53 protein-coding genes and 2 tRNA genes (1 of these 55 only partly in view) are annotated in these 55,605 nt (G+C 58.3%); 27 read left to right on the top strand and 28 right to left on the bottom strand.

What is annotated here, in order from left to right:
• The 5 genes from Q0955_RS13215 to Q0955_RS13195 form a co-directional block, all read right to left on the bottom strand.
• Nucleotides 1-204 carry the beginning of an energy-coupling factor transporter transmembrane protein EcfT gene (locus Q0955_RS13215; protein ID WP_299424903.1) on the bottom strand. 393 nt of this gene lie to the left of the window's left edge, so 204 of the gene's 597 nt are visible here — the first part of the coding sequence; the start codon lies at nt 202-204; its stop codon lies beyond the left edge, outside the window.
• Nucleotides 204-878, bottom strand: a complete 675-nt coding sequence (locus Q0955_RS13210; RefSeq protein ID WP_299424902.1) for an ATP-binding cassette domain-containing protein — start codon at nt 876-878, stop codon at nt 204-206. Before Q0955_RS13210 ends, Q0955_RS13215 begins: the two co-directional genes overlap by 1 nt.
• Before the next feature lie 175 nt (nt 879-1,053).
• Complete coding sequence (locus Q0955_RS13205; protein ID WP_299424900.1) at nt 1,054-1,464, bottom strand: DUF3995 domain-containing protein; 411 nt, start codon at nt 1,462-1,464, stop codon at nt 1,054-1,056.
• A 183-nt stretch (nt 1,465-1,647) separates the two neighbouring features.
• The gene (locus Q0955_RS13200) at nt 1,648-1,872 is read right to left on the bottom strand and encodes a DUF1127 domain-containing protein (protein ID WP_299424899.1); all 225 of its coding nucleotides are present in this window, start codon (nt 1,870-1,872) and stop codon (nt 1,648-1,650) included.
• Between the two features lie 131 nt (nt 1,873-2,003).
• Entirely contained in the window at nt 2,004-2,591 is a 588-nt protein-coding gene (locus tag Q0955_RS13195) for a hypothetical protein (RefSeq protein ID WP_299424897.1), read from the bottom strand.
• Between the two features lie 304 nt (nt 2,592-2,895).
• On the opposite strand from Q0955_RS13195, the gene rpe reads away from it, so the two are divergent.
• Nucleotides 2,896-3,585: a ribulose-phosphate 3-epimerase gene (rpe, locus tag Q0955_RS13190; protein WP_299424896.1), complete on the top strand. Its 690-nt coding sequence runs from the start codon at nt 2,896-2,898 to the stop codon at nt 3,583-3,585.
• A 21-nt stretch (nt 3,586-3,606) separates the two neighbouring features.
• On the opposite strand, the gene Q0955_RS13185 is transcribed toward rpe, so the two are convergent.
• Nucleotides 3,607-4,086 (bottom strand): SH3 domain-containing protein, encoded by a 480-nt coding sequence (locus Q0955_RS13185; RefSeq protein WP_299424894.1) that lies wholly within the window; start codon nt 4,084-4,086, stop codon nt 3,607-3,609.
• Nucleotides 4,087-4,241: 155 nt separating this feature from the next.
• On the opposite strand from Q0955_RS13185, the gene Q0955_RS13180 reads away from it, so the two are divergent.
• The 5 genes from Q0955_RS13180 to Q0955_RS13160 all read left to right on the top strand — a co-directional run bounded on the left by Q0955_RS13180 (nt 4,242) and on the right by Q0955_RS13160 (nt 10,559).
• The gene (locus Q0955_RS13180; RefSeq protein ID WP_299424893.1) at nt 4,242-5,228 is read left to right on the top strand and encodes a D-glycerate dehydrogenase; all 987 of its coding nucleotides are present in this window, start codon (nt 4,242-4,244) and stop codon (nt 5,226-5,228) included.
• 6 nt (nt 5,229-5,234) lie between these two features.
• Entirely contained in the window at nt 5,235-5,786 is a 552-nt protein-coding gene (gene thpR / locus Q0955_RS13175; protein WP_299424891.1) for an RNA 2',3'-cyclic phosphodiesterase, read from the top strand.
• A 71-nt stretch (nt 5,787-5,857) separates the two neighbouring features.
• Complete coding sequence (gene ggt, locus Q0955_RS13170; RefSeq protein WP_299424890.1) at nt 5,858-7,639, top strand: gamma-glutamyltransferase; 1,782 nt, start codon at nt 5,858-5,860, stop codon at nt 7,637-7,639.
• Between the two features lie 68 nt (nt 7,640-7,707).
• Nucleotides 7,708-9,105, top strand: a complete 1,398-nt coding sequence (locus tag Q0955_RS13165) for an FAD-linked oxidase C-terminal domain-containing protein (RefSeq protein ID WP_299424888.1) — start codon at nt 7,708-7,710, stop codon at nt 9,103-9,105.
• A gap of 179 nt (nt 9,106-9,284) precedes the next feature.
• Nucleotides 9,285-10,559 (top strand): serine hydrolase, encoded by a 1,275-nt coding sequence (locus Q0955_RS13160; protein WP_299424887.1) that lies wholly within the window; start codon nt 9,285-9,287, stop codon nt 10,557-10,559.
• Nucleotides 10,560-10,682: 123 nt separating this feature from the next.
• Here Q0955_RS13160 and panB read toward each other — a convergent pair whose 3' ends face one another.
• Complete coding sequence (panB, locus tag Q0955_RS13155; RefSeq protein ID WP_299424885.1) at nt 10,683-11,492, bottom strand: 3-methyl-2-oxobutanoate hydroxymethyltransferase; 810 nt, start codon at nt 11,490-11,492, stop codon at nt 10,683-10,685.
• Entirely contained in the window at nt 11,489-12,331 is an 843-nt protein-coding gene (panC, locus tag Q0955_RS13150) for a pantoate--beta-alanine ligase (RefSeq protein WP_299424884.1), read from the bottom strand. Before panC ends, panB begins: the two co-directional genes overlap by 4 nt.
• Before the next feature lie 182 nt (nt 12,332-12,513).
• On the opposite strand from panC, the gene Q0955_RS13145 reads away from it, so the two are divergent.
• Both Q0955_RS13145 and Q0955_RS13140 read left to right on the top strand, forming a co-directional pair.
• The gene (locus Q0955_RS13145; RefSeq protein ID WP_299424883.1) at nt 12,514-15,021 is read left to right on the top strand and encodes an FAD-dependent oxidoreductase; all 2,508 of its coding nucleotides are present in this window, start codon (nt 12,514-12,516) and stop codon (nt 15,019-15,021) included.
• Nucleotides 15,022-15,232: 211 nt separating this feature from the next.
• Nucleotides 15,233-16,315 carry a zinc ribbon domain-containing protein gene (locus Q0955_RS13140; RefSeq protein ID WP_299424881.1) on the top strand — a complete coding sequence of 361 codons (1,083 nt, stop codon included), beginning with the start codon at nt 15,233-15,235 and terminating at the stop codon, nt 16,313-16,315.
• Nucleotides 16,316-16,395: 80 nt separating this feature from the next.
• Here Q0955_RS13140 and Q0955_RS13135 read toward each other — a convergent pair whose 3' ends face one another.
• The 7 genes from Q0955_RS13135 to Q0955_RS13105 form a co-directional block, all read right to left on the bottom strand.
• Nucleotides 16,396-16,794 carry a hypothetical protein gene (locus Q0955_RS13135; protein WP_299424879.1) on the bottom strand — a complete coding sequence of 133 codons (399 nt, stop codon included), beginning with the start codon at nt 16,792-16,794 and terminating at the stop codon, nt 16,396-16,398.
• 60 nt (nt 16,795-16,854) lie between these two features.
• On the bottom strand, nt 16,855-17,193 hold the full coding sequence (locus Q0955_RS13130; protein ID WP_299424877.1) for a carboxymuconolactone decarboxylase family protein: 339 nt from the start codon (nt 17,191-17,193) through the stop codon (nt 16,855-16,857).
• Between the two features lie 99 nt (nt 17,194-17,292).
• Nucleotides 17,293-17,952: a DUF938 domain-containing protein gene (locus Q0955_RS13125; RefSeq protein ID WP_299424876.1), complete on the bottom strand. Its 660-nt coding sequence runs from the start codon at nt 17,950-17,952 to the stop codon at nt 17,293-17,295.
• The gene (locus tag Q0955_RS13120; RefSeq protein WP_299424874.1) at nt 17,952-19,028 is read right to left on the bottom strand and encodes an FAD-binding oxidoreductase; all 1,077 of its coding nucleotides are present in this window, start codon (nt 19,026-19,028) and stop codon (nt 17,952-17,954) included. Before Q0955_RS13120 ends, Q0955_RS13125 begins: the two co-directional genes overlap by 1 nt.
• Complete coding sequence (locus Q0955_RS13115) at nt 19,025-19,963, bottom strand: aldo/keto reductase (RefSeq protein WP_299424873.1); 939 nt, start codon at nt 19,961-19,963, stop codon at nt 19,025-19,027. The genes Q0955_RS13120 and Q0955_RS13115 overlap by 4 nt, the downstream gene beginning before the upstream one ends.
• 515 nt (nt 19,964-20,478) lie before the next feature.
• Complete coding sequence (locus Q0955_RS13110; RefSeq protein ID WP_299424871.1) at nt 20,479-20,964, bottom strand: YHS domain-containing (seleno)protein; 486 nt, start codon at nt 20,962-20,964, stop codon at nt 20,479-20,481.
• A gap of 216 nt (nt 20,965-21,180) precedes the next feature.
• Nucleotides 21,181-22,020, bottom strand: coding sequence for an isochorismatase family protein (locus tag Q0955_RS13105; protein WP_299424870.1), 840 nt, complete (start codon nt 22,018-22,020; stop codon nt 21,181-21,183).
• Between the two features lie 234 nt (nt 22,021-22,254).
• On the opposite strand from Q0955_RS13105, the gene Q0955_RS13100 reads away from it, so the two are divergent.
• The gene (locus tag Q0955_RS13100; RefSeq protein ID WP_299424868.1) at nt 22,255-23,286 is read left to right on the top strand and encodes an AraC family transcriptional regulator; all 1,032 of its coding nucleotides are present in this window, start codon (nt 22,255-22,257) and stop codon (nt 23,284-23,286) included.
• A gap of 1 nt (nt 23,287) precedes the next feature.
• On the opposite strand, the gene Q0955_RS13095 is transcribed toward Q0955_RS13100, so the two are convergent.
• On the bottom strand, nt 23,288-23,881 hold the full coding sequence (locus Q0955_RS13095; protein WP_299424867.1) for an NAD(P)H-dependent oxidoreductase: 594 nt from the start codon (nt 23,879-23,881) through the stop codon (nt 23,288-23,290).
• Nucleotides 23,882-24,078: 197 nt separating this feature from the next.
• On the opposite strand from Q0955_RS13095, the gene Q0955_RS13090 reads away from it, so the two are divergent.
• Nucleotides 24,079-24,813: a LuxR family transcriptional regulator gene (locus Q0955_RS13090; RefSeq protein WP_299424866.1), complete on the top strand. Its 735-nt coding sequence runs from the start codon at nt 24,079-24,081 to the stop codon at nt 24,811-24,813.
• A 236-nt stretch (nt 24,814-25,049) separates the two neighbouring features.
• On the opposite strand, the gene Q0955_RS13085 is transcribed toward Q0955_RS13090, so the two are convergent.
• Nucleotides 25,050-25,550 (bottom strand): Lrp/AsnC family transcriptional regulator, encoded by a 501-nt coding sequence (locus Q0955_RS13085; protein ID WP_299424864.1) that lies wholly within the window; start codon nt 25,548-25,550, stop codon nt 25,050-25,052.
• Between the two features lie 218 nt (nt 25,551-25,768).
• Here Q0955_RS13085 and trxB point away from each other — a divergent pair, with 218 nt between their 5' ends.
• The 3 genes from trxB (at nt 25,769) to Q0955_RS13070 (ending at nt 30,818) form a co-directional block, all read left to right on the top strand.
• A complete protein-coding gene (gene trxB, locus Q0955_RS13080) occupies nt 25,769-26,710 on the top strand; it encodes a thioredoxin-disulfide reductase (RefSeq protein ID WP_299424863.1) in 942 nt (313 codons plus the stop codon).
• Nucleotides 26,711-26,936: 226 nt separating this feature from the next.
• Nucleotides 26,937-28,619 carry an adenylate/guanylate cyclase domain-containing protein gene (locus Q0955_RS13075; RefSeq protein WP_366140684.1) on the top strand — a complete coding sequence of 561 codons (1,683 nt, stop codon included), beginning with the start codon at nt 26,937-26,939 and terminating at the stop codon, nt 28,617-28,619.
• 123 nt (nt 28,620-28,742) lie between these two features.
• Nucleotides 28,743-30,818: a bifunctional sulfate adenylyltransferase/adenylylsulfate kinase gene (locus Q0955_RS13070; protein WP_299424860.1), complete on the top strand. Its 2,076-nt coding sequence runs from the start codon at nt 28,743-28,745 to the stop codon at nt 30,816-30,818.
• 75 nt (nt 30,819-30,893) lie between these two features.
• Here Q0955_RS13070 and Q0955_RS13065 read toward each other — a convergent pair whose 3' ends face one another.
• The 5 genes from Q0955_RS13065 to Q0955_RS13045 all read right to left on the bottom strand — a co-directional run bounded on the left by Q0955_RS13065 (nt 30,894) and on the right by Q0955_RS13045 (nt 37,479).
• Nucleotides 30,894-32,678 (bottom strand): amidohydrolase, encoded by a 1,785-nt coding sequence (locus Q0955_RS13065; protein WP_299424858.1) that lies wholly within the window; start codon nt 32,676-32,678, stop codon nt 30,894-30,896.
• Between the two features lie 134 nt (nt 32,679-32,812).
• On the bottom strand, nt 32,813-33,892 hold the full coding sequence (locus Q0955_RS13060; RefSeq protein ID WP_299424857.1) for a BMP family ABC transporter substrate-binding protein: 1,080 nt from the start codon (nt 33,890-33,892) through the stop codon (nt 32,813-32,815).
• Between the two features lie 43 nt (nt 33,893-33,935).
• Nucleotides 33,936-34,856, bottom strand: coding sequence for an ABC transporter permease (locus Q0955_RS13055; RefSeq protein ID WP_299424855.1), 921 nt, complete (start codon nt 34,854-34,856; stop codon nt 33,936-33,938).
• Complete coding sequence (locus Q0955_RS13050; RefSeq protein ID WP_299424853.1) at nt 34,856-35,935, bottom strand: ABC transporter permease; 1,080 nt, start codon at nt 35,933-35,935, stop codon at nt 34,856-34,858. The genes Q0955_RS13055 and Q0955_RS13050 overlap by 1 nt, the downstream gene beginning before the upstream one ends.
• Nucleotides 35,932-37,479: an ABC transporter ATP-binding protein gene (locus Q0955_RS13045; protein WP_299424852.1), complete on the bottom strand. Its 1,548-nt coding sequence runs from the start codon at nt 37,477-37,479 to the stop codon at nt 35,932-35,934. Before Q0955_RS13045 ends, Q0955_RS13050 begins: the two co-directional genes overlap by 4 nt.
• A gap of 434 nt (nt 37,480-37,913) precedes the next feature.
• Between Q0955_RS13045 and Q0955_RS13040 the strand changes: the two genes are divergently transcribed.
• The gene (locus Q0955_RS13040) at nt 37,914-39,887 is read left to right on the top strand and encodes a DUF3604 domain-containing protein (protein ID WP_299424850.1); all 1,974 of its coding nucleotides are present in this window, start codon (nt 37,914-37,916) and stop codon (nt 39,885-39,887) included.
• 64 nt (nt 39,888-39,951) lie between these two features.
• Here Q0955_RS13040 and Q0955_RS13035 read toward each other — a convergent pair whose 3' ends face one another.
• The 4 genes from Q0955_RS13035 to Q0955_RS13020 all read right to left on the bottom strand — a co-directional run bounded on the left by Q0955_RS13035 (nt 39,952) and on the right by Q0955_RS13020 (nt 44,289).
• Entirely contained in the window at nt 39,952-40,566 is a 615-nt protein-coding gene (locus Q0955_RS13035) for a hypothetical protein (protein WP_299424849.1), read from the bottom strand.
• A 22-nt stretch (nt 40,567-40,588) separates the two neighbouring features.
• The gene (locus Q0955_RS13030; protein WP_299424847.1) at nt 40,589-41,365 is read right to left on the bottom strand and encodes an HpcH/HpaI aldolase/citrate lyase family protein; all 777 of its coding nucleotides are present in this window, start codon (nt 41,363-41,365) and stop codon (nt 40,589-40,591) included.
• A 145-nt stretch (nt 41,366-41,510) separates the two neighbouring features.
• Nucleotides 41,511-43,445: a Hint domain-containing protein gene (locus Q0955_RS13025; RefSeq protein ID WP_299424846.1), complete on the bottom strand. Its 1,935-nt coding sequence runs from the start codon at nt 43,443-43,445 to the stop codon at nt 41,511-41,513.
• Nucleotides 43,446-44,214: 769 nt separating this feature from the next.
• Nucleotides 44,215-44,289, bottom strand: a tRNA-Thr gene (locus Q0955_RS13020).
• A gap of 87 nt (nt 44,290-44,376) precedes the next feature.
• Here Q0955_RS13020 and Q0955_RS13015 point away from each other — a divergent pair.
• From Q0955_RS13015 to hisD, 5 genes are read left to right on the top strand one after another with little or no spacing between them, the layout of a single operon-like run.
• On the top strand, nt 44,377-44,553 hold the full coding sequence (locus Q0955_RS13015; protein ID WP_299424844.1) for a hypothetical protein: 177 nt from the start codon (nt 44,377-44,379) through the stop codon (nt 44,551-44,553).
• The gene (gene murA, locus Q0955_RS13010; protein WP_299424843.1) at nt 44,554-45,822 is read left to right on the top strand and encodes a UDP-N-acetylglucosamine 1-carboxyvinyltransferase; all 1,269 of its coding nucleotides are present in this window, start codon (nt 44,554-44,556) and stop codon (nt 45,820-45,822) included.
• Entirely contained in the window at nt 45,819-46,301 is a 483-nt protein-coding gene (locus tag Q0955_RS13005; protein WP_299424841.1) for a DUF2948 family protein, read from the top strand. Before murA ends, Q0955_RS13005 begins: the two co-directional genes overlap by 4 nt.
• Entirely contained in the window at nt 46,298-46,789 is a 492-nt protein-coding gene (locus Q0955_RS13000; protein WP_299424839.1) for a GNAT family N-acetyltransferase, read from the top strand. The genes Q0955_RS13005 and Q0955_RS13000 overlap by 4 nt, the downstream gene beginning before the upstream one ends.
• 50 nt (nt 46,790-46,839) lie before the next feature.
• On the top strand, nt 46,840-48,141 hold the full coding sequence (gene hisD, locus Q0955_RS12995; RefSeq protein ID WP_299424837.1) for a histidinol dehydrogenase: 1,302 nt from the start codon (nt 46,840-46,842) through the stop codon (nt 48,139-48,141).
• Nucleotides 48,142-48,373: 232 nt separating this feature from the next.
• On the opposite strand, the gene Q0955_RS12990 is transcribed toward hisD, so the two are convergent.
• Nucleotides 48,374-49,144: an SDR family oxidoreductase gene (locus tag Q0955_RS12990; RefSeq protein ID WP_299424836.1), complete on the bottom strand. Its 771-nt coding sequence runs from the start codon at nt 49,142-49,144 to the stop codon at nt 48,374-48,376.
• A gap of 138 nt (nt 49,145-49,282) precedes the next feature.
• On the opposite strand from Q0955_RS12990, the gene Q0955_RS12985 reads away from it, so the two are divergent.
• The 8 genes from Q0955_RS12985 to Q0955_RS12950 all read left to right on the top strand — a co-directional run bounded on the left by Q0955_RS12985 (nt 49,283) and on the right by Q0955_RS12950 (nt 54,418).
• A complete protein-coding gene (locus Q0955_RS12985) occupies nt 49,283-49,762 on the top strand; it encodes a UPF0262 family protein (RefSeq protein ID WP_299424834.1) in 480 nt (159 codons plus the stop codon).
• A 5-nt stretch (nt 49,763-49,767) separates the two neighbouring features.
• On the top strand, nt 49,768-50,232 hold the full coding sequence (locus tag Q0955_RS12980; RefSeq protein WP_299424833.1) for a low molecular weight phosphatase family protein: 465 nt from the start codon (nt 49,768-49,770) through the stop codon (nt 50,230-50,232).
• Nucleotides 50,233-50,321: 89 nt separating this feature from the next.
• Nucleotides 50,322-52,073 carry a sulfotransferase gene (locus Q0955_RS12975; protein WP_299424831.1) on the top strand — a complete coding sequence of 584 codons (1,752 nt, stop codon included), beginning with the start codon at nt 50,322-50,324 and terminating at the stop codon, nt 52,071-52,073.
• 131 nt (nt 52,074-52,204) lie between these two features.
• Nucleotides 52,205-52,423 carry a translation initiation factor IF-1 gene (gene infA, locus Q0955_RS12970; RefSeq protein WP_007205486.1) on the top strand — a complete coding sequence of 73 codons (219 nt, stop codon included), beginning with the start codon at nt 52,205-52,207 and terminating at the stop codon, nt 52,421-52,423.
• 65 nt (nt 52,424-52,488) lie between these two features.
• Nucleotides 52,489-53,067, top strand: coding sequence for a Maf family protein (locus tag Q0955_RS12965; protein WP_299424830.1), 579 nt, complete (start codon nt 52,489-52,491; stop codon nt 53,065-53,067).
• Nucleotides 53,064-54,086 carry a ribonuclease E/G gene (locus Q0955_RS12960; RefSeq protein ID WP_299424828.1) on the top strand — a complete coding sequence of 341 codons (1,023 nt, stop codon included), beginning with the start codon at nt 53,064-53,066 and terminating at the stop codon, nt 54,084-54,086. The genes Q0955_RS12965 and Q0955_RS12960 overlap by 4 nt, the downstream gene beginning before the upstream one ends.
• Nucleotides 54,083-54,265, top strand: a complete 183-nt coding sequence (gene yacG / locus Q0955_RS12955) for a DNA gyrase inhibitor YacG (protein ID WP_299424827.1) — start codon at nt 54,083-54,085, stop codon at nt 54,263-54,265. Before Q0955_RS12960 ends, yacG begins: the two co-directional genes overlap by 4 nt.
• A 78-nt stretch (nt 54,266-54,343) precedes the next feature.
• A tRNA-Phe gene (locus Q0955_RS12950) sits at nt 54,344-54,418 on the top strand.
• A 262-nt stretch (nt 54,419-54,680) separates the two neighbouring features.
• Here the strand turns inward: Q0955_RS12950 and Q0955_RS12945 are convergent.
• Complete coding sequence (locus Q0955_RS12945) at nt 54,681-55,469, bottom strand: hypothetical protein (RefSeq protein WP_299424825.1); 789 nt, start codon at nt 55,467-55,469, stop codon at nt 54,681-54,683.
• Between the last annotated feature and the right edge of the window lie 136 nt (nt 55,470-55,605).

The raw sequence follows: 55,605 nt of genomic DNA, 5'->3' as shown, positions 1-55,605 counted from the left end.
CAGCGGGCGGATCTGCGCAAAGGCCTGTTTCAGGGTGAGCTGTGCGATGGGATAGAGGGCGAGGATACCAAGGGTTGCAGCGACAGTGATTGGCAGGCTTTCATTGAGAAAAAGCAATGTGGCGCCAAGCAGCATGGCCAGCATTTTGGCTGCCGGTGGCAGGCGGTGTAGCAGCGAGCTGCCGGGTGAGTAGAGGTCCAGCATCAGGCCATGAGCTCTTGATAGGCGGGAATGACGCCGGCTGGCGTGCCATCCGCAAAGATACGGCCTTCGTCGATGACAATCACGCGGTCGTAGTTGGTGATGAGATCCAGGTCATGGGTGACGGTGATGACCATTTGCTCCAAGGCATCAACTGCGCGGGCGACGCGGCGTTTGTTACGCAGGTCCAGCAGCGTGGTGGGCTCGTCCATCACCACGATGTCTGGGGTCATCACAAGCACGCCTGAGATGGCGAGCAGTTGTTTTTGACCGCCGGAGAGCAGATGCGCAGGATGCTCGCGCAGGTCCGACATGTTGTACCGCGCCAGGATTTCATCGGTCTTGGCGGCGATTTCGGTTTTGCTGAACCCGAGGTTTTTCATGCCAAAGGCAAGGTCTTCTTCTACCACGGGCATGACAATTTGATTGTCAGGGTTTTGGAACACAAATCCAACTTTGCGGCGCACGTCACGGCCTTTTTTGCGGGTGTTGAACCCGTCTACCAGCACCTCACCCGTTGTGGGCAATGCGAGACCGTTGAGCAAGCGGGCGAAGGTGGATTTGCCAGAGCCATTGGCCCCAATCACCGCAATGCGGCGCTCGGTCAGATCAAGAGAGAGATTGTCCAAAACGGTGCGTTTGCCAAAAGAAACGCTGATGTTTTCAAGCTTGATCATAAAGTGGTCCGCTGGTTGCTGTTGGCGCGCTCTTAGCGGCAAACAAATGCAGATTGAAGCGGCAGGTGCCTTCGGCGGGGATATTTGGGGACTGTGAAAGCTTTAAAAGGGGTATCTGTGGGAAAATTTCCCGATGCGGCCAGTTACGCCCACCCTTGGTGGCTGGAAACGTGGATTAGGCACCAAAGAGCGAGAAGAGTAGGAAGCTTGTGCTCAGGATGAGACAGAGCGGGCCATAGATGCGTTGATCCAGCGTCGCAAATGGCTCTTCCGGGACCCGTTTGCGCCAGGCCGGCAGATAGGCGGCGAGACCACGCAGGCCAAAGACGCCCGCCATGGCGAAAAGCAGCGGCGTGCGCAGAGGGAAGCTTGTTAGGTGGGGTATAGCCGCCGCAAAAGAGAGCGCGACAAACACCAGGGCGCAGGGGATCGCGCCGGGCATTTTGGTAAGGCCGGGTGCGCCAACCACGGCGCGCGCAAGGGCTTCTTCGTTGCGGATCGGCACCCATGCACCAATGGCCCACAGCAGGTGCAGCATGGCAGGGACAAACAGCAGGACAGAGATGAAGGTGGCGAGCCAGGTCATGTGCAAAAGAGCCTTTGGTGCTTTGTATCGGGCTGCATCCAAGCGAAGATGGCCGCAAAAGTCGATGAGGCAATTTTGTCGTTTGCGAAGGGCACGCGCGATTGTTGCGGGGCGCGGCCTTAGGCGTGGTCGTTGTGTATGGTGGGAAGGGCGCTCAAAACGGGCGCCCCCCAAGGTGCACAATTACAGGTGCATGTGGTCGCGGAAGACGTGCTGCACAATTTCGTCGCGCTTGATGCCTTTGGCTTCCAGCTGTGCGTCGGTCATTGCGTTCAGTCGGTCAACGTATTGCACGCGGCTGTTGCTTTCCATGATGGCGATCAGGCCGTTGCCGATGGCGCGGAAAGGCGCGGTCAGGATGTGACCCAGCGCGTGGTGTTCGGTGGTGTGTGTAGCTGTCAGTGCCATTTTTGAACCTCAGTTCTGTATAGATCTTTGGTCCTCCCTTGGCGCTGAATATGGGTCAATGCGGCTGCCATGTGCAGCCCGTCATTTGTCATAGCTGTCTTGCATGTGGCGCAAAGCGGTTCAGAGTTTGATTATTTTTCAACGGCTTCGATGCGAATGTAGGTGTAACGCTCTGCGGCTTCGTTTTTGGGACGGGTTTCGACAAGATAGGCAAAGCCAAGTTCTGGCAGGTAGTGAAGTGTTTCCTCATAGCCATCGTCATCATGGTAGATGCCGATGACGGGCATCATCTCGTAAGTGCAGCCGCCAATGGTGACTTGGGTGCTGGGGCCAAAGATGTGGCTTTCGCGGGTGGTGAGTGCGCCACCGGAATCCAGCGTGATCACTTCGGTGTCCCACCGGCCATCTGCCACGGGAATGGGCGCGTCGGCGGGTTTGAGCGGATATGCATGTGTGCTGCGGCTGCCGGAGACCACGTCGCCGTCTTCGGTGTCAAACTGCTCCACCACATAGAGGCCTTTGAGCAGCAAAAAGCGGGTGCCGTAGTCTGCGCCGTCGTCCCATGCGCCACGGATGAAGTGGGCGCCGTCGCGTGTATAGGTCTCGGTGATGCCGTCCAGATCAGTGAGCCGCACACCGGAGTCCATGTCCGCGAAGGTCGGGCATTGGGCAAAAACCGGCGTGGCAAAAAGGGTCAAAGCAAGAGTGGCAGCGTGCATGAGGTCTCCGGTTGGTCAAAGGGCCGCTGCCCCAATGTTTGGGCTTTGGCGGAACATCGATGCGGGCACATTGAACTGGGCGGGCGGGCTTTGCCAAGCCCTGTCCGGGGCCAATATTGCTTGTGTTGCACAGCTTTAGACACAATGGCCAAAGCTGCGTCTTCTCCGCATCTCGTGCCCAATTGTGTTTTGCGCCATCAGAGGCCATTTTGCCGCCAGTTTCGAATCGCCTGACAACAGGTGTTTGGTGACCTTACAAGGGTCACTTCCAAAGCCCGGCGCAGATCCGGAAAAGGAGCCCAATATGAGCTTTGATCGCAAAATCAAAATCGCCCCGTCCATTCTCTCTGCGGACTTTGCCAACTTTGGCCAGGAAATCCGCGCGATTGAGGATCAGGGTGCAGATTGGGTGCATGTGGATGTGATGGACGGGCATTTTGTGCCAAACCTGACCTTTGGCCCGCCCGCGGTGAAAGCGTTCCGTCCCCATGTAAAAACCTTCATGGACGTGCACCTGATGATTGCTCCGGTGGACCCCTATATTGAGGCGTATGCTGAGGCTGGCGCCGATATGATCACTGCGCATGTTGAGGCTGGCCCCCACGTTCACCGCACTATTCAGGCGATCAAGGCGCAGGGTGTGAAAGCTGGTGTGAGCCTGAACCCGGGCACGCCGCTGGAAAGTATTGAGCATGTGCTGGATCTGGTCGACATGGTGCTGATTATGACCGTGAACCCTGGCTTTGGTGGGCAGAAGTTCATTCACTCTGGTGTCGAGAAAACCCGCCGTCTGCGTCAGATGATTGGCGATCGGGAGATCCACATTCAGATCGACGGTGGCGTGACCACAGAAACCGCACCTTTGGTGGCCGAAGCTGGGGCCGATGTGTTGGTCGCGGGCTCTGCTGTGTTCAAAGGCGGGTCTGTTGATAAGGCAGACGTCTACGGTGAGAATATCCGCGCCATCCGTGCAGCGGCCGAAGCGGCGCAATAAGACAAGTCATTTGGGGCGGGATCAGTCGCGGATCTCGTTGGCCTCTACGCCCCAAAGATCTTCCTTCAAAACCCAACCTTTGTAGCCGCCGGCATTGAGGCGGCACCAGTCTGGGTTGCACTCCTCCAGCTTTGCGATAACGCCGTGTTCCAGGTGTGCGGCTGTGCCAACCTTTTCACCGGGGCGCACGGCCAGCGGCAGCATGTCTTTTTGCACAATCACGGTGCGCACACCCGAAAGCAGGGAATAGTGGATCCAGCCGCCCGCGCCTTCGATGTCCCGCACACGGCGCCAGTGGCCGTATTCGGCGGTGATCTGCAAAGGCATGGATTTGCGGGTAAACACCCAGTCAATGCGATGGGTGCGCGAGGGGCCACGCCGCACGTTGGCTTTGGTGGCCTTCAGAGACACGTAACGTGGCAGTGGCAGGTTGGTGACCGGACCACGCTTTTTCTCTACCGGTGCCTCTGCGGCGGCGAAGGTTGCAAAGAGCAACAGCATAACTGCGCCCAAGCTCACGAGAGATTTTCGACCCAAGGTGACCATTTTGCCTGATTTTTTCTGCTCTGATGGCGCTCGCAGGTTCTTGTGCCTGACTGACCTGTGGGGCAGTGTGGCAGCAACGCGCCGAATTGAAAAGCATTGGGAGGCCCTGCATGCCAAAGCAACGTCTGAGTGTTGTCGTTACGCGACGCTTACCGGAAGCCGTCGAAACACGACTGTCAGAACTCTTTGATGTGCGCCTGCGCCATGATGATACGCCGATGAGCCGCGAGCAGCTGGTTGAAGCGATGAAAGAGGCGGATGTTTTGGTCCCAACGCTGAGTGACAAGATTGACGCCAATCTGATTGCTCAATCTGGTGAGCGGCTGAAGCTGATTGCCAACTACGGCGCCGGTGTGGACCACATTGATGTGGCCTCTGCACGGCAACGTGGCGTACTGGTGTCTAACACCCCAGGCGTGTCTGCAGATGATACAGCCGACATGGCGCTGGCGCTGATCCTCGGGGTGACCCGTCGGGTTGGCGAGGGTGTGCAGCGTATGCAGTCCGGTGAATGGGACGGCTGGGCACCAACCGCGCTTTTGGGCGGCCGGGTGAGTGGCAAGCGGCTTGGCATTCTGGGCATGGGCCGTGTGGGCACCGCTGTGGCACGCCGGGCGCAAGCCTGTGGCATGCAGATCCACTATCACAACCGCCGCCGTTTGCGCCCCGAGATTGAAGAACAGTATGAGGCGACCTATTGGGAGAGCCTGGACCAGATGCTGGCGCGCATGGATGTGGTGTCGGTGAACTGCCCGCACACGCCGTCGACTTTCCACTTGCTCAATGCACGCCGGTTGAAATTGATGAAGCCGGGGTCGGTGATCATCAACACCTCGCGCGGCGAAGTGATTGACGAAAACGCCATGGTGCGGCTGCTCAAGTCAGGCGAGATCGCTGGCGCGGGGTTGGACGTGTATGAGCACGGCCATGAGGTACATCCTGATTTGCGCGGCCATCCCAATGTGGTGCTGATGCCGCATATGGGGTCTGCCACCGTGGAAGGGCGGATCGAGATGGGGGAGAAAGTCCTCATCAACATCAAGACCTTCGATGATGGGCACCGCCCGCCGGACCTTGTGGTTCCGGCGATGCTCTAAGCCATCATGCGCGCTTTCGTTGGCATTCCGTTGGACGGGCCAGAAGCGGAAGCGCTTTTGGATGTGCAAGGGCGGATTGCCGTGGGGCGCGAGGTGCCGGCAAACAATCTGCATCTGACGTTGGCGTTTCTGGACGACCAGCCGGTTGAGATGCTCGAGACGTTGCACGAAGAACTGGAGCTGATCCGGCAATCGCAGTTTGAGTTGCACCTCAAAGGCATGGACATCTTTGGCGCGCCGCGCAGTCGGTCGTTTGGCCTGTTGGCGGCGCCGGATCCCACGCTCATGGCCTTGCAAGCGGATGTGGCGCAGGCGGCGCGGCGTTTGGGAATTGGTTTAGAGAAAAGGCGGTTTCGCCCGCATGTGACACTGAGCAGGTTTCGGGATGGCCGGCAACCGCCGGAGCGGGTGCAGGCGGCCCTGTCGCGCGGGGCCTCACTACAAATTGATCCCATTCTGGTGAGCGAAATCGCCTTGTATCGTTCGTCTTTGACCTCCGAAGGGGCGGTCTATGAGATCCTGAGCAGCTATCCGTTGTTGGTGCAGGGGCTGTCCTGACCTAAGCTGATTTTCAAATGGTGGCCAAAACTTAAGGTTGCCGGTTTTGTCATTTGGTTTGGGAGCGTGTCATGAAGCAATTTTTGTCAGTGGTTTCGGTAGCTTGCTTGTTGGGATCCATGTCTTGGGCGCAGGAGGTGGCGGACAGTGTGGTGCCGGAAATGGGGTCTGAGCTGGGCATGGATGTGCCGGAGAGCTTGCAAGATGCTTTGAAGGCGAAGATCAGCAGCGAGCCGACCAAGGCAAAAGACTGGATGGTTGCGGCGGCGCATCCTTTGGCGGTGGAGGCCGGGTCCGCAGTACTGCGCGATGGTGGCACGGCGGCGGATGCGATGGTGGCAGTGCAGGCTGTGCTGGGGCTTGTCGAGCCGCAGAGTTCAGGTTTGGGCGGCGGGGCCTTCTTGGTTTGGTATGACGCCAAAACGGGAGAGGTGACCACGCTGGATGGGCGCGAGACCGCGCCGTTGGCGGTAACGCCGCGGCTGTTTTTGGGGCGCGATGGTGAACCACTGAAGTTTTTTGAAGCGGTTGTTGGCGGGCGATCTGTGGGTGTGCCGGGGACACCGATGTTGATGCAGGAAGCCCATCGCAAATGGGGCCGCAGCCAGTGGCCAAGCCTGTTTGACGCAGCGATCACCCATGCGGAGGAGGGCTTCACCGTCACGCCACGTATGGCCGCCTCTGTGGCGCGGGATTCGGAGCGGTTGGCGTCGCATCCGGTGACAGCGGCTTACTTTCTGCCCAATGGAACGCCGCTTGCGGAAGGCACTCTGTTAAAAAACGCGGAATATGGCGCAAGTTTGCGCGCGATGGCTGCCGGGGGCGCCGCGCCGTTTTACACGGGCAAAATTGCAGCCGACATTGTGGATGCCGTACAAGACGCCAACAATCCTGGTGTTCTGAGTGGTGTGGATCTGGCGCTGTATCAGGTCAAGGAGCGTCCGGCAGTTTGCGTGGAGTACCGTGCGCATGATGTCTGTGGCATGGGGCCGCCATCCTCTGGGGGGCTGACCGTGGGGCAAATTCTTGGTCTGATTCAGCCTTATGACATTGCAGGGCTTGGACCAGACAGCGCGGAGGCTTGGCGGCTGATTGGCGATGCGTCGCGGCTCGCTTTTGCAGATCGAGGCCGCTACATGGCGGACAGTGATTATGTGCCCGTGCCAAGCGCGGGGCTTCTGGCGGCGGACTATTTGGCGGAGCGGGCAAAACTGTTGGACGGCAGTACGGCTTTGGAAAGCGTGGCGCCGGGTGCGCCGGAGTTTGACCATGCGTTGCACTATGCGGATGGCGAAAGCTTTGCGCAGCCATCCACGTCACACATCTCCATTGTTGACAGCTACGGCAACGCGTTGTCGATGACGACGACGATTGAAAACGGCTTTGGCAGCCGGGTGATGACGAATGGGTTCTTGCTGAACAACGAGCTGACCGACTTCTCTTTCCGCTCGCATCGCGACGGCGTGCCGGTGGCCAATCGGGTGGAGCCGGGCAAGCGGCCGCGCTCTTCCATGGCGCCAACCATTGTGTTGAAAGACGGCAAGCCAGCGCTGGTGGTGGGCAGCCCGGGAGGCAGCCGGATCATTGGTTATGTGGCCAAGACCATCATCGCGCATGTGGATTGGGGCATGGACGTGCAGCAGGCAATTGACCTGCCACATCTGGTGAACCGCTTTGGCACTTATGACATTGAGGCCGAGAGTGCCGCGATGGAGTTTGGGGAGCCGCTGACCGGCATGGGCTACAAGGTGAATGCGCGCGACCTCAATTCCGGACTACATGCGATCTCTGTTGGACGGCGTTTACAAGGTGGTGCGGACAACCGACGTGAGGGCTTGGCCCATGGCGAATAGCCGCGCTTGACCTTGGGAGAGGCGCACCGTAGCCATAGCGAAAATTGTCATGCTGAAGGGGAGTGTCCATGGGACAAGCAGAGGCATTGCCGCGCAACGAGGATGGTATTGCAGCGGCTTTGGGGGTGTTGAAACAGCAGTTTGGTGAGGCGTTTCACACCGGCCAGTCGATGCGTAAGCAGCATGGGCACACAACGACCTGGATCGAAAATCAGGCGCCGGATGCGGTGGTTTTTGCTAAGTCGACGCAAGAGGTCTCTGACATTGTGAAAGTCTGCGCGGCGCATAAGGTGCCGGTGATCGCCTATGGCACGGGCACCTCGCTTGAGGGCCATGTAAACGCGCCTGCTGGGGGCGTGTGTATTGACCTGACCGAGATGAACGCGGTTGTTGCGGTGAATGCCGAGGACCTTGATTGTGTGGTGCAGCCGGGCGTGACACGCGAGCAACTCAATCTGGAACTGCGCGACCAAGGCCTGTTTTTCCCAATTGATCCGGGAGCCAATGCGTCTTTGGGTGGCATGGCCTCTACGCGGGCCAGTGGCACCAATGCGGTGCGCTATGGCACGATGAAGGATAACATCCTGAGCCTTGAGGTGGTGTTGCCGTCTGGTGAGGTGATCCGCACCGCAAGCCGCGCCAAGAAATCCAGCGCGGGTTACGATCTGACCCGCTTGATGATCGGATCAGAAGGCACCTTGGGCATCATCACCGAGATCACGCTGAAGCTGCAGGGTATTCCTGAGGCGATGTCCTCAGCGCGCTGTTCGTTTGAGACCATTGATGCGGCCTGTCAGGCGGTGATGATGACCATTCAATATGGCATCCCGGTGGCGCGGATTGAGTTGCTGGATTCTCTGGCTGTAAAGGCCGCGAATGACTATTCGAAGTTGGACCTGCCGGAGCAGCATTTGCTGTTGCTGGAGTTCCATGGATCGGAAACCGGCGTGGCAGAGCAGGCCGAGATGTTTGGTCATATCGCCGAAGAGGTGGGTGGTACCGGGTTTGAGTGGACTCAGAAGGCTGAGGACCGCAACAAGCTGTGGCAGGCGCGCCATGACATGTATTGGGCGGCGCTGGCGCTGCGCCCCGGTGCCAAAGGCATTTCCACCGACGTCTGTGTGCCAATCTCGCGGCTGGCGGAATGTGTGACTTTGGCCAAAGACAAGGCGGATGAGCTGGGGCTGATTTCCACCGTGGTGGGCCACGTGGGAGATGGTAATTTTCACATGCTGCCGCTGGTGGATATGGACAATCCGGATGAGGTGGCCGCGGCGCAGGGCTATGTCAGCTGGCTCAACGATGTGGCGATTGAGATGAGTGGTACCTGTACCGGTGAACATGGCATTGGGCAGGGCAAAAAGCCGTATTTGCGCAAGGAACTTGGTGGCGCCGTGGATGTGATGGCGGCGATCAAAACGGCGATTGACCCGGATGGGATCATGAACCCCGGGAAGATTTTTTAATCTTATCAAGCTGGTAGAAACACACTCGGCCAAAAATGGCCGAGTGGTCACGTTTTTGTGAGTGCCTGACTTCTTTTGTCGGCAACCTTCCCTAAGTCTTCATTGTGATCGAGATCATCGCACGTCATGGTGGTGATGTTCCCTCGGTTTTGAACGATTACTTTTGGGAGTACCAAGCCATGTTCAAGCATCTGGCTCTTGTGGGCTGTGTTTCTTTTTCCTCAATGGCGATGGCTGCGGAGTTGCAGACCGTGGATGAGGATTTCCTGGCGCAAGTTGAACATTTTGGTATTTCGCAAGCCAATTGGGACAGCGGTGAACATGCCTCGGTGACCTTCCCCAACGCCTATAAATTCACGCGGCACTATGTGGTGGACCCCGGGAGCGCAGTGGCGCCGGAGGAGTGGAAAGACGAGACCGGGTCGTTCGATTTCGCCAAGCTGACCGGTCTGGATGCAGATGGCGAGCAGACGCTGGATACACTGCTGAAGTACCGCTTGAAGAACCACTCCATGGTGGTGCTCAAAGGGGATCGGCTGTTGCACCAGCATTTTTGGAATGGGATGACGCCGGAGAGCACGCATCTGGACATGTCGGTGACAAAGTCTTTCACCGCGACTTTGGCCGGGATTGCGGCGGCTGAAGGTAAGTTGGATATGTCCAAACCTGTGGAGGCTTATCTGCCCGAGTTCAAAGGTACAGCGTTTGAGGGTGTCTCGGTTCAGGATGTGGCGGATATGAATTCCGGCCTGGACATCAAGACACCGCCGTTTTTGTCCTGGGACACGAAGTTCACGCAGTCGCAGGAATGGAATGGCCCGAATGACAGCGGATTGAATGGCATTCAGGATTACCTGCTGACCATCGATAGCCAGAAATACGCGCCGGGCACACATTACCAGTATCAAGACCCAAACACCGAAATTTTGGGTTTGATCGTGGAGAAGGCCACCGGAGAAAAGCTGGCGGATTACCTTGAGGCGAAGATCTGGAGCAAATTGGGGGCCGAAGGGCCGGCTTATTTCCAGGCGGACGGGGTGGGCAACACGGTGGCTTCCGGTGGCTTGAACATGCGCACACGGGATCTGGCCAAAATGGGGCGGGTGTTCCTCAACGAAGGTCAAAACCATCTGGGTGAGCAAGTGGTGCCCGCCACGTTCCTTGAGGCGCTGTGGCAAGGCAATGACCGCGTGCGGGCGGCCTGGTCTGTTGGAAAAGAGGCGGCACTGGCACCGGATGGCTGGTACAAAGATCAGATCCGCGTGCTGAACATCAATGGCCACAAGATCATCGTGTTTGTGGGCATCCATGGGCAGGCGTTGGTGATGGAGCCTGCAACCGACACGGTAATTGCGATGAATGGTGGCTATCCGCAGACCGAGACCGAGCGTATGAACACGCTTTTGTTTGTGGAGATTGTGCCTGCGATCCTGGAGGCGGTCGCGCCGCTGTAAAAATGTCGCGACATGCTAAGAGAAAAGCCCCGGCGATTGCGCAGGGCTTTTTGCTGTTTGAGCGCGCCGAGAGGGCAGGTGCCTCCGGCGGGGATATTTACGGTCAAATGAAGCCTGAGGTGTTTAGCGGTAGACCTCGTCTTCGCTTGGGAAACTGCGGGTTTTGACGTCGTCGGCGTATTGGCTCACTGCGCGTTCGATGGCGGGGCCAAGGTCGCCGTAGACTTTTACAAATTTGGGTGTCCATTCGTTGAGGCCGAGCATGTCTTCGAGTACGAGAATCTGGCCGTCACAGTCCGCTGAGGCGCCGATCCCGATTGTGGGAATGGGCACCTGTTTGGTGATCTTGGCGGCGAGCGGTTCGACCATGCCCTCCAGCACAATGGCAAAGGCACCCGCTTCAGAGACGGCTTGCGCGTCTTCTTCGTGCATCGCCCAGGTGTCTTCGTCCCGGCCTTGGGTTTTGAAGCCGCCCATGACGTGGCTGGACTGAGGCGTCAGGCCGATGTGGGCCATCACAGGAATGCCACGTTCGGTCAGGAAGCGGATGGTTTCAGCCATACGTTTGCCTCCCTCGAGCTTCACCGCGCCACAGCAGGTTTCTTTCATGATTTTGGCGGCGTTGCGGAAGGCCACGGCCGGGCTTTCCTCATAGGTGCCAAACGGCATGTCCACCACGATCAGCGCTTTTTGGGTGCCGCGCACCACGGCTTTTCCATGCATGATCATCAGATCAAGCGGCACGCCAACTGTGCTTTCCATGCCGTGCATGACCATGCCGAGGCTGTCCCCCACCAGAATGAAGTCGGCGTATTTGTCGACAATCGCCGCAGTGTGCGCGTGGTAGCTGGTGAGGCTGACAATTGGTTCGCCACCTTTGCGGTTGGCAATCTGTGGCACGGTGGTGCGGCGGATGGGGGTCTGTGTGCTCATGGTGTGACAACCTTTTGGTCAATCAGAAGAATGTCGCCAAAGGCAACGGAGATCATGATGGCGGTGGGGCCGGTGAGCGGCCCGTCGAGTTCATTGAGCGTTTCCGCTGCAACGATGTCCAGCCCGGTGAGGGCGGCGCGGGGCTCAGTGGCGATGGTGTTGGCAATGAGTGTGTGCAGGTCTGCCACGGTGGCACCGGGTGCGGCCGCGTCGGCGGCGGTAAGGGATTGAGAAAGCACCAAGGCGGCTCGGCGGTCCTCCGCTGAGAGGCGCACATTGCGCGAGGACATGGCAAGACCATCCTTTTCGCGCACAGTGGGGGCGCCCACGATCGCGAGTGGCATGTGCAGATCCGCGACCATGCGTTTGATGACCTGAAGCTGCTGGTAGTCTTTTTCGCCAAAGACAGCCACGTCAGGCTGCACGATGTTGAACAGCCGGGCGACCACTGTTGTCACACCGCGGAAGTGGCCGGGGCGGACTTTGCCATGCAGCATGTTGGCAAGACGGGTGGTTTCCACAATTGTTTCGTCGCCCGTCGGATACATGGTTTCTACGTCGGGCATGAAGACCACGGCGACGCCAGCCTCGCGTAACATGTCCAAGTCGCGCGCCTCGTCACGCGGGTAGGCCTCCAGATCGGCGCTTTCGCCAAATTGGGTGGGGTTCACAAAGATCGACACAACCACATGGTTGGCCTCTGCTTTGGCGGTTTCTACAAGCGACATGTGCCCCGCGTGCAGAAAGCCCATGGTGGGCACCATCGCGACGGTGTCACCGGTGGCGCGAAGCTCTTTGACTGCGGCGCGGCAGTCTGAAATCGAGCGGCAAATACGCATTTCTTGCCTGTCTCCCTTCAAGGTGGTTGTGGGGTGTAATGCCCCTGCTGCGATGCAGCAAGGCTTTTTGCGTCAACGTGGCGTCGCAATTGTGCAATCAAGCGTCGGCTGGACCGTGCGTTTTTGCGCCGTTTCGGTACAGTTTGCGCAAAAGACCTATGCTCAGGGGAGTCGCCTGTCTCATGAAAACAAACGTAAAAGCCCTTGTTGTTGGCGGCGGTGCCGTTGGCACGTCGATCGCCTACCACCTCGCCAAGGCGGGTTGGGATGATGTGATGCTGATTGAGCGGGACGAGCTGACATCTGGCTCAACCTGGCACGCGGCGGGCCTTTTGCCGCTGTTCAACATGTCCTATGCGACCACGCACATTCATCAGTATTCGGTGGATTTCTACAAACAGCTGGAAGAAGAAACCGGCTTGAATGCTGGGTTTGCCGTGGTGGGCAACCTGCGCATGGCGCAGACGCAGGAGCGCATGGACGAGTTTATGCTCTATGCCTCAACTGCGGAGACCTGCGGCGTGGCCTATGAGTGGTTGACCCCGGATGAGATCAAAAGCCGTTGGCCACTCATTCGTACCGATGACCTCAAAGGCGCGATTTATCACACTGAGGACGGCTACATTAACCCGGCGGACGTGACCATGGCGATGGCCAAAGGTGCGCGCCAACGGGGTGTGGACATTGTGCGCAAGATGCAGGCGGATTCGTTCCATTGGACCGGCACACACTGGGAAGTCAGCTGCACCAAGATGGTGGAAAAAGGCGGCAACCTGGTTGAGAGCGACGAGAAGGTTGTGATTACGGCGGAGCATGTGGTGACCGCCTCTGGCAACCACGCGCAGCGCACCGCCAAAATGCTGGGCATCAAGATGCCTGCCATCCCGGTGGAGCACACATTTATCGTCATGGATCAAGACCCGGAGCTGGTGAAGTGGCGAGAGGCGGGCAATCCTGAGCATCCTGTGGTGCGGGATGCGGACTCGGAATCTTATGCGCGCGAGGAGCGTGGCGGCTGGATTTTAGGCATCTATGAGCATGGTGCACCAGCGCGGTTTGAGCACGGGGTGCCGGACAGCTTCCGTGCTGATCTGTTCCCGCTCGATCTCGACCGGATTGCGGAACAATATATGGCGATGACGGAGCGCGTGCCGTCCTGTGCTGAGTCTGGACTGAAAGACGATTTCAACGGGCCGATTTGTTACACCCCGGACGGCAACCCGTTGGTTGGCCCTGCGCCGGGGCTGCGCAACATGTGGCTGGCCGAAGGTTTCAGCTTTGGCATCACCGCGGCGGGTGGCACCGGCTACTATTTGGCGCAGATGATGGTCGATGGCGAAGCTGAGATCGACATGGCGAGCCTTGACCCCAAACGCTACAGCAGCAACTGGATGACCACCGAATTTGCCGCGCGCAAAAACGAAGAGTGCTATGAGCACGTTTACATCCTGCACCATCCAGATGAAGAACGCCCGGCAGCTCGCCCGCTGCGCACATCGCCAGCGTTTGATCGACAGAAAGCCAAAGGCGCGCAGTTTGGTTGGGTCAATGGCTGGGAGCGTCCAAACTATTACGGCCCGCTGGATGCGCCTTCCAACTTTGACGAGGAAGCGCGCAGCTTCCGCCGCGGCGGCTGGTGGCAATATGCGGTGGATGAGGCCAAGGCGATCCGCGAAAATGTGGGCCTGATCGACGCAACCGCCTTTACCAAACATGTGGTCAAAGGCCCCGGTGCCACCCAGTTCTTGGATTGGTTCACATGTAACAAACTGCCAAAAGTTGGCCGCATCAACCTAACCTATGCGCTAACAGCGGCGGGCACCACACGCACTGAATACACCATCGTGCGCAATGGTGAGGACAACTATTATCTTGTCTCTGCAGGGGCTTGGACCGAATACGACGCGGACTTCCTGCGTAAGGCGGCCGAGGACAAGATGGAGGAGTTTGGCTACATCGAAATCCAGGATGTGACCACACAGTGGGGCGTGTTTGCGATTGCGGGGCCAAAATCCCGCGATGTGCTGAAGAAGGTGATCAGCGATGCGGAGCCGGACACCGCGCTGTCCAACAAACGCTTCCCGTGGCTGTCGGCGCGTCAAATTGAGTTGGGCATGTGTCCGGTGAATGCGATCCGTGTGGCCTATACAGGCGAGCTGGGATGGGAGCTGCACCATCCAATTGAGATGCAGAATTACCTGTGGGATCTGCTGACTGAGGCTGGTGCGGAGTTTGACATGAAGCTGGTGGGCGCACGGGCGCAGAACTGGCTGCGTCAGGAGAAAAGCTACCGCGCCTTTGGCACCGAACTGGGCCGCGATGCAACGCCAGCGGAAGCAGATCTGCCGCGCTTTATCGACCTGTCCAAAGACTTCCACGGCAAAGCCGAGATGGAAGCGCTGGGCGTACGGGTCAAGTGCTGCACCTTGCTGATTGATGGGCCGGAAGATGCCGACCCATGGGGGCGTGAGGTGCTTTACACGCCGGAAGGCGAGCGTGTTGGGCGTTTGACGTCTGGCGGGTACTCGGTGGCCTTTGAGAAGAGCATTGGCATGGGCTACGTGACGCCGGAGTTGGCGGTGGAAGGCACCAAGCTAAAGGTGAAGATGTTGGATCAATTGTGGGACGCAACAGTGACCTGTGACAGCCCGTATGATCCCAAAAACGAGACCATTCGACAAAACGGCTAAGTCGTTTGCCTCGAAGTTATAAAAAGCCCCGCCACTGTGCGGGGCTTTTTGCGCTTGTGGGGTGTGCCCAAAGTTTCGGGTTTTGTAAAACCCACGCGGAACAGCAGCCCCGCTGCGACGCCCTTTGGTCAGCTACGGAAATCCTTGCTTGCGCCCCGACGCCCAAACGCACTAGGTCGAAAGGCATGCCAAACACTTAGTAGGGTCTATTATGAAAGCAGTCCGCCGCCCACAATTCTGGTTCAATCTGGCGATGTGGGTCATGACCCTCGTGATTTCGTCTTTGCTCATCCAGTTGGGCGCATTGGTCATGTCCGATGTGCCGACCGCAGGTAAACGAATTAGCCAGGCCGACTTTGTGAATGTCGACCAACTTGCGGATGTCGAGCTTCGTATCGCGAACACTGATAAGGCCCTGCTCAACACGCAGAGAGACATTGAGGACGCGGAGTTTGTGCTGTCCTCTCGCACGCTTGATTATACAAACCAACGCACCTCTTTCGAAAACTGGGTTAAGACGCGTTCTGCAACCGAAGCGGACAGCCAGAATGCTGACGTGGTAGCACGTGCCCAAATCATCGAAGGCCTGAAACTCGCTGAGCGTGAAGCCCAGCGGACAATTGAAGACCTGCGTGTGACCGAACGGTCTTTGCTCCGCACCCTGCAAGATCTGCGCACCGAAGAATACGCCATAAACGATGCCTCATTCGAGCCTTACCAGAAAGCCCGTCGTCGCGAAGTTCTTAAGGTGTTTGGCCTGCGGCTTGCCCTCACACTGCCGCTGCTGCTGATATCCGGGTGGCTAGTGGCCAAAAAACGCAAATCGCAGTATTGGCCGGTTTACCGCAGTTTTGTGATCTTTGCCCTGTTCGCATTCTTCGTCGAACTTGTCCCTTACCTGCCTTCCTATGGCGGTTACGTCCGCAATGTGGTGGGCATTTTCCTGGCACTTCTGTTTGCGCATTTTGTGATCAAGGGCATGAACCGGTATCTGGCCCGGAAGCGATCCGAGGAACAAAGGCCTGAAACCGAAAAGCGCAAAGCCATTGCCTATGAAACAGCCGTCAAAAAAATTTCCGAAGGGGTCTGTCCGAGTTGTGACCGTCGCTTTGGGGCTGTGAAATTGCGCAAGGGTGAGAAAACGGATGAGACGCCCGTTGATTTTTGCGTGCACTGCGGATTTTGCCTGTTTGACCGATGTGCAAACTGCAACACGCGTGAGAACTCCTTTTTCAAGTTCTGCGGGTCTTGCGGGACGCCATCAGACAACGATCCATCTGTTCCGGCCAGTTAAGCCGGGGCGCGGTCTTGGGGTCGCGGATGGCGCTGTCTGGAAGCAAAAAACGCCCCGCCAAAATGCGGGGCGTTTTGGATTTAGTATTCGCCTTTGGTGATCACGCCGTCTTTGTCGCCGTCGACCCGTTCAAACCAGCTGCGCAAGGCCGTTTCCATTTCTGACCGAGTGACCGATCCGTCGAGGTTTAAGTCCGTGTTTTCACGGCCCAGGCCGGAGACAGCGCGGAGCAGTAGGGAGGAGGCGTCTTTGCCAGCGGCCTCTGCGCGGGCTTTGTCAAAGGCCGTGTATTCCTCGTTGCTGAGCGCGCCGTCACCGTCTGCGTCAAAGGTCTCAAAGATGGTCTTGCGCAGCTCTTCCACGTCGGCCCACGTGATGGTGCCGTCGCTGCCGAAACTCCAGCTGGAGATATCAGCAGCCTGAGCGGTGAAGGCGGTGGAGCAGGTCAGAAAACTGGCTAAGACAAAGGTGCGTCGCATGGTGGGTCCAATGTGTTGTGGATCAATTTGAGCCCACCATAAGTGGCGTGCAGCAGAGTGTCAGCCCGCGGAAAGCTCCTCAAAGCATTCCTGTGCTTTTGCCGCATACATCATGGCAGGGCCGCCCCCCATCTGGATGGCCATGGCCAACACATCAGCCACCTCTTCTTTGGTGGCACCGGCCCGCACAAGGGCGTCGCAGTGCAGGGAGATGCAGGGTTCACAGCGGCTCACAACAGCCATGCCAAGCGCAACAAACTCTTTGGTTTTCACGTCGAGAATGCCGCCTTCTTTGACGGATTTGCTCAATCCGCCAAAGGCGCGGGCGGTGTCGGGGATGGCTTTGTTCAATCCGCGCAGTTGGGTGCGGGTTTCAGAAATCTTGTCAGTCCAGCTCATGGGAATCTCCTATTTTCACGCAGATCATATTCCGTTGAGGGAATGTGAGTTTGATTTCGATCAGGTGGCCGAGAAAAAGGAGGTTGTGACGTCGCGTCGTTATGCGGGGGCGTGCCAAGTCAGGAGCAGGTTATTGGCGGGCATTTCGATAGTGTCCCTTGATTTGAGGCCGCGGGACACTCCGAAGTCACGGATGGCGGTGTCTGATTTATACCCAAGCTCAGGATCTTGGGCGCGCAGGCTGGCATCAAACTGAACGTCGCCGTCACTCACCAATGTGCCGTCGCGGGTGAAAGGCCCGTAGATGGCAAGGCATCCACCGGGGGCCAAGGCTTGCGCGGCTTCTGAGATCAGCACTTCAGCTTCTGGCTGGCTGATCAAGTGCAGCAGGTTGCTGAGCAGGATCAGGTCAACGGGGCCTGTGTGAAGACTCCATCCAGGTGCGGTTGCATCAAGGAGGATGGGTGCTTGCACGTTGGAGAGTGCGGCTTCCGCAAGATAGGCGGCGATGCTGGTGATGCGGTTGGGGTCAACCTCGGTGGGCTGCCATTGCGTGCCTGGAAAAGCCTGCGCATAGGCAACCACATGCTGCCCCGTGCCGCTGGCGATCTCTAATGCGCGGCCGGAAGGTGGGACAAAAGGCGTTAGCGCCTGGGTCAGCGGTTCGCTGTTGCGAGCCGCGGAGGGGGCAAAGAGCTTGCCACCGCTGTCCGGCGTGGCAACGGAGGCGCTGTCTGGCAGGTTCAGGCGTCGGGGCATCAGGCAAACCTCGCGGGGTCAAGGGCTTGGATGAGTTTTGGGTCGATGGAGGATGCTTGCCCGGTGACAAGGTCCGCGATCAGCTGCGATACTGCAGGGCAGGATTGGAACCCATAGCCGCCCTGACAGGCCACCCAGAAGAAGCTGGAATCTGCCGCATCAGGGCCGATCACCAGATTGCGGTCTGGCGAAAACGTGCGCAAGCCGGCCCAACTGGCTTCAACGCGGGTGACCTCTTCGGTGACAAACTCCTGATAACGGGCGAGACCTTCGGCGATCACCATATCGTCCGGCCAGGCGTCAAATGGCGGCATCGGATCCTCTTCGGCGGGGGAGATAATCAGGCTGCCGGCGTCTGGCTTGGCGTACCAGTTTTCGTGGATGTCGAGCAGCATGGGCCATGTGCTGACCTCATGTCCGCCGGGAGCCGGGATGCGCGCCATGGAGCGGCGCAGCGGAGTGACGTTGAGAGGCGTGATGCCCGCCAGTTTGGCAACCTCGTCCACCCAGGCGCCCGCAGCGTTGAGGAGCATCTTGGCATGAAACACTTGATCCTTGGTGTGGACCTCCCACCCATTTGAAAGTTTTGTGATTTTCACCACCTCTTGTCCTGTGTGGACGGTGCCGCCGTGGGCGCGGCACGACTTGGCAAACCACTGGATCAAGCGGTCCGTGTCGATGTCTTCGCCGGAGTGATGGTGCGCGATGTTGCCGATGCTGTCCGTGTTGAGGATCGGGACCTTGTTGACAGCTGTTTGCAAGTCCATCGGGGCGGCGTCGAAGTTTTCGCAACTGCGTTTGAAGGCCTCGTCTTCGCCTTTAGCCGCGAGGAACATCACCCCACGTGGGGAGAGAAAGCCACCGTCTTCCTGTTTGAAAAAATCGCCGCTGGCGTGACTGAGTTCGACGGTGCTGGGAGAGCCGTAGTTGGGCTCAAACATCGCCGCGGATCGACCGGAGGCGTGGTAGCCAAGCGCAGATTCTCTTTCTAAAACAACGGTTTTGCCCAAAGGGGCGAGGCGGGCGGCGGCAGAGATGCCGCCAATGCCGCCGCCGATGATGAGGAAATCAATCATGCTTCGTCCAATCTGTCAGTGGCGGGGGCGGGTGTTTGGCTGAGCGCGGTGATCTCGGTGTAGAGGGCGTCGTCCATGGCAAAGCTGGTGGCGGCCAGAGACGGCTTGAGCTGTGCGAGGTTGCGGGCGGAGAGGATTGGGCTGGGCGCGGCGCTGTGTTTGGCGGCCCAAGCGGCGGCCAATGTGGCGGGATGTACGTTCCGCGTGGCGGCCAGTTTGGAGAGATCGACAGCGGTTTTGTGCATCCAATCAACGTCATAACGGGCGGCGTAGCGCTCATCCGTGGCAAGGCGACCTTGCGCCTCTTTGGCGCTGTATTTGCCGGTGAGCAATCCGCCGCCAAGCGGGGAGTAGGTGGCGGGCAGGATGCCCAGATCGGCGCACATGGGCAGGATCTCGACCTCGGCCTGACGTTTCACCAGGCTGTACATCGGTTGCAAGACGTCGATTTTGAGATCAAATTTTGACGCGGCCCAAGCGGCTTTCACCACCTGCCAGGCGGCAAAGTTGGACAGGCCAACATGTGAGATTTTCCCGTCGGACTTAATTTGCGCAAAGGTTTCTAGGGTTTCCTCGATTGGCGTGTCTGCATCAAATCGGTGCAGGTAGAGAATGTCGACGTGATCCATGTTGAGCCTTTGGCGGGACACATCAAATTGCGATCGCAGATTTTCTGCACCCGCGCCGCCGCGGTAGCCCACCTTGGTGGCGATCACCAAACCCTCGCGATGTGGCGCGGCCAGTTTGCCGAGGATCGTCTCGCTGGCGCCATCGGTGTAAAGATAGGCGGTGTCAAAATGGGTGATGCCCGCCGCGAGGCACGCGTCAAACATCTCGGTGCTGTCACGTTCAGAGGCGGTGCCGCCAAACTGCATGGTGCCAAAAGCAAAGCGGCTGATCGGGGTGCCGTTGGGGCTGGAAATTGTCTGCGTCATGGCGCGACGTTGCCATGATGGCGCAGGGGTTGGAAGAGGGGAAAAGGCTGGGAGTGGAATTGGGGGCGGTCGTGGATGCGGCCACCGGCGGTGCCGAGAAATTAACCAAATCTGAGAGGTCGTGCACTTTGCCAAATCGACGTCGGTATTGCGTCGGTATCACGACTGTTCTGCAGAGGTGCGTTTTGGGAGCGGATAGAAGGTGGGGTGGCGTTAACGATGGCACAAAAGAGCCGCTCTCTCACCAAAGGGAAAGGGCCTGTGCCTCTCCCTTGCCCCCTGTCGCTGAGAGGATCCCTGATCCGGCGCCCAGCCTGCGTCAAGCGGCCACTCGGCAGGCCTCGCTGGGCCGCTGGACTCAGCCCGTGCGCCAGATCTTTCAAGGGATCAGCGACCAGGCTCCGAAGGGAACGGCACACACCTTCCTCCGGCGGCAGGGGGGGGCGCAACACGAAGGGCGGGTCAGAGCCGCCAAACTCTGCCCGCCAGATGTGTCCCGGGTTACGGTTGAGGGGTTACAGGCTGCCGACGGCGGCGTGTTCGATGGTCGGCCACATTTCCGCGGCTTTGGCCAGGGTGTCTTCCGGGTTCTCTTTGTACTTGGCAAAGACAGCGGCGTTCACAAACAGGTAGAGCTTGCCATCGACGATGTCCGCATAGCGGGGATCGCCGTCCAACTTTTTGCCGATGCCGACGGCAAAAGCGCAGAAGCCACCGTATTGCGGCATGTAGTCCTGCGGGGCAGCCTCAAATTTCTGTGCCGAAATCTCGGAGGCGAAATAATAGGCGACGCCCTCGACCATGACAGAGTGGGCGGCTTCGCCGGTGGTCACAGCGTTCAGGGTGGAGAGCGCCACCGCATCCACGCCTCGCAGAGCCAGCGGCACGCCGTCCAGCGAGAAGCCGTTGGTGACGTTGACTTCGTCTTCGGCAAAGACCGGCGCGGCCAGTGTCAGAGAGATGGCCGCGAGGGTGACGGTGAGGGTCAGTTTGGTGGTCATAGGAGTGTCCTTTCTGAAGGGGTGGGAGTAAAAGGCCTGTTGCGTGGCGTCTTGGGAAAGCCTGGCAACAGGCAAGGTTTTGCCCGGCCCCAACAGAATGATCGGGAAGTGTTGGGACCGGGACGGGGTGGCCACACAAACGCGGGGACGCGCGCCGGGAAGAGGCAGCCACCGGTTGGGCGCAGACACAGGGACAGAGCTGCGCCCAGGGAAGGCTTACATCTCGTAGGCAGCTTTGATGGCGGCCACGGTGTTGTCCGTATTGTCGACCTTGCTGGCGATCATGCGGAAATTGGTCAGCGAGGCGGCGTAGCCGTCGTAGAACTCGGTGATGGCACCAGCGGTGGCGTCGGTCACGACCATGACCTCAAAACCCGCCTCGATCAGGGAGCGCATGTGGCTTTCGGTGCAGAGGTTGGAAGACATGCCGCCAAGGATGACCTTGTTGATGCCTTTCTTGCGCAGTTGCAGCGCGAGATCATTGCTGTCCGGGCCGTAGACCTTGTGCGGGCTGGTCACCAGCACGTGGTCATGCTCGAAATAGTGCTTGTAGCTTTCCAGCCAGTCGGCACCGGAGCCTTCAAAGCCGGTCATGTCCAGCGCGCTGGGGCGGTCAAACATGCCGATGCTGTGCATCAGCGTTTCCAGGGTGCCTTCGAAGTGCCACTTATGATCGTGCTCATAATAGTAGTGTGGCGAGACAAACAGGGGCATGCCTACCTCTTCGGCCACAGCAAACAGCGCGTCGAGGTTTTCTACGGTGCCGTTTTCCGTGATCGACTGGCCGACCACGCCCCAGGTCACGCCGTCAGGCGAGAGGAAGTCGTTTTGTGGGTCGGTGATCACAATGGCGGTGTCGCCCTGGGTGATGTCAAAGCCGGGCATGGGCAGGCCGTCGTTGACCGGCGGCATGGTGGCGGTGGCGGCGCGGGCGTCTTGTGCGCCGGCGGCGGTGGCGCCGAGGCCGAGCGCCATTGCGCCGGCGGAGATGGTGGCGGCGCCGCCAAGAATGGCGAGGGCGACGGAAGTGCTTAGAGCGCGGAGGGAGGGAGTCATGAGGTGTCCTTCTGTCATCAGATGCGCCATGCGGCGCGGTTGCGGTGCGTGGCGCGGGGAGGAGATGCGCCGGGTTGATGAGGACGGTTTAGGACAGCCATGGGGGGAGAATATTGACTGCAGGTGCCAAAGACTTGACCACATGTGCCAACGGCCAAAAGGCTGTTCACAAACTTGTTAACGGTCTATAATCCGTGGCAGCGAACAGAAAATTTTAGACATCGGATTTGAGACGTGGGCGCAGTTTCAGCGATTTATGCGCGTAAGCAGATTGAACATGCGGTGGCTTTGCCCAACAAGGCGCCACTGTATGAGTTGGTTGGTCTGACGCCGGAGACGGCGCAGGATCCTGCGGTGATGGTGCCTATCGCGGACTATCTGGAGTTGATGGAAACGGTGGCGGCCAGCGAATGGCCGGATGTGCAGTTTCACATGAAAACCAGCGCCAGCATGCGCTGTGACGAATTTGGTCTGTTTGGGCTGGCGTTCAAGACCGCGCCAACCATCCAGCAAGGCTTGCAGCGGGTGTGTCAGTATATTCGGCTTCACAATCAGGTGTCGGAGTTCACAGCGGAGCAGCAGGGCGGTCGCTATATGTGGGCGATGAAGGGGCCGGAGCCGGTGCGGCTTGGGCTGGCGCTGTCCCATGAGGCGGCGCTTGCCACCACATTGACGTTATGTCGGGAAGCCACCGGGCGGGATATTTATCCGCAGCATGTGCAATTTCGGCACACGCGGGATGGCTTAATTGGGCCGCTGGTAGCGCATTTTGGCCTGACACCGGAGTTTGGCGCGGAGAGCGATGCGATGTTTTTCTGCGTCGATCAGCTGGCCGAGCCCAGTGTGGTCGGGGATGTGGCGATCTGGGCCTATATGACCCAGCAGTTGGATCAGGCTATGAAAGAGGTGGTTGCGCAAGAGCAGCCGCTGGAGGCGCAGGTGATTTCCGAGGTGGCTAAGCTGTTGAGTGGCGGGGTGCCGCAACTGTCGGAGGTGTCTGCGATCATGGGCGTGGGGGAGCGTACCTTGCAGCGGCGCCTGTCGGAACGTGGCAAAACCTTTCAGGCCTTGGTGGATGAAGCGCGCCAGAAACTGGCGCATCAACTGGTGAGCGGCTCGCCGTATTCGCTGGTGGAGATTGCGTTTTTAACCGGGTTTTCCGAGCAAAGTGCGTTTTCGCGGGCGTTTAAGCGCTGGTCCGGGCAATCGCCGCGCGCCTTCCGTAAGGCGGCGCAGGGCGATGTGCTGGGACTGCCGCAAACCTGAGTTAGGTTTCTGCGGGAGGCGGCAAGGTGAAACCGCTGTCGTAGCTTTGTTGGAGCAGTGCCTTGCGACGAGGCTCTGAGCCGGTGGAGCCATAGAGCAATTCCATGCGGCGTGGCGAAAAGCCGAAGAAGCCAAAGGTGCCTTGTGTCCAGCAAGTGTCGAGCGCGGCGCGGTAGCCTTTGTTTTCCACTTCGTCGGAGCGGGCACCTGCCGGGATCAGCAAAAGGCCGCTGCGGTTGCGTTGCAGGGACTTTTCATAATCGTCGAGCTGGTCATAGGCCCAACCCCAGCTCCAGACCCGGTCGACCCAGCCTTTGGTCATGGACGGCATGCCCCACCAAAACAGCGGGAAGATCAGGCAAATGGCATCGGCGCGGGCGATGCGCGCCTGTTCGCGGGTCACGTCAGCGGGCACGTTGGTTTTCCCGTCGCTGTTGATGTCGGCCATGGTCCAGAGCGGATTGAAACCTTCGGCGTTGAGATCGGCCAGCTCGGTGCTGTGCCCTGCGGCCTCGGCCCCAGCCATGAAGTGCTGCGCGGTGGCGTGGCTGAAGGAATTTGGGTTGGGGTGATCAAGTACGGTGAGAACGTGCATTTGGGCCTCTGAAAATGTGTTTGCGGCAGGGTAACTCTTCAAGAGGGCTTTAGCTCAAGAGGAAGGTTCCGTTATATTTTAATGCTTTGGGGTTTTTCGCGAGGTGTGGGTTTTAGTATCTCCGAGAAAAGTTGACCTGATGCCCCTTTGCGGGTGAGAGTTGGCGTGTGTGTTTTTGGTGTTTGCGGGTGCTTGAGATGAAGAACCACGTGATTGATGTTGTGCAAAAATTGGCAGCACATGTGGAGCCAGTGGCGCGGTGGAAGGTCGCTACGGAGATTTCCGAAAATCTGGGATTTAGCCACATTCTGGTGGCGCAGGTGGATGCGGCGGATCGCGGCATTCAGTGGGTCAACACCTCCATGAGCATGGATTGGATGGAGGAATACCTGTGTGAGGATTACATCGGCATTGATCCGCTGTTTGAGGGGGTGTTCCAAGCCAACGGTCCAGTGACTATGCAGACCGGCCTCATGACGCGTACCCAGGCGGAAACCTCAAGAGCCTATGCGCTGAACCATGGTTTGAAGGCGGCGGGCATGGATGTGTTTGCCTGTTCGCGGTTTGGCAACTCCGGCACCTTGGGCAACCATGTGTCGCTGGTGGGGCGCAATACTTTGCGAGAAATGACTGCGGCTTGTCCGATAGATCTAACTTTGTTTTCCGGCATTTTGGCGATGTCGGTTTCGGCGCCGGTGCCATCGCGCGCCAATGATCTGCTGACGCCGGTTCCCGATGCGTTGACTGTGCGCCAACGCGAAGTGTTGTCGCTGTTGGCAGAGGGTATGATGACGGCGCGGATTGCGGAGACGTTGGGCATTTCAGAGGCGGCGGTGAACAAGCATTTTATTGCGGCGCGGCAAAAGCTGGATGCCGCCACACGGGAACAGGCCATGGCCAAAGCCTTGCTGCAAGGTTTGATCTCGTCGTGAACCTATCAATATTTGGACCTGCGCAGGCGGGTCTTGCGGTGCGAAGGTTGTTTTGCGTGAGAGGCAGATAGGCAGTGCTCAATTTCAGGGCACGAGAATGTCGTGGACCTTTATTGGAGGTGACTGATTTGCCATTGAAGCATTGTATATCGGCGAAGAGTGGCGCCGCATATGAAAAGGCCCGCGTGGTATGTCCTTCACGCGGGCCTATTTCATTTTGAATTTCTGATCGTGGTTTAAGCGTCGCGGCTGAGTCGTTCTTCGAGCACTTCAAACGGCACGCCAGGCGTGTCCTTGGCGCCGCGGATCACCAGTGAGGTTTTCACGCTGGCCACATTGGGCGCGGAGGTCAGGTCTTCGGTCAGGAAGGTCTGGAAGGTGCTGAGGTCTGGTGCGACGCATTTCAGGACAAAATCCACCTCGCCGTTGAGCATGTGGCACTCGCGCACCAAAGGCCAGTCACGGCAGCGCTCTTCAAACGCGGAGAGATCTGCTTCGGCCTGGCTGACAAGGCCGACCATGGCAAAAACCTGTACCTCAAAGCCCAAGGCGCGGCTGTCGACATCGGCGTGATAGCCGCGGATGTAGCCGGCGTCCTCAAGCGTGCGCACGCGGCGCAGGCAAGGTGGGGCGGAGATGCCGACTCGTTTGGCGAGTTCCACATTGGTCATGCGGCCGTCGGCCTGAAGTTCTGCGAGGATTTTACGATCGATGGGATCTAGCCGGTGTCCGGGCATGTAGCTCGTCTCGTTGGTCAATTTTGCGGTTGTTATAGCATCAAAGGGCGTGTGCGCAATTATATTTCGTGTTAGCGCAATATCCTTTTACGGTTTTCTGCCGACTGCTGATTTTTTGGACCACACGTTTTGGTTTTTGGTCTTGGGCTTTTCCTGACGTGTGTGGAGGGCTATATCGGCTAGCGACTTAGACTTTGCAACGCGGAAAGGTGCCTTTCATGGCCGAGACGAAACACACCAAGGTTCTGATTATTGGCTCCGGACCTGCGGGCTACACAGCGGGCGTTTACGCGAGCCGCGCGATGCTGGAGCCGGTGCTGGTGCAGGGCATTGAGCCGGGTGGTCAGTTGACCACCACCACCGAGGTGGAGAACTACCCGTCGTTTGTGGAGGTGCAGGGCCCTGAGCTGATGCAGAAGATGGAAGAGCACGCCAAAGCCATGGGCTGTGAGGTCATCGGTGATATCATCACGGATCTTGATCTGAGCGAGCGTCCGTTTAAGGCCAAGGGCGACAGCGGCACGCTCTATACGGCGGATGCGGTTATTCTGGCGACCGGTGCGCGGGCCAAGTGGTTGGGGCTGGAGAGCGAAGAAGCGTTTAAGGGCTTTGGTGTGTCAGCCTGTGCCACCTGTGACGGGTTCTTCTATCGCGGTCAGGAGATTGTGGTTGTCGGTGGCGGCAACACCGCTGTTGAGGAAGCGCTGTTTTTGACCAACTTTGCCTCCAAAGTGACCTTGATCCACCGTCGTGACGAGCTTCGGGCGGAGAAGATCCTGCAGGACCGTCTGTTTAAAAATGAGAAGATTGAGACCCTGTGGTTCCACCAGCTGGAAGAGGTGGTTGGCGACGACATGCCCAAGGGTGTGACCGGCGTGAAGGTGAAACACGTGGAAACCGGTGAGATCAAAGAGATCCCGGCGAAAGGTGTGTTCATTGCAATTGGCCACGCGCCTGCGAGCGAGTTGGTGAAAGACCAGCTGGAGCTGCACAATGGCGGCTATGTGAAGGTTGAGGCGGGCACGTCCAAGACCTCCATTCCTGGCGTGTTTGCGGCGGGTGATTTGACGGATCACGTGTACCGTCAGGCGGTGACCTCGGCGGGCATGGGCTGTATGGCGGCGCTGGATGCTGAGAAGTTTATCGCTGAAACCGAGTGAGCGTATTTTCAGTTGAGTTGAGGAAGGGGTCGCAGGGGCGGCCCCTTTTTTCGTCTGTTGGGAGAGGGGCCAGCCCCTCCGGCACATAGGGTGTGCCTCCTCCCCGGGATATTTGTGGCCAAGAGTAGGTGATGGGCTGTGCGCGGATGCGCAGGTTGCTGCGCCTTGACCAAGGCGGTGCGGGTGGTCAGTCTTTAGGCAGCAAACCGCGTGAAGGACATTGGAATTGAATAAGCTGTGGCAAGGCAATTGGCGCACCAAAGCGCGTATTGTGTCGGGGTTGATCCTGTTTTGTTATGTGTTGTGGCATTTCACCAATGTTGGGCTTGGGCTGTTTTCGCTGGAGCTGATGCATGGCGGGCAGGAGCTTTTGGAAGAGCTCACAGAGGGCGCGCTTGGCGGGCTGGTGCTCTATGGCGCTTTGCTTACCCATATGGGGTTGGCGCTCTACCGCTTGGCGCGCAAGCGCACGCTGCGCATGCCGGCCTCGGAGGCGGGGCAGGTTCTGTTGGGGCTGCTGATTCCGCTGTTGTTGATGACCCATGTTGTGCACACGCGGGTGGCGGAGAACCGGTTTGAGGTGGAGCCGGAGATGGGATTTATCGCCGGTTTGATTTGGAATTCGCCAAGTGGCTGGCAGCAGGCGGCACTGTTGTTGGTTGTCTGGATCCATGCCTGTATTGGTCTGCATATGTGGTTGCGGGTGCTGCCCAGCTGGCGGCGGGTGGTGCCGGTGATGTTGTCACTGGCGACGCTGGTGCCGGCCTTTGCGCTGGCCGGGTTTCTGGTGCAGGGGCGGTTGCAGAATATGCGGCTGTTTGACCCCGAGGGCGGCGCGGCCTTGCGGGAGAGTTATGGTTTTCCGACGGCGGAGACCTTTGCACAGCTGGCCGAGATCAATCGCAGTATGCTGGGGATTTTTGTCGGTCTCGTTGCGGTGACGATGGTGGTGCATTACGGGCGGCGGTTTATTGGCGCGCGGCGGGCGGTGCGCATTCGCTATGTCGATGGACCGGAGATTTCCGGGCAGCCGGGCATGACGTTGCTGGAAATGTCGCGGGTGGCCGGGGTGCCACATATGGCGCTGTGTGGTGGGCGAGGGCGCTGCACCACTTGCCGGGTGATTGTCGAGGATGGCGCGGAGTTATTGCATCCGCCGGAGAAGGCGGAGGCCGATAGTTTGGCGGCGGTGAACGCGCCGCCCAATGCGCGGCTGGCCTGTCAGTTGCGGCCCAAGGAGCCGGCGACCGTGCTGCGGGTGTTTCGCAGTGATGGGCAGCAGGCGCGGGCGCATCAGAGCCTGGGGCAAGAGCGGCGGTTGGCGATCCTGTTTCTGGATATGCGCAGTTTCACCGCGCGCACCACGGGGCAGTTGCCTTATGACGTGGTGTTTTTATTGAACCGGTTTTTTGATGCCATTGTGCCCTCGATCACCGGTGTGGGAGGTACGGTGGACAAGTATCTTGGCGACGGGCTGCTGGCGGTGTTTGAGCTGGACAATGAAGAGGCTTCCGCCAAGGCGGCGATTGAGGCGGCAGCAGGGATCAGTTCGGCGTTGCAGGTGTTTAATCAGACCCTGAAGGCGGAGAATGCGCAGCCGGTGGCGATTGGCATGGGGCTGCATTTGGGCGAGTTGGTGTTGGGTGAGATCGGTGCGGCCAATTTGGCGCCGCGCACCATCATTGGCGACACTGTGAATGCGGCCAGCCGACTGGAGGGGCAGACCAAGGCGCTGGGCGTGGAGGTGCTGGTGTCCGAAGCTGTGTTGGCCGCGGCGGGGCATGATCCGGAGGCGTATAGCCTTGAGGTGTTGGAGTTGCGCGGTGTGGCGCAGCCGGTGCAGGCCTTGGCGCTGAAGCGCGCGGCGGCCTTGCCTGCGGTGCTGTCCAAGCAAGCGGAGATGGTGTGATGCTGCGCTGCGTTGCAGCATTGCAACGGCAGCATGTTTGCTATGCAAAAGCCAAATAAGGCTTTGAGATTTTGCCAAACCACCCTATGTGTTCACGCGTGAACACACTTTGAGTCGTTTGTAATGTCGTTTCAGACCGCCAAACCCACATCAGATGAGGAAGACGTGCTCTTCCGCCTTCTGCGCCAGTTAGATCAGGCGCCAGAAGCATCACAGCGCGCCACTGCGGCGGCGGTGGGGATTTCTTTGGGGCGTCTGAATGCACAACTGCGCGCTGCGGCAGACGCCGGGCTGATTACCATTAGTGATCGCGCGGGCCCGGACAAACGACAGAGGTTTGCCTATTCGCTCACCGCGCGTGGTGCAGCGGAGAAAGTGCGGCTCACAGATCAATTTCTCGCCCGCAAGCTCGCAGAATACAACGCGCTGCATGCGGAACTGACAGGCTCGGCAAGCGGCCTGGTCCCTATCAAACACAGGACACATCCAATGCAAAACAATCTGGCTCCTATTCCTGAGCTCTACGTTTCTTATGAAAGCGCCCAGAAGCTGAAAGTCGAAGCCGCTGATCTGATCAGCTGGGATCTGACCCCGCGCCAGATCTGCGACCTTGAGCTGCTGATGAACGGTGGTTTTAACCCGCTCAAAGGCTTTCTGACCGAAGAAGACTACAATGGCGTTGTTGAAAACATGCGTCTGGCGGATGGTTCCCTGTGGCCAATGCCAATCAACCTGGATGTGTCCGAAGACTTCGCGGCTGGCCTCAAGGAAGGCCAGGATATTGCGCTGCGTGATCAGGAAGGCGTGATCCTCGCAACCATGACCGTGACCGACAATTGGGTGCCAAACAAAGCACTGGAAGCGGAAAAAGTGTTTGGTGCGGACGATGATGCGCACCCGGCCGTGAACTACCTGCACAACCAAGCGGGCAAAGTGTACCTCGGTGGTCCGGTGACCGGCATTCAACAGCCTGTACACTATGACTTCCGCGCCCGTCGCGACACACCAAACGAGCTGCGCGCCTACTTCCGCAAGATGGGCTGGCGCAAAGTGGTTGCGTTCCAAACCCGCAACCCGCTGCACCGCGCGCACCAGGAATTGACCTTCCGTGCCGCAAAAGAAGCGCAGGCCAACCTGCTGATTCACCCTGTTGTCGGCATGACCAAGCCGGGCGACGTGGACCACTTCACCCGCGTGCGCTGCTATGAGGCGGTTCTGGACAAATACCCACAGTCGACCACCTCCATGTCTTTGCTGAACCTGGCGATGCGCATGGCAGGCCCACGGGAAGCGGTGTGGCACGGTCTGATCCGCGCAAACCACGGCTGCACCCACTTTATCGTTGGTCGCGACCACGCCGGCCCCGGCAAGAACTCCGCCGGCGAAGACTTTTACGGCCCATATGACGCGCAAGATCTGTTCCGTGCCCACGAAGAAGAAATCGGCATCGAAATGGTCGACTTCAAACACATGGTGTGGGTGCAGGAGCGCGCGCAGTATGAGCCAATGGACGAAATTCAGGACAAAGACGACGTCACCATCCTGAACATCTCCGGCACCGAGTTGCGCCGTCGTCTGGCCGAAGGTCTGGAAATCCCTGAGTGGTTCTCCTTCCCTGAAGTGGTGAAAGAGCTGCGCAAAACCAAGCCGCCACGCGCGCAGCAAGGTTTCACCGTGTTCTTCACCGGCTTCTCCGGCTCCGGCAAATCCACCATCGCCAACGCGCTGATGGTCAAGCTGATGGAAATGGGTGGTCGTCCTGTGACCCTGCTTGATGGCGACATCGTGCGGAAAAACCTGTCTTCCGAGCTGGGCTTCTCCAAAGAGCACCGCGACCTCAACATCCGCCGGATCGGCTATGTGGCCTCTGAGATCACCAAAAACGGTGGTATCGCGATCTGTGCGCCTATCGCGCCTTACGCCACCACCCGCCGTGCGGTACGTGAAGACATCGAGGGCTTTGGTGCCTTTGTTGAAGTTCACGTGGCAACTTCGATTGAGGAATGTGAACGCCGTGACCGCAAAGGCCTCTACAAGCTGGCGCGCGAAGGCAAGATCAAAGAGTTCACCGGTATTTCCGACCCCTATGATGTGCCAGTGAACCCTGAGCTGAGCGTGGAGACCGAAGGTGCGGACGTGGACAACTGTGCACACCAGGTGATCCTGAAGCTGGAAAGCCTCGGCCTGATCTCCGGCTAAGCTGTCCGGCATGTGAAATTAGAAAAGGCCCGCCTTATTGGCGGGCCTTTTTGTGGCTGTAAAACTGTGGAGCGCTTAGTTCGCGCGCGTGGCTGCCTGGGCCACGTCCAGAATGTGGTGGCCCATTGGCGCAAACAGATTTGCCTTTTGCGGGCCGTCTGGCGCACGGTAGATTTCTTTGTCGTGTTTGATGGTGACCTGTACTTTGATGTCAGCAAGTGTTTCCGGATCGACGGCGGTAGGGTCGTCGGACAGGATCACAAAGTCTGCCACTTTGCCCACTTCGATGCTGCCTTTCATGTCTTCTTCAAAGTGCTGATAGGCAGGCCAGAGCGTCATGGCTTTGAGCGCGGTCATCACGTCGACGCGGTGATGTGGCCCCAAGATGTCGCCGGAGCGGGTGCGGCGGGTCACGGTGGCGGACAACACCCGCATGCTGTCGGGGAAGGCCACGGGGGCGTCGTGATGGGTGCCAAACATCATGCCGCGTTCGCGTACCCAGCCGGTGGGCGAAATGTTGTCACCGTTGATTGGGCCAACCGTGTGGTCTCGGTGCCAGTCCCCCCAATAAAACGTGTGCATTGGAAAAAGCGACGGGAAGACGTTGAGGTCGCGCATCTCCCCCACCTGATCTTCGCGCAGGAACTGGCCGTGGATCAGCACGGGGCGGCGATCGGCCAAGCCGTGTGTGGCTTCGGCGGCCTTGATGGCGGCGAGCAACATGTCTGAAGCGCCTTCGCCGTTGGAGTGCGTTAGGATCTGGATGTTGTTTTCAAATGCCCATGAGATGGCGTCGTTGACCTGGTCTTCGCTGGCGGCAGCGTAGCCTTTATAGCCGGGTGGATAGGTACCAACGGGATCAAAGTAAGGACGGTCGCGCAGGGCGGTGAACCCTTGTGGGGACCCGTCGATGGTGAGTTTGGCCCCGGCGATGCGAACACCGTTTTCATAGGTGTCGGATTGGTTGGCAAGAATGTAATCGCGGTCCACCAACACATCGGGATAGACGGCGACGTCGACAGGCAAGTCTCCTGCAGCGGCCACGGCGCGCGCAATTTCGGCCACTTGCGGTGTGGCGCGGCCTTCCTGTGCCGTGGTGTAGCCAAAGCTGGCCCAGAGTTGGGTGCCAGCGCGGGCGAAGGCTTTGAAGCCCTCCTCGCCAACCCCGCCCATCAATTTTCCGAGCACAAGGAAAAAGGCGTTTTCTTCGAGCACGCCGTTGGGCGTGCCGTCGCTGGCGTGGCGGATCACGCCACCGGGGGGTGTAGGTGTTTCGCGGGTTATGTCGGCAGCGGCCAGCGCGGCGGAGTTGGCAGCGCCGAAGTGGCCGGACTGATGCACGATGATGATCGGAACATCTTTGGACACCGCGTCCAAGTCATCTTTGGTTGGGTGGCGCAACTCGGCCAGTTGCGATTGGTCATAGCCAAAGCCAACAATCAGGTTGGAGGCCTCGATGGCGGCTGGGTTGTCGGCGATCCAGGCCCGCAGGCTGTCTTGCAGGGAGGCGATGTCTTGCACCTCGCCATCCGGTGGCGCGAGCAGGTTGGCGGAGAGCGCTTGCAGCCCGCCCATAATAGCGTGGCCGTGGCTGTCGACAAAGCCGGGCAGCATGGCGCGCCCCTCCAGGTCAAAGACGGTGGTGCTGTCGCCTTGATGGGCGAGCATGTCGGTGCGTGTCCCAACGGCAAGGATGCGGCCGTCTTTTACCGCGACAGCTTCGGCGCGTGGTGCGTCATCGTTGATGGTGAGGATCGGGCCGCCGGAATAGATGGTGTCGGCGATCTCCTGCGCCAGAAGGGGGGTGGATAGGAAGGTGGTAAGGGCAAGTCCGCCAAGCATGGCTGTCAAACGAGTCATCACATAATCCTTTTGAGGTATGGGAGGACTGTGCGAGGCCGCCTAATGGCTGTCAATTGTCGGTTGAATTTGGGGAGGCAAAAGGAAAAGGCCCGCCGATGGCGGGCCTTTGAAGCGATCAAAAAGCGATCAGCTTAGTTCGGGATCTCGGCGGTGATGCCTTCAACATAGAAGTTCAGACCGGCCAGACCGTTGTCACCATAATCGGCAGCAGTTTCACCTTCAGCCAACCATGCGGAGCCGTCCTGCTTGTTCAGCGGGCCGGTGAAAGCGTGGTAGGAACCGTCTGCGAGGGACTCTTTCAGAGCCAGTGCGGAGGCTTTGACGTCAGCAGGAACCGCGTCGGAGATTTCACCGATGCCAACCATGCCTGCGCCAATGCCGTCCCATGTGGACACAGATTCCCATGTGCCGTCGATGACAGCTTGGGTGCGGGCCACGTAATAAGGCGCCCAGTCATCAATGATGGAGGACACGCGTGGGAATGGTGCGTATTCGCCCATGTCAGACGCCTGACCAAAGGTGATTACGTTGCCAGCTGCCTGCGCGGCTGCCTGTGGTGCGGTGGAGTCGGTGTGCTGCAGGATCACGTCGGCACCTTGCTCGATCAGAGCTTTGGCTGCGTCAGCTTCCTTGGCTGGATCAAACCATGTGTAGGCCCAGATCACGGAGAACTCGATGTCTGGGTTCACTTTCTTGGCGTGGATATACGCAGAGTTGATGCCACGGATCACTTCTGGAATTGGGAAAGAGGCGATGTAGCCAATTTTGTTGGTTTTGGTCATGTGGCCAGCAATGTGACCCTGAACCGCGCGGCCTTCGTAAAAGCGTGCGGAGTAAACAGACACGTTGTCAGCCTGCTTGTAGCCGGTGGCGTGCTCAAACTTCACTTTTGGGAATTTTTTGGCAACGTTGATGGTTGGGTCCATGTAGCCAAAAGAGGTGGTGAAGATCAGGTCTGCGCCTTGCAGCGCCATCTGGGTGATCACGCGCTCAGCGTCGGCGCCTTCCGGCACGTTCTCAACAAAGGTGGTTTCGACCTTGTCACCAAAGTGCTCTTCCACGGCCAAACGGCCTTTGTTGTGCTCATAGGTCCAGCCGCCGTCGCCCACAGGGCCAACGTAGATAAATCCGACTTTGGTGGTGTCGGCCATGGCAGTGGTTGCCAGACCCAGCGCGACAGCTGCGCTTGTCAAAAGTTTGGTCAGTTTCATTTCGGGTAGTCCCCCTGTTGGTGGCAGTTTTTTATGTGGTGCCTCATTGTGAGGCGTGGAAGGTGCGGCCAAGAGAGGCGGGTGCACCGCTTTTGTCAGCCGACATGATAACCAGAACGAGGATGGTTATCAGATAGGGCGACATTGCCAAGTATTCGACCGGGATGGCAATACCTGCCGCCTGTAGATTGAGCTGTAAAACGTTGATTCCGCCGAAAAGATAGGCACCCAGCAGCACGCGCCACGGCTTCCAGCTTGCAAACACCACCAGCGCCAGAGCGATCCAGCCGATCCCGGCGGTCATGCCTTCGGTCCACTGCGGCACACGGATCAGCGAGATATACGCCCCGCCAAGACCTGCACAGGCACCGCCAAACATGATGGCGAGAACCCTTACGCGGATGACGTTGTAGCCAAGTGCGTGGGCGGCGTCATGGCTTTCCCCAACGGCGCGCAGGATCAGCCCGCCGCGGGACTTTTTCAGGAACCACCAAACGGCAGCAGTGAGGCCAATGCCGATGTAGAGCACGGGATCGTGGCTGAACAGGATCGGGCCAATCACCGGAAGGTCGGACAGCACCGGGATGTCGAGCTTGGCCATGGCCGGTGGTTTGATGCCCACGTAGGATTGGCCCATCAGGGCGGAGAGGCCAAGGCCAAACAGCGTGAGTGCCAGACCGGAGGCGACTTGGTTTGCCAGGGCAAACTGGGTCAGAAAGGCAAAGAGTAGGGACAAAACAGCGCCTGCGACCATGGCGGCCACAAGGCCCAGCAACGGTGAGGTGGTTTCCACCGCGATGGCAAAGCCTGCGATGGCGCCAATAATCATCATGCCCTCGACGCCGAGGTTCAGAACCCCTGCGCGTTCGACCACAAGTTCGCCAATGGCGGCCAACAGGAGCGGGGTGGCAGCGACCATCAAAGAGGCGATCAGCAGGACGGGGTTGATAGCGGAAAGATCCATTATGCGGCTCCCTTGGTTTTAAGCACCACGCGGTAGTTGGTGAGCAGGTCGAGGGCGAGCAGGAAGAACAACAACATGCCCTGGAAGACCTGAATGGCGGCGGAAGGCAGGCCGAGGTTGCCTTGGGCCAGGTCGCCGCCGACGTAGGTCAGCGCCATCAGCAGGGCTGCGAGCAGGATGCCAACGGGATGCAGGCGGCCGAGGAAGGCCACGATGATCGCGGTGAAGCCATAGCCGGATGCGAAGTCGATGTTGATCTGGCCGGAGGGGCCGGAAACCTCAAACAGGCCAGCCAACCCCGCCAAAGCACCGGAGGTGCCGAGGCAGAACAGGATCAGGCGGGTGGGGTTCACACCGGCAAACCGCGCCGCACGAGGCGCTTCGCCGGTCAGGCGGATGTTAAAGCCGAGGATGTGGCGGTTCAGCAAGATGTAGGAGAAGATCACGGCGATAAAGGCAAAGGCCATGCCCCAGTGCAGGCCGGCGGCTTCGTTAATCCAGCTGTTGGCTGCCGGATAGCCGGTGAAGCTGCGGGAACCCGGGAAGCCCATGCCTTCGGGATTGCGCAACAGACCCAGCGACATGGAGGCCAACAGTTGATCGGCCACATAGACCAGCATCAGCGAGACCAGGATTTCATTGGTGCCGAAGCGGACTTTCAAAAGCGCGGGGATCATGCCCCAGGCCCAGCCACCAAGTGCGCCTGCAAGGATCATCAAGGGGAAGATCAAACGGCTTTCGGTGGGGTAGAAGGCCAAACCCACGGCGGCGCCACAGATCGCGCCCATGATGTATTGGCCTTCGGCCCCAATGTTCCAGATGCCAGCCTTGAAGCCAAGCGAGAGACCAATGGCGATCAACACCAGTGGCGCGGCTTTCACGAGAAGTTGCGGGCGATAGTAGAAGGCAAATTCGCCAAACACCGGATCCCAGAAGATGGTGCGAATGGCTTCAATCGGGTTTTTGCCCAGCACGCTGAACAGCAGACCACCCATGATCATGGTGATGATCACCGCAATGAGCGGAGTGGAAAGCGACAGGGCGCGGGACGGGGTGGGGCGTTTTTCCAGCGCGATCATGCGCTTGCTCCTTCTTTGTCTTCTTCGCCCACGTGGGCAACTTCCATGCCGTGGGCACCGCCCATCATCAGGCCAATTTCATCAATCGAGAGACCGGCGGCGGGGCGGATGTCGGACATGCGGCCTTCATTCAGGGCGCCAAAGCGGTCAGAGATTTCCATAAGTTCATCAAGGTCTTGGGAGATCACCACAATCGCAGCGCCGCCCGCGGCCAGATCTAGCAAGGCTTGGCGGATCGAAGCGGCAGCAGCGGCATCCACACCCCATGTTGGCTGGTTCACCACCAGCACTTCAGGACGTTGCAGCACTTCGCGGCCAATCACAAATTTTTGCAGGTTGCCGCCGGAGAGCGCGCGGGCCGCCACGTGGTTGCCCGGTGTGCGCACATCAAACTCTTTGATGATGGTGTCTGCAAACTCGGTGGTTTTGGACCAGTTTACAAACCCGTTGTTGGTCAGCCCTTCGCGGATGGCGCCGGTCAGTAGCGCGTTTTCGGTCAGGCTCAGATCGGGTGCTGCGGCATGGCCGAGACGCTCTTCAGGCGCAGCAAGGATGCCCATTTCGCGGCGGGCATTGGGGCCGAGGTTGGCCACATCCTGACCGTTGACCTTGATCGAGTCAGGCCAAGTGAGCGATTCACCGGAAAGCGCGGATAGCAGCTCGTCCTGACCATTGCCCGCCACGCCGCCAATGCCGAGGATCTCACCGGCACGCACAGTGAAGTGGATGTTCTTGAGCGTGGTGCCAAACGGATTGGTGGGCTCCAGTGTCAGACCTGACACGTCCAGAACAACGTCGCCCGCTTTTTCGGTGGTGCGGGTTGGGGTTTGCAATGTGTCGCCAACCATCATTTCCGCCATATCGCGGGCTGAGGTTTCGGCGGGCACGCATTCCCCCACGTTTTTACCCAGACGCAGAATGGTCGCGTGGTCGCAGAGCGTGCGGATCTCTTCGAGTTTGTGGGAGATGTAGAGGATCGAGGTGCCCTCAGACTTTAGCTTGTTCAGCGTCTGAAACAGGATCTCGACCTCTTGCGGGGTCAGAACCGAGGTCGGTTCGTCCATGATCAACAGTTTGGGGTCTTGCAGCAGGCAGCGGATGATTTCCACACGCTGACGTTCCCCGGCAGAAAGATCCCCCACGGTGCGGTTGGGATCGAGCGGCAGGCCGTAGGTTTCAGAGACACGGCGGATGCGGCGGGCCAAATCGCGCATGGCGGGCGGGTTCTCCATGCCAAGCGCCACGTTTTCCGCCACCGAGAGCGCGTCAAACAGCGAGAAGTGCTGGAACACCATGGCCACGCCAGAGGCGCGGGCGGCTTTCGGTTCGGGCGGGGCGAAGGGTTGCCCGTTCCAGGTCATGGTGCCGCTGTCGGGCTTCACCAAGCCGTAGATCATTTTCACGAGCGTGGATTTGCCAGCACCGTTTTCGCCAAGCAGCGCGTGCACCTCGTTGGTGCCGATGTCGAAGGAGACATCGTCATTGGCCACCACGCCGGGGTAGGTCTTGGTCAACCCCTTGATGGAGAGTAGTGGTGTGCTCATATCTGTCCCCCTGGCTGCGGGTAGTGCGCTTCAAAAAAGGCAAAACCGCTGAAATTCTTACGCATTCACCCTAGAAACTGGCCTGCCGTGTCTGCAAGGTAAACTTCGGCGGGTCATTTCACTCAGGGCGCTAACGGCCGGCTCGGCGTCCGTTGGTTGTCTTCCATATCCTTGGTTTTTAAGGGTTAGGCCAGAGTATTTTCAAAGATTCATAGAAAGAGTTGCAGGGCTGAACGGCAAGCAAATGCCCCCGAAATTCGCAGTTTTTGCACCCTTTGATGGGCTTCATCGACGATGCAGAAGATTCTCAGAGTCGAATTTCCTTGGTTTTCAGCCGATTTAAGGTAGCGTGAAAGCATATACCACCGATCACTTTTCAATTGATGCGGTCCTGAGGTTCGGGGCTGCTTCTCGTTCCATTTGGGAGTAGTTGAATGAAGCCTGTTTGTTCCGCCGTTTACCCCGAAACACTGTCTCGCGCAAAAATATGTGCCGCCGCATTTGGGGCTGCTGCCCTGTTGATGGCAACACAGAGCGTGGCGCAGGTTGTGCCGTCCGAGGAAGCCGCCGAAAGCGGGTTTGCTGACGCGCCTTATTCGCCTTATGCCAACCGATCTTTCCCAACCTTCCCTTTGTGGGGGGAAACCCATTTGCACACCGGCCTGTCGCTGGATGCGGGGGCGTTTGGCAATATTCTGGGGCCGGATGACGCATGGCGATTTGCCAAGGGGGAGCAGGTGGTGTCCTCCACAGGGCAGCCGGTAAAGCTCAGCCGTCCGCTCGATTGGATGGTGCTGACCGATCACACCGACCTGATGGGTTTTGCGCCGGATTTGCAGGCGGGGAAGCCAGGTGTTTTGGCCGATCCAAAGGGGCGCGAGTGGTATGAGGGCTACAAGAAAGGTGGGGCCGAGGCCGGGAAAACCGCGTTTGATCTGATCACCAACTTCTCCCAGATGACCTTGCCGGAATTGTTGGTGGAGAGTTACAGCCCCGGCGCTGATCCGTTCTCCTTCACTTGGGAGAAGATTGTGAACGCGGCGGAAGCGCACAATGATCCAGGGCGGTTCACGGCGTTTATCGGCTTTGAATGGACCTCTGTGCCCAAGGGCTTCAACCTGCACCGCAATGTGATGCTGCGTGACGGCCCCATGCGGGCGCTGCAAGTGGTGCCGCCGGTGACGCAGCCGCCCTATGGCGATACCGATCCGTATCATCTGTGGAACTGGTTGGAGGAGTATCAGGAAAAAACCGGCGGTCGTGCGGTGGCTTTTGCCCACAACGGCAACCTGTCCAACGGCTGGATGTTCCCCACGGAAGACACCTATCACGGTGGCAAAGTGGATGAGCAGTACGTTCAATTGCGGGCCAAATGGGAGCCGCATTACGAGATCACCCAGATCAAAGGCGATGGCGAGGCACACCCGTTCCTGAGTCCCGATGATGAGTTTGCCGACTATGAGAACTGGGATGCGGGCAATCTTGACCTGACGGAACTCAAGACCGAAGAGATGTTGGCGGGGGAATATGCCCGTGAGGCGCTTAAGCGGGGCTTGGCGCTGGAGAAAAAACTGGGTGTGAACCCCTATAAATTTGGCATTGGCGGGGCCACCGATAGCCACACAGGCTTGGCCACCGCTGAGGAAGAGAATTTCTTCTCGAAGTCGGTGAGCGTGGAACCCTCCCCGACTCGGATTGATCATCCGTTTATTGCCAGTGATTTGGGTCGGATCGAAGGTCACCAGCTTGTGGCCTCTGGCTACACAGCGGTTTGGGCAACGGAGAACACCCGCTCGGCAATCTTTGACGCCTTCAAGCGGCGCGAAACCTATGCCACCACCGGGCCTCGTATGGGGCTGCGCTTCTTTGGTGGTTGGGAATTTGGTGAGGACGATTTACGCACCCGCAATCCAGCCGTGGTGGGCTATGCCAAAGGTGTGCCCATGGGGGGAGACCTGCGGCCAAATGAGGGCGGCGGCGCGCCGAGCTTCTTGCTGGCGGCTTTGCGTGATCCCATTGGGGCCAATCTCGACCGGATGCAGGTGATCAAAGGCTGGATGGATGCGGACGGTGGTTTGCACGAGAAGGTTTACGACGTTGCGTGGTCTGGTGATCGCGAGATGGATGCCAACGGCAAAGTGCCTGAGGTTGGCAACACTGTTGATCTGGAAACCGCCAGTTGGGCCAACACCATTGGCGCGTCTGAGCTGACCTCCGTGTGGACGGACCCGGATTTTGATCCGGCACAACCGGCGTTTTATTATGTGCGTGTGTTGGAAATTCCAACGCCGCGCTGGGTGGTTTACGACAAACTTCGGTTTGGCATTGAACTGCCTGCGGAGGCGCAGTTGATCCATCAGGAGCGGGCTTATTCCTCGCCGATCTGGTACACGCCGCCGAAGGGGTGATGGTCTTGCAAAAGGACTACCGGGGCGCCTGCGATGGCGCCCTTTTATTTGGGGCGAGGCAGACTTATTGGGCCTCGACCTTGTCGAAGAAGACCCCATGTTTGGGCGACCAATCGTCGGTCATCGCCACGTTGCCCAATAAAATGCCTGCGTCGAGGCTGAGCAGTGCCTCCTCATAGATTGGGGCGCCCTTTTCTCGCAACAGCGATGTCCGGACAACCATCACCGGGTATGTGCACCCACCAATCGACAAATTGGTTTTTTGTACCGTTTTAATGGTGAAAGTCCCCTGGTCGATTTTCTTACCGTTTATAAAAAGCTCTATTGGCGCGCTATAGGTTTTGCTTGGTTTGGTAAGGTCCGCGGATCGTAAATTTTTGTCCGCTTTCATTTGGATGTGACTGGAAGAGGATTTTCGATCCATTGCCGCCACGCCGTTCCAGTAAGTGGTTGTAATTTTTTCCGTTTTCCCATTTCGGGTTTGGGAACGATGTTCTAGGACCGATCCATCCGCCTGGACCGTACTGGTGGTCTGAAGGAATGGCTGATTTCGTGTGACGGTGAAGGTGTTGCCGTCACGAAGGTTGGCGCAGGCAGCGGAGACTTCAACGGAAAAGGAAAGTACGCTGCCGAATGCAAACGCGCAAATTGCGAGGGTTTTAGGGAGTAAAGGGGCCATTAAAATTCTTTTTTGATTTGAGTTACTTGATCAGTGCCTTGGCGTCTTTGCTCAGTGCGCGGGCGGCTTGGGCCAGCACCACCGTGTCGATGCCGACCGCCACAAAGGTCGCGCCAAGGTCGAGGTAGGTTTTGGCGGCTTGCATCGAAAAGGTCAGGATGCCGGGGGCTTTACCAGCGGCGGCGATGCGGGTGATCGCGTTCTTGATGACGGCTTGCACCTCGGGGGCTTCGGGTTGGCCGGGGAAGCCCATGTCGGCAGAGAGGTCGGCGGGACCAATGAAGACACCATCCACGCCTTCAACCGCCAGAATGTCGTCGAGGTTTTCGATGGCGGTGCGGGTTTCGGCCTGCACCAGCACGCAGATTTCCGCGTTGGCGGTGGTGCCGTAATCTTGGATGGCGCCAAATTGGGTGACGCGCGCGCCGTAGCCGCCCATGCCGCGCACACCGTCAGGTGCGTAGCGGCAGGCGCGCACAATCGCTTCGGCTTGTGCGCTGGTGTCGACCATTGGCACCAGAACGGTTTGGGCGCCGGCATCCAGAACTTGTTTGAGCACCCAGTCTTCGCCAATGGGCACGCGCACCACCGCATGGCTGTTTGTGGGTTCTAAGGCGCGGACCTGATCGGTGATCGAACGCAGGTCATTGGGGCCGTGCTCGCCGTCCACCACCAGCCAGTCAAAGCCTGTGGTGCTCATCAATTCGGCCGCAACGGTCTCGCCAAAGCACATCCAACAGCCGATCTGGGGCTGGTTGTTGGCAAGGGCAGCTTTGAATGGGTTGTGAGGCGCTGGCATGGTGGGCTCCGGTCAGAACTTTGCGTGTTAAGCAAATTGACGGCATTCCATTGCAACTGTCCAGCGTTAGGTTGCGGCAGTTCTAAAACGAGACGGGCCGACCCGAAGGTCGACCCATCCCATAGCGAACTTGTGACTGTGGGGGTTAGCCCAGCAGCTTGGCCTCGTGGCGCTTCAGCGACAGACGGGCGGCGGTGTAACCGGCCAGACCGTCTCGTTGCTGCAGCTCCGGGAACAGGGCGTAGATTTCGTCGCGCTGCTCTTTGCCGATGCCGTTCATGGAGTATTCACCCGGCTGGAAGCTTTCGCTCCATGCGCCGTCTGCGAGCACCACTTCGTGGTTGTCACAGAGGAAGTGGATGTAGTCCACGCCAACCACGTCGATCTGCTCCACACCATCAAGGTGGGTCAGGTGCTTAGCGGCAACCAGAACTTCGCGCTCTTCAAACAGCAGTTCGGCTTGCTCAGACACCAGCAGCATGCGGTGAGATGGGGAAACCATCATGTCACGCTCTGGCTGGTTTGGACCCAGCGCACCTTGTTTGATCAGGATCGGACGCAGTTCCGGACGCACCATCAGGTCACGGCCAGACACATGCTTGCGGCCTGACCAGCGGATGGTTTGCAGACCATTGTCGCGGGTCACAACCTGGTCGCCTTCGCTCAGGTTTTCCACTGCCACTTCGCCCATAGGGGTCAGAATGCGGGTGCCCGGTGTGAAGCAGACAATTTCTTCGATGTTCTCGAAGGTGGCCGTGCCAGTCACATAAGGTTCGTCACCGGAGCTGTCGAGGAATTCCACTGTGCCGTCGATGCCGTTGCCGTCGCTGTCGACGCTGTCGTCCACAATGCGCCAGTCCACACCTTCGATGCCATCGAGTTGCAGCACGTCGTGGTCGTCGCCGTCAGAACCGCCAAGGATGACATCGCCGTCACCTTCTTCGCCGGAGCCGATGACAAAGCGATCAGCATCTGCGCCACCTTCCATGGTGTCAGCGCCAGCGCCACCGTCGATGGTGTCGTCGCCCTGCTGACCATAGATGACGTCGTCGCCATCTTCGCCCATCAGCGAGTCATCCGCGTCAAAGATCGCGGTTGGAGTGACCGCGTCGAAGAACACGTCAGACACCACAACGTCAGACGGCTCACCGTCCAGGTTGACGTTGATGATTTCCATCCGTGCCACCGGGCCAGGGATGGCCACCAGCACAGAGTTGTCAATGTCTTCAGCGTCGCTTGGATTGGTGCCGTCAGAAATCGCCGCTTCGGTTGTGCCGTCGCCGTTGATGTCCACCAGGTGCAAGTTGGTGTCACCGCTGGCATACATGGTCACTTCGATTTCGTTGCCGTCTTCGTCCCATGCGCGGACTTTGACAACGGCGTTCTCATCAATGTCGCTGATGCGGAACAGTACGTTGTCGACGGGTTCGGAGAACTCAACGCCTTTGGTCACGCTGGCGTTGGTGCCGGTACCGGTGGTCAGGTTTGCGCCGGAGTTGACGTTACCGTCTTCGTCACCAGTGTCCACGTCGGTGAGCAGCTGTGTGGCTGTTGCAAAGCTGGAGTCGCCACCTCCGCTGGTCGAGGTGGATACCGTTACATCCACGGATCCGGTGTTTTGTGCATAACCTGTAGGCACCGCTGCGCCATCAGCGAAGCCGGTCACTTCGCTCCAGTTGAAGCTTTCGCGCGCGCCCTGAACAGTTGGGCCGTCTTCAAAATCACCATAAATGGTGTCGTTGCCGCCACCGCCGTAAATGGTGTCATTGCCAGCTTCACCTACAAGGAGATCGTCGCCAGGCTCGCCTTCGCTGCCATCGTTAGGATCTTCGTCAACAGTGTCGGTTTCGTCGCCATAGATGACGTCGTTACCCCCACCCGCGTTGACCACATCATCGTCGTCACCCGCATAGATGGTGTCGTCGCCAGTTCCTGCAGTGATGTCATCGTCGCCGTCTTGGGCACTGATGACATTGCCGGAGTTGTCAACTGTATCGCCATCCACATCGACAAAGCCGATGGAGATTTCGTCGTCGTTTTGCGTGCCGTCTACAATTCCAGGACCGTTTGGATCAGCCATTGTACCCTCTTTCTCATCGCACAAGCCGCGTCAGCCGCCATCACCCGCCTTGAACCCGCAGAATTGGATTCAATGCGCCGATTGGCGTGAGTTACGCGACATCATTTGATGCCCTCTACATATCGTTTGGCTGCCCCTAGCCAGAACTCGTCCCCCAGTTGGACTTGCCCTTAAATATGATGCAATCGAGGCGAGGAAGAAACAAAAACCTGCAAAATTTGACGAAAAGCGCGGAAAATACGGCAACAATAGGTCTTAAGTTTTGGTTAATGCACGCAGGGCTATTGTCTGCATTGTTTCCGAAATGAGGCGCAATCAGGGCGGGAAATGTGGCGCTCCGGCGTGTACGAAGGACAAAATTGGGCCTTTTTTGCCTTGGCTTTCCTTGCGTCACCTATTTGCGGGTGTGGTCGTTTCCAACTGTGAACCAATTGCAGGTGCCGGAAGGTTAACTCGGTTGTGGTGATCCCGCCACAAGGAGAGGGTCGGGATTGTTTGCAAATTGGCGACAAGCGGGTGGGCTTGGGTGAATTAACCCCATCTCGCGAACGATGTCTGGCGAATCGATGGCCCAGTTTTGCAGAGTTTGGGCTGGTTTGCGCCGAATCTGGCTCCCCATGATTCTGTGTGCTTGCGCGCCCTTTCGATTTGAATGAGGCGGGCGGTAGAAAAGCGCATGAAATGATGACCGCTGTGCCCCGTTTTTTTTGGGGGTGACGCCCACACGGATCACGCATTGCGTGTATTCTTGCATTTTCAGGAGGTCTGGTGGTGCTGTGAGGGAGGATTGAACTCCCGACCTCACCCTTACCAAGGGTGCGCTCTACCACTGAGCTACCACAGCATTACCGTGGCGCGGTGTTTAGGACCAAACTTCAACATGTGCAAGCGCAATCTGGACCCTTTTTTGCACCTCATGTAAAGAAACTGCATGGAACACAAATCGACCCCTGTAAATAAAGCCAAAAAAACTGCCAACAGCCGCGAAGATCGGCTCAAGGCAGCGTTAAAAGCCAACATGGGGCGCCGGAAAGCGCAGGCCAAAGCACGTGCGCAGAGTGAGACAACCGACTCAAGCGAGGCGGTGAAGAGTAAAGGGCAGGATTAAATGGATTCGATTATTGTACGCGGCAACGGGCCGCTTAAGGGGCAGATCCCAATTGCGGGGGCTAAAAATGCCTGTCTGACTCTGATGCCGGCCACGCTTTTGAGCGAAGAACCGCTGACGCTGACCAATGCGCCGCGATTGAGTGACATCAAGACCATGAGCGAATTGCTGGGCTCGCTGGGCGCGGAAGTGACCAGCCTGCAGGATGGCAAGGTGCTGGCGATGTCGAGCCATGACATCAACAACCATATCGCGGATTATGACATTGTCCGTAAGATGCGCGCGTCCAACCTGGTGTTGGGGCCGATGTTGGCGCGTCTGGGCCATGCAGTTGTGTCGCTGCCCGGCGGTTGTGCGATTGGCGCACGACCAATGGATCTGCACATCTTTGGCCTGGAGAAGCTGGGCGCAGAGATTGAGCTGAAAGATGGCTACCTGCATGCCAAGGCGCCAAATGGTCTCAAAGGTGCGGTGATTGAGCTGGCCTTTGCCTCTGTTGGGGCAACCGAGAATATCCTGATGGCGGCGACGCTGGCCAAAGGCACCACGGTGATCAAGAACGCCGCGCGGGAGCCGGAGATTGTTGATCTGGCGACCTGCCTGCGCGCGATGGGCGCACAAATTGATGGCGATGGTACCTCTGACATCACCATTCAGGGTGTCGATCGTCTGCACGGCGCGACCCATCCGGTTGTGACTGACCGGATCGAGCTGGGCACCTTTATGCTGGCACCGGCATTCTGTGGTGGCGAGGTGGAACTACTGGGCGGGCGTCTGGATTTGGTCGAGAGCTTTGTCGCCAAGCTGCACGAGGCGGGGATTGATGTGGAAGAGACCGAAAAGGGTCTCAAAGTGGCGCGCAAGAATGGCCGGGTGAAGGCTGTGGATGTGACTACCGAGCCGTTCCCGGGCTTCCCAACCGACCTTCAGGCGCAGTTCATGGCGATGATGTGTACCGCTGACGGTACGTCTGTGCTGGAAGAGAAAATTTTTGAGAACCGCTTTATGCACGCGCCGGAATTGATCCGCATGGGCGCCAATATTGAGGTGCACGGCGGCACCGCAACAGTGCATGGTGTAGAAAAGCTCAAAGGCGCGCGCGTTATGGCGACTGATTTGCGCGCCTCTGTTTCGTTGATCCTGGCTGGATTGGCCGCGGAAGGCGAAACCATTGTAAGTCGGGTCTATCACCTGGATCGTGGCTATGAGCGCATTGAAGAAAAGCTGGGCGGCGTGGGTGCCCATATCGAAAGGGTACAGGAACAGTGACGCAACAGGATGCACGGTTTGAAGACGGCGGCGATCGCCCGCTAAATCTCGGCGCGTTGGATGCAGAGGATTTGCAAGTTCTCTCCACGCTGGCGCAGGATGCAATCTTTCCGGCGTCCGAGATGCAGTGGCTGGCCAAAGAGCGCCGCTTTGCCGTGTTGCTGAACCGGTTCCGCTGGGAAGATCAGACCGCCGCAGAGCGCCGCAAGCGCTCTGTGGAGCGGGTGCAGAGCCTGTTGGTGGTCGACAATGTTGTGCGTGTGGCCTCGCAAGGTGTGGAACGTGGTGATGCGGACACCATCCTGTCGGTTTTGTCTGTGACGTTTGAGCCGGGCGAAGACGCTGACGGCGCGGTGATTCTGACCTTGGCAGGCGACGGGGCGATCCGTTTGCAGGTGGAAGCGCTGGAAGTATCGTTGAAAGACGTAACACGGCCTTACATTGCCCCTTCCAAATCCACCCCAAGCCATCCCGCATGATCCGCGCGCTTACAGCGGATGATATGGATGCCTATCGCAGCCTCTGGCTGCAGGGGCTTAGTGCGGATCCTTCGGCGTTTTTGCTGACCGCAGCGGAGGCGGTGGCCACACCGGACAGTGCCTTGGTGGCAAAACTGACCTCCGGTGAGGTGATTGGCGCGTTTGACGGCGAAACGCTGGTGGGCTTTGTTGCTCTCAGGCGGGGCGGTCCAGAACGGATGCGTCATATGGCCGACATCGGCCCCCTATATGTGCATCCCTCCGCTCGTCGACGTGGCCTGGCGCGGGCTTTGATGGATGCCGCTGTGGATGCGGCGCTGCAAATGGGCGTGTTGCAGCTGGAGCTCTGTGTCGACAATCAGAACCACGGCGCGCAGGCGCTGTATCAGTCCTGTGGTTTTCAGCAAATTGGCCTGCGTCCACGTTCTGTGATTGTCGATGGGCAGCCCCGCGACGATGTTCTGATGCTGAGACAGCTTGACGCTTGAGCCTCCTAGGGGCGCGGTCTAAGAAGGCGTGACCTTTACGGAGAGACCAAATGCCCGTTTTTCTTGATGCGCAAGCTGCTGATTTTGAAGCCGCCTTCACCACCCTTTTGGGGGCCAAGCGTGAAGACAGCCCGGATGTGGACGCCGTTGTGGCCGACATCATCGCAGACGTGCGTCATCGTGGGGACGCGGCGGTTATTGAGCTGACGGCGAAGTTTGACCGTCTGGAGTTGACACCGGGGACTTTGCGGTTTTCTGAGGCAGAGATCGACAGCTATTGTGCGCAGGTGACTGACGAAGACCGCGCGGCGTTGGAGCTGGCCGCTGAACGGGTGACAGCCTATCACGCACGTCAGATGCCAAGTGACGAAAGCTGGACTGATGACAGCGGGGCCACGCTGGGCTGGCGCTGGACGCCGGTTTCTGCTGCGGGACTATACGTGCCCGGTGGCTTGGCGAGTTACCCGTCCTCTGTGCTGATGAACGCGATCCCGGCCAAAGTGGCAGGTGTGGAGCGCTTGGCGATTGCGGTGCCAACCCCGGACGGTGTTGCCAATCCACTTGTTCTGCTGGCGGCGCGGTTGGCAGGTGTGGATGAAATTTACCGCATTGGCGGGGCGCAGGCGGTGGCCGCGCTGGCCTATGGCACCGACACAATTGCGCCCGTGGATAAGATCACCGGGCCGGGCAACGCCTTTGTGGCGGCGGCCAAGCGCCGCGTGTTTGGCAAAGTGGGCATCGATATGATTGCCGGACCAAGCGAGATTCTGGTGATTGCGGATAAAGACAACAATCCGGATTGGATTGCGCTGGATCTGCTGAGTCAGGCGGAGCACGACGAAAGTGCGCAGTCACTGTTGATCACCGACGATGCTGATTTTGGTCAGGCGGTTGCGGCGGCCGTTGATAAGCGTTTGGAAACGCTGGAGCGGCGTGAGATTGCCGGGGCCAGTTGGCGTGACTTTGGTGCGGTGATCACCGTGGCAGATCTGGATCAGGCTTCGGCACTGTCCAACCGAATTGCGCCGGAACACCTGGAGCTGTGTGTGGCGGACCCGGACGCGTTGTCTGAGAAGATCACCCACGCTGGGGCGATTTTCCTGGGTCAATTCACGCCGGAAGCGATTGGCGACTATGTTGGCGGGCCAAACCACGTGTTGCCCACAGCCCGCTCGGCGCGGTTCAGCTCTGGCCTGTCGGTGATGGATTTTATCAAACGCACCACTCTTTCCAAAATGACGCCGGAAGCCTTGAAGGCGATTGGTCCGGCAGCGGAGACCCTGGCAGTTTCGGAAAGCCTTGAGGCGCATGGTCTTAGCGTGCGCGCGCGTTTGGATGCGTTGAACAAGTAAGAGGGGCGTTGCCCCGTCACAGCAGGCTGTGACTCCCCAGGATATTTTGGGTCAAATGAAGGCACGCCCCAGCCACAAAGGCCAGGGCGCTTCACTTGACGCGGTCATCGGCGTCCCCGCCTGTACCGCTTGGGTCGCGTGCCGTGACATGGTTAATGAATCGTTACTTCATTTGACCAGAAATATCCTCGCTGGAGGCCCAAAGTTCTTTCAGCACCTGCTGGCGGAGCGTTCAATAATGGCTGGTGTAGCCGCCATCCACGGCCCAGACCTGCCCTGTCACATAGCTGGCGGCGGGGCTGGCGAGGAAGAGGATGGCTGGTGCGAGCTCTTCGGGGTTGCCCCAGCGTTTGAGCGCGGTGGCGTTTTTGAGCTTCTCGGCGAGTAGCGGGTCTTGTGCGGCGGCGGCATTGGGCGCGGTCTTAAAAAAGCCCGGTGCCACCGCGTTGACGTTGATGCCATCGGTGCCAAGTTCGGCGGCCATGGCTTTGGTCATGCCGTTGATGCCGGCTTTGGCGGAGGTGTAGGCCGCATCGCCGGATTGTGCGATGAGACCGGCAATGGAGGAGATGTTCACAATCCGCCCGTACCCTTTGGGGCGCATTTGATCGGCCGCGCGTTGGGAGAGACGGAATGGCGAGATCAGGTCTACGTTTAAAAGCGTTTGTAGGTTGTCCCTCGTGAACACCGGTAGCGTGCGGCGGTCGCGTTGACCGACGTTGTTGACCAGTATGGAGAGGCCATCAGCGGTGGCCAGGGTGGCAAAGGCGTGTTCCGCAGCGGTTTCGTCCGCCACATCAAACGGCAGGGCGGTGGCTTTTAGGTCTGCAGCGCGGAAGTCACGCGCCACGGCGTTACAGCGCTCCGCGTTGCGCCCGTTGATCCAGACATGCGCGCCTGCTTGAGCCAAAAGCTCTGCGGCGGCATTGCCCAGCCCGTCTGTGCTGCCGGTGATCAGGGCGTTTTGCCCCGAGAGGTCAAAGATAGGCAGGGGCTGTAACATGGGGCGTCCTCTCACATGGTCTCAATTGGGATTGCGCAGCCTGAGCGGGCTGTCAATGGCTGCGACAGTTGCAACCGATGGACAAGATGGGGGGCGGTGCGTTACTCATGCTGCATCGCAAAAAGACAAGAGCTTCCCATGTCCCGGATCAGCCACATCCAAATTGATGACCGCAACCTGCCACCTCCCACGCCGGAGATTGACCAGGAGCGCAAGGTGGCGATTTTTGATCTGTTGGAAGAGAACAGTTTTGCGCTGCCCAAACGCGACGATCGCGTGGTCCCGGACGGGCCATTCTCCGTGGACCTGTCGATCCGCGAAAAGCGGCTGGTGTTTGATGTGACCAGCGAAGGTGGTGAGAAAGCTGCGGAGTTTCACTTGAGCCTGTCGCCGTTCCGGCAAGTGGTGAAAGACTATTGGGCCATTTGTGAGAGCTATTTTGATGCGGTAAAAAACCTGCCGCCGAGCCAGATCGAGACCATCGACATGGCGCGCCGTGGCATCCACAACGAAGGCGCGCGGGTGTTGCAGGAGCGGTTGGAGGGTAAGGCGGACATCGACACTGATACCGCCCGGCGCCTGTTTACGTTGATCTGTGTCCTGCACTTCGGAGGCTGAGCTACGTGGCGGATCCCGATCAGAAGCAGGTTTTGCCACAATCGGTCTTGTTCTGTTGTGACCAGAATGCGGTGCGTTCCCCCATGGCGGAGGGCATCATGAAGAAGTTTTATGGTCAGGACGTCTATGTGCAATCCGCCGGGATTCGCAGCGACCTGGAGATTGACGGCTTTGCCATTGCGGTGTGTTCCGAGATTGGCGTGGAGCTGGACCGGCACCGCACCCGCAGCTTTGAAGAGATGGAAAAGCTGGGCGATGAGCTGTCCAGTTTCGACATGGTGGTGGCGTTGACCCCTGCCAGCCGCAGCAAGGCGGAAGAGCTCACGCGGTTTGACCATCTGGAGCTGGAGTATTGGCCGGTATCGGACCCAAGCGGCGCGCAGGCTGGAGACGGGCGGGAGGCCAGGCTGGCCGCGTACAGGGCCGCGCGTGATGAGATCGTGGCGTACCTGCGCGCGCGTTGGGGCTAGGCCGATTTCTTCGGAAAACGCGCGAACACTAACCTTTTGTTTGCCATGTTTTGAGACGTTATCCCTGAACTGACAGCAAGGATGGCAGAATGCCTCAGGCCTCAAAACAAGCGTTTTCCTTTTCCCAAAAACCTCGGGATACCAAAGGCAAGGTTGCCTTTGGGCAGTTTTCAGATTTCGCAGCCCCCCCAGATGATGCCCTGAAGGTCGCGTTCTCTCGCACTGCAATCTCCGGCTCCGGAGAAAGTGTCGCGCTTTCTGAGAATGCGGCTTCCTTGCGGAAAAGCGCCATTCAGTTGATGCGCAAAGTGGATGCCGATCCACTTTCCCTGCCAAAGTCGTTGCTGCAAAAATCTCAGTGGCGCTCGGCGCTGCCTCTGTATGTGGCCTTTTTGGAGGCCAATCCTGACAGTGGGGAAGCTCTCAACGGTCTTGGGCATTGCCTACTGGGGTTGGGGAACACGGAAAAGGCGCTGGCGGCGTTTGCAGAAGCTGTCCAGCAAGCCCCAACAAACCCAATTTACACGGCGGATTTGGGCGAAGCGTTTGAGGCAACGGGACAGCTTGTTGTTGCGTTGGAGTGCTTTGCAATCGCCCAAAAGCTCACGCCGAACGAGCCTTCCTATGTATTGCGAAATGCCCGCGTATTGCATGCTCTAGGGCAGCTGGAGCTTGGCGTTCAGCTTCTTGAGGTGAGCGTTGAAGCTTGGCCTGAAGATCCCGATATTACGGGATGTTATGCCAGCCTTTTGGAAGCCGTCGGGCGGTCGGAAGACGCTCTGGTTCAGTGGCAAAGGGCGCTCGAGCAGGCCCCTGAAAACAGTGTGACATACGCCAACTTTGTTGCGTTTCGGCGCCCCTCGGAGATGGCCGGATTTGAAGAGAAGCTGGACGCGCAACTCGCGCAAAGAAACGCCAAGTCAGACGAGTCGCGGTTACGCTCTGCGAAAGTGGCTGCTTTGGAAGAGCGCGGCGATTATGAGGCGGCTTACCGGAATCTGCAAATTGCCAATCGGCGCTCTTTTGAAATGTCTGACTTTGATATTGCGCGCGAGGAGCGGCTTTTTGAAAGTTTAAAGGCGCAATTCGTCAATCCGTCCGTAATTGAAATCGAAGAGCTGGACGCGACCGCCACGCCAATCTTCATTCTGGGATTGCCGAGATCGGGGTCCTCGCTGACCGAAACCATCATCGGCCGCCATTCGGATGTGACGCAGGCCGGAGAATTGGACTATCTCGCGCCCTTAGTCAAACGGCTGGATTTGCTATCCACTCCGCTGGAACTGGAGCAGGCAGTCGTCTTGAGAGAGCGATATTTGACGCTGTTGTCTCAATCCGGGAGTGGCCGGTTCATTACGGATAAAATGCCGCTGAATTTTCGCCTAATCGGCCATATCGCAACAGCGATGCCGCAAGCGCGAATCGTGCATGTTTACCGCGACCCCAAGGCGTGTTGCTGGTCCAACTTCCGACATTTCTTTGCTGGTGAGGGGCTGGGGTTCACCAATGATACAAAAAGCCTGATCCGCTATTTTGAACTCTATCAAGACCTGATGGCGTTCTGGCATGAGCGGTTCCCGGAGCGCATCATTGACGTCGACTATGAAGCGCTGGTTGCTGATCCTGACGCTCAAATCCCTCAGCTTATTCAATTGCTTGGGTTGGATTGGCAAGACGCCTGCCTGGCGCCGCAAGACAGTGCCAATGTGGTGCGTACTGCTTCGCAAGAACAGGTACGCCAAAAGATATATAAGGGCAGCGCCCTAGGCTGGCGCAAGTATGAAGTCCAAGCGGGCGGCTGGCTCAGCCGACTGCCAGACCACCAGCCAATTGGTGGCTAAGAGGAGGAAATGTCGGGGTATCTTTGGATAAATCGGCTTCTTTTGGTTTTGACCCTTGAAAAAAAGGGAAAAAGCCCTCATTTAAGCGCACGTCCTGCAAAATGCTGCAGGTGCTAATCAAAGGAGAGACCATGGCGAAGGAAGAACTGCTCGAATTTCCCGGTGTCGTGAAGGAACTCCTGCCAAATGCGACGTTTCGGGTCGAGCTGGAAAACGGCCATGAGATCATCGCACATACGGCAGGCAAGATGCGCAAAAACCGCATCCGTGTTCTGGCTGGCGACAAGGTTCAAGTCGAGATGACGCCCTATGATCTGACCAAGGGTCGGATCAACTACCGCTTCAAATAAGCGAACTACATCAAGACATTGCGCGGCCCCAAGCGGGCCGCCTTTTCGCATTTAAGAGGTCCGGCATGCGGCTGATACTTGGCTCTGGCAGTCCGCGTCGCAAAGAATTGTTGGCGCAGATTGGGGTGGTGGCAGATGACATTTGCCCACCTGACATCAACGAAGATCCCCATAAAAATGAACTGCCGCGTCCTTATTGCGTGCGAATCGCGCGTGAGAAGGCATTGGCGGTAAAGGCTGCCGCCTCTGACGCTGTGTTATGCGCGGATACCACCGTTGCGCTTGGGCGTCGGATTATGGGTAAACCGCAAGATGCTGCCGAAGCGGCGGAATTTTTGCGGGCGTTGTCCGGTCGGCGCCATCGGGTGATCACTGCGGTTGCGCTGCGCAAGGGGGGGCAGCTGTTTGAGCGCGATGTGGTCAGCACTGTGAAAATGAAACGCCTGTCCAATGAAGAGCTAGACGCCTACCTGGCCACCAATGATTGGCGGGGCAAGGCAGGCGGATACGCCATCCAAGGTCCGGCCGGTGCTTTCATCCCGTGGATTTCTGGGTCATTTACCGGCATTGTGGGGCTGCCCGTGGCCGAAACCGCTGGCCTGCTGCGCGCGGCTGGCTACCCGCTTTACAAGGAACGCACATGAACGGACGTCAGATTATATTGGACCACATCGAAGGACGCGAAGCCGCGGCTTTGATGGTGGATGGCCAACTCGATGACCTGCTGATTGACAGCGACATGCCGCGACCCGGCACCATCTACCGCGCGGTGGCGGACCGACCTGTCAAAGGGCAGGGTGGGATGTTCTTGAAAACCCCGGATGGCATGGCCTTCTTGCGTCAGGTCAAAGGTCTTGCACCGGGTGATGTGTTGCTGGTGCAGGTGACCGGATTGGCCGAGGCTGGCAAGGCGATCCCGGTTACACAAAAAGTGCTGTTCAAAAGTCGCTATGCCATTGTCACCCCGGGCGCGCCGGGGGTGAACGTGAGTCGCTCGATCCGTGATGATGAGCGCCGGGATGCGCTGTTGGGGGTGGCCCATGCGGTGGTTGAAACGCCCGATGCGGGGATCATTCTACGCTCCGCTTGCGCCGAGGCGGACGATGCAGATGTCGCCGAAGATATTGCGGCCATGCTTGATTTGGCTGAACAGGTCTTGGCCGATGCGGATGGTCCTGCCGAAAAGCTGATCGACGGCGATGGTCCGCATGTTGCGGCGTGGCGGGATTGGTCCGAACCCGCCGAAGTGGTGACCGAAGCAGGCAGTTTCGAGAGCCACGGCGTGCTCGATGCTCTGGATATGGCCCAAGGTGCCTATGTGTCCTTGGGCGGCGGAGCCTCTATGTATGTTGAGCCAACCCGTGCGCTTGTTGCGGTGGACGTGAACACCGGCAAAGACACTTCGCCTGCGGCCGGGACAAAAACCAACTTTGCGGTGGCCAAAGCGCTGCCGCGGGCGTTGCGCGTGCGCGGCCTCGGTGGGCAGATTGTGCTCGACCTGGCGCCGATGCCAAAGAAAGACCGCCGCGGGTTTGAGAGCGCTCTGCGTGCGGCCTTTAAGCGGGACACCATCGACACCGCTTTGGTGGGCTGGACGCCATTGGGGCACTTTGAATTGCAACGCAAAAACGCCCGTGTGCCGCTTGCGGATGTGCTCACATGAGCTGTCCGATCTGTAAAAAAGCCACGCTGCAAAGCTATCGTCCGTTCTGCTCCAAACGCTGTGCGGACATTGATCTGGGCAAGTGGTTTGGGGGCGATTACGCGGTGCCGTCTCAGGATCCGGAGGAGGCCATTGAGGCCCTGGAAGAGATGCAAAAACAAAGTTCACGTTTGCACTGACTTTTTTGTCTTTTTCCTCTGGACAGCCCCGATTGGCTGACATAGAAGGCCAGCACCCAAGGCGAGACGCCTTCCCGTGCCCGGGTAGCTCAGGGGTAGAGCAGTGGATTGAAAATCCTCGTGTCGGTGGTTCGATTCCGCCCCCGGGCACCATTTTTACCGAATGATAACAGTGCGTTGCTTGTAGTCGCCGTTCCTAGGCGATGTGTCAATTTTGAGCTGGGTGTCGTATGGGTGCCATATTGCTGGTTTTGCAAATTTAACCCGTGCTTTCGAGTTTTTCAGGAAGAGGTTTGAAGGTAAGCGTTGCATCTGGCCCCCGTTTTGCAGAGTTCCAAGCTTGGCAAGACACGCCTATATTGGCGCTACGCGCCAATATGAAAAAGAAACCTTGAGCCAAGCCCCGGAAAAGACTCTAAACTTCGTCCAGTCGTGATTTCATCGCCTCAATCAACGTCTTAGCATTCTTTTTGAAACCAGCTCCTAGAGGCTCAATTTGGTTAGTTGCAAGACTTTCCTGAAAAAACCGCCTAATTTGCGCTTTGGTGGGCGCTTTGTCTATTTTTAACAAGCCTTTGATTTTTAATCGTGCTGGCTCATCCAGCAAGTCTTCTATTACATTTACAACGTCTAGGTAGTCGTTGAGTGTGGTAATCTTAGTATTTGGTATCGCAAAATCCCTGACATATTTGTCACACGCTCTTTGACCAGCTTTGTCGGAGTCTAGAACAAAAAGGTAATTGAGGTTCCAACTAGTGCTCAGCGCAATCAAGGCGCCCAACGTGCCCGCCCCCAATCCGGGAAGGAAATAGAGTTCGTCATCGGACAGCAGTTTTGCGGCGTATCGCAGAATGTAATAGTCGGATTTCCACTCAACTACGATGGATCGTCGGTCGAAGTTAAACTTGTCTGGGACTACCTGTAACCTGTCCAATATTGGTTGAAAATAGGAGGTTTTGTTGGGGTTCTTGTTGACAAAGGACCTGTATGTTTCGGCCTTAATGTCCAATGAACCGTCGTCTAGAGAAGCTTTGTCGATTACTGAACCATCAGGCGTATCGGCCCGGTTTGTAACGACAAATGTTTGCTCCAACCAAGCCGGTTCGATCATGTAGTGACTATGTGTTGTATATGCTAGCGAATGATCGTCGACAGCAATTTCAGGAAAACTCTCGATGAGTTTTTGTTGCGCCGCAGCGTGCAAGTTGGAAGCGGGTTCGTCAAAAAGGAATAGTACCGGTCGATTACCGCGCCTTGCTGTACGTGTGCGTCGTCAGAGTTTTTGGAACCAAGGGCGGCCTAAACTAAGAGAGAGTTCGGCTCATCTGGTTGGTTTGATT

Origin of the sequence: uncultured Shimia sp. (assembly GCF_947493595.1) — a bacterium.
Classification (GTDB): domain Bacteria; phylum Pseudomonadota; class Alphaproteobacteria; order Rhodobacterales; family Rhodobacteraceae; genus Shimia.
The sequence above is the reverse complement of the archived record's forward strand: the minus strand, read 5'-3'. Positions and strand labels throughout refer to the sequence as shown.

What these genes read in the sequence shown, in the direction of transcription:
- Q0955_RS13125 (WP_299424876.1), bottom strand. Translation starts at nt 17,952, where the DNA reads ATGCCCCGACGCCTGAACCTGCCAGACAGCGCCTCCGTTGCCACGCCG.
- Q0955_RS13055 (WP_299424855.1), bottom strand. Translation starts at nt 34,856, where the DNA reads ATGGATCTTTCCGCTATCAACCCCGTCCTGCTGATCGCCTCTTTGATG.
- Q0955_RS13025 (WP_299424846.1), bottom strand. Translation starts at nt 43,445, where the DNA reads ATGGCTGATCCAAACGGTCCTGGAATTGTAGACGGCACGCAAAACGAC.
- Q0955_RS13060 (WP_299424857.1), bottom strand. Translation starts at nt 33,892, where the DNA reads ATGAAACTGACCAAACTTTTGACAAGCGCAGCTGTCGCGCTGGGTCTG.
- murA (WP_299424843.1), top strand. Translation starts at nt 44,554, where the DNA reads ATGGATTCGATTATTGTACGCGGCAACGGGCCGCTTAAGGGGCAGATC.
- Q0955_RS13085 (WP_299424864.1), bottom strand. Translation starts at nt 25,550, where the DNA reads ATGCCCGGACACCGGCTAGATCCCATCGATCGTAAAATCCTCGCAGAA.
- Q0955_RS12975 (WP_299424831.1), top strand. Translation starts at nt 50,322, where the DNA reads ATGCCTCAGGCCTCAAAACAAGCGTTTTCCTTTTCCCAAAAACCTCGG.
- Q0955_RS13120 (WP_299424874.1), bottom strand. Translation starts at nt 19,028, where the DNA reads ATGATTGATTTCCTCATCATCGGCGGCGGCATTGGCGGCATCTCTGCC.
- Q0955_RS13070 (WP_299424860.1), top strand. Translation starts at nt 28,743, where the DNA reads ATGTCGTTTCAGACCGCCAAACCCACATCAGATGAGGAAGACGTGCTC.
- Q0955_RS13000 (WP_299424839.1), top strand. Translation starts at nt 46,298, where the DNA reads ATGATCCGCGCGCTTACAGCGGATGATATGGATGCCTATCGCAGCCTC.
- Q0955_RS13030 (WP_299424847.1), bottom strand. Translation starts at nt 41,365, where the DNA reads ATGCCAGCGCCTCACAACCCATTCAAAGCTGCCCTTGCCAACAACCAG.
- Q0955_RS13105 (WP_299424870.1), bottom strand. Translation starts at nt 22,020, where the DNA reads ATGACTCCCTCCCTCCGCGCTCTAAGCACTTCCGTCGCCCTCGCCATT.
- Q0955_RS13195 (WP_299424897.1), bottom strand. Translation starts at nt 2,591, where the DNA reads ATGCACGCTGCCACTCTTGCTTTGACCCTTTTTGCCACGCCGGTTTTT.
- Q0955_RS13095 (WP_299424867.1), bottom strand. Translation starts at nt 23,881, where the DNA reads ATGCACGTTCTCACCGTACTTGATCACCCCAACCCAAATTCCTTCAGC.
- Q0955_RS13045 (WP_299424852.1), bottom strand. Translation starts at nt 37,479, where the DNA reads ATGAGCACACCACTACTCTCCATCAAGGGGTTGACCAAGACCTACCCC.
- Q0955_RS13065 (WP_299424858.1), bottom strand. Translation starts at nt 32,678, where the DNA reads ATGACTCGTTTGACAGCCATGCTTGGCGGACTTGCCCTTACCACCTTC.
- infA (WP_007205486.1), top strand. Translation starts at nt 52,205, where the DNA reads ATGGCGAAGGAAGAACTGCTCGAATTTCCCGGTGTCGTGAAGGAACTC.
- Q0955_RS13180 (WP_299424893.1), top strand. Translation starts at nt 4,242, where the DNA reads ATGCCAAAGCAACGTCTGAGTGTTGTCGTTACGCGACGCTTACCGGAA.
- Q0955_RS13160 (WP_299424887.1), top strand. Translation starts at nt 9,285, where the DNA reads ATGTTCAAGCATCTGGCTCTTGTGGGCTGTGTTTCTTTTTCCTCAATG.
- Q0955_RS13140 (WP_299424881.1), top strand. Translation starts at nt 15,233, where the DNA reads ATGAAAGCAGTCCGCCGCCCACAATTCTGGTTCAATCTGGCGATGTGG.
- Q0955_RS13165 (WP_299424888.1), top strand. Translation starts at nt 7,708, where the DNA reads ATGGGACAAGCAGAGGCATTGCCGCGCAACGAGGATGGTATTGCAGCG.
- Q0955_RS13115 (WP_299424873.1), bottom strand. Translation starts at nt 19,963, where the DNA reads ATGACGCAGACAATTTCCAGCCCCAACGGCACCCCGATCAGCCGCTTT.
- Q0955_RS13110 (WP_299424871.1), bottom strand. Translation starts at nt 20,964, where the DNA reads ATGACCACCAAACTGACCCTCACCGTCACCCTCGCGGCCATCTCTCTG.
- Q0955_RS13185 (WP_299424894.1), bottom strand. Translation starts at nt 4,086, where the DNA reads ATGCTGTTGCTCTTTGCAACCTTCGCCGCCGCAGAGGCACCGGTAGAG.
- Q0955_RS13035 (WP_299424849.1), bottom strand. Translation starts at nt 40,566, where the DNA reads ATGGCCCCTTTACTCCCTAAAACCCTCGCAATTTGCGCGTTTGCATTC.
- Q0955_RS12965 (WP_299424830.1), top strand. Translation starts at nt 52,489, where the DNA reads ATGCGGCTGATACTTGGCTCTGGCAGTCCGCGTCGCAAAGAATTGTTG.
- Q0955_RS13040 (WP_299424850.1), top strand. Translation starts at nt 37,914, where the DNA reads ATGAAGCCTGTTTGTTCCGCCGTTTACCCCGAAACACTGTCTCGCGCA.
- Q0955_RS12985 (WP_299424834.1), top strand. Translation starts at nt 49,283, where the DNA reads ATGTCCCGGATCAGCCACATCCAAATTGATGACCGCAACCTGCCACCT.
- thpR (WP_299424891.1), top strand. Translation starts at nt 5,235, where the DNA reads ATGCGCGCTTTCGTTGGCATTCCGTTGGACGGGCCAGAAGCGGAAGCG.
- Q0955_RS13050 (WP_299424853.1), bottom strand. Translation starts at nt 35,935, where the DNA reads ATGATCGCGCTGGAAAAACGCCCCACCCCGTCCCGCGCCCTGTCGCTT.
- Q0955_RS13015 (WP_299424844.1), top strand. Translation starts at nt 44,377, where the DNA reads ATGGAACACAAATCGACCCCTGTAAATAAAGCCAAAAAAACTGCCAAC.
- rpe (WP_299424896.1), top strand. Translation starts at nt 2,896, where the DNA reads ATGAGCTTTGATCGCAAAATCAAAATCGCCCCGTCCATTCTCTCTGCG.
- Q0955_RS13090 (WP_299424866.1), top strand. Translation starts at nt 24,079, where the DNA reads ATGAAGAACCACGTGATTGATGTTGTGCAAAAATTGGCAGCACATGTG.
- trxB (WP_299424863.1), top strand. Translation starts at nt 25,769, where the DNA reads ATGGCCGAGACGAAACACACCAAGGTTCTGATTATTGGCTCCGGACCT.
- Q0955_RS13135 (WP_299424879.1), bottom strand. Translation starts at nt 16,794, where the DNA reads ATGCGACGCACCTTTGTCTTAGCCAGTTTTCTGACCTGCTCCACCGCC.
- Q0955_RS13130 (WP_299424877.1), bottom strand. Translation starts at nt 17,193, where the DNA reads ATGAGCTGGACTGACAAGATTTCTGAAACCCGCACCCAACTGCGCGGA.
- yacG (WP_299424827.1), top strand. Translation starts at nt 54,083, where the DNA reads ATGAGCTGTCCGATCTGTAAAAAAGCCACGCTGCAAAGCTATCGTCCG.
- Q0955_RS13200 (WP_299424899.1), bottom strand. Translation starts at nt 1,872, where the DNA reads ATGGCACTGACAGCTACACACACCACCGAACACCACGCGCTGGGTCAC.
- Q0955_RS13145 (WP_299424883.1), top strand. Translation starts at nt 12,514, where the DNA reads ATGAAAACAAACGTAAAAGCCCTTGTTGTTGGCGGCGGTGCCGTTGGC.
- Q0955_RS13210 (WP_299424902.1), bottom strand. Translation starts at nt 878, where the DNA reads ATGATCAAGCTTGAAAACATCAGCGTTTCTTTTGGCAAACGCACCGTT.
- Q0955_RS13205 (WP_299424900.1), bottom strand. Translation starts at nt 1,464, where the DNA reads ATGACCTGGCTCGCCACCTTCATCTCTGTCCTGCTGTTTGTCCCTGCC.
- panB (WP_299424885.1), bottom strand. Translation starts at nt 11,492, where the DNA reads ATGAGCACACAGACCCCCATCCGCCGCACCACCGTGCCACAGATTGCC.
- Q0955_RS12960 (WP_299424828.1), top strand. Translation starts at nt 53,064, where the DNA reads ATGAACGGACGTCAGATTATATTGGACCACATCGAAGGACGCGAAGCC.
- hisD (WP_299424837.1), top strand. Translation starts at nt 46,840, where the DNA reads ATGCCCGTTTTTCTTGATGCGCAAGCTGCTGATTTTGAAGCCGCCTTC.
- ggt (WP_299424890.1), top strand. Translation starts at nt 5,858, where the DNA reads ATGAAGCAATTTTTGTCAGTGGTTTCGGTAGCTTGCTTGTTGGGATCC.
- panC (WP_299424884.1), bottom strand. Translation starts at nt 12,331, where the DNA reads ATGCGTATTTGCCGCTCGATTTCAGACTGCCGCGCCGCAGTCAAAGAG.
- Q0955_RS12990 (WP_299424836.1), bottom strand. Translation starts at nt 49,144, where the DNA reads ATGTTACAGCCCCTGCCTATCTTTGACCTCTCGGGGCAAAACGCCCTG.